The 40,527-nt window shown below is 74.0% G+C and carries 34 protein-coding genes; 15 read left to right on the top strand and 19 right to left on the bottom strand.

Features of this window, described 5'->3' with window-relative positions; genetic code table 11:
• Positions 1-215: 215 nt before the first annotated feature.
• The 3 genes from ACFQ6N_RS11920 to ACFQ6N_RS11910 all read left to right on the top strand — a co-directional run bounded on the left by ACFQ6N_RS11920 (position 216) and on the right by ACFQ6N_RS11910 (position 3,584).
• Entirely contained in the window at positions 216-980 is a 765-nt protein-coding gene (locus ACFQ6N_RS11920) for a serine/threonine protein kinase (protein ID WP_380648657.1), read from the top strand.
• Between the two features lie 12 nt (positions 981-992).
• Positions 993-2,351, top strand: coding sequence for a serine/threonine-protein kinase (locus ACFQ6N_RS11915; RefSeq protein ID WP_380648656.1), 1,359 nt, complete (start codon positions 993-995; stop codon positions 2,349-2,351).
• 162 nt (positions 2,352-2,513) lie between these two features.
• On the top strand, positions 2,514-3,584 hold the full coding sequence (locus tag ACFQ6N_RS11910; RefSeq protein WP_380648655.1) for a BTAD domain-containing putative transcriptional regulator: 1,071 nt from the start codon (positions 2,514-2,516) through the stop codon (positions 3,582-3,584).
• Between the two features lie 68 nt (positions 3,585-3,652).
• Here ACFQ6N_RS11910 and ACFQ6N_RS11905 read toward each other — a convergent pair whose 3' ends face one another.
• From ACFQ6N_RS11905 to ACFQ6N_RS11890, 4 genes are all read right to left on the bottom strand, one after another.
• Positions 3,653-4,747 carry an alpha/beta hydrolase gene (locus tag ACFQ6N_RS11905; RefSeq protein ID WP_380648654.1) on the bottom strand — a complete coding sequence of 365 codons (1,095 nt, stop codon included), beginning with the start codon at positions 4,745-4,747 and terminating at the stop codon, positions 3,653-3,655.
• 37 nt (positions 4,748-4,784) lie between these two features.
• Positions 4,785-7,259: a penicillin acylase family protein gene (locus ACFQ6N_RS11900; RefSeq protein WP_380648653.1), complete on the bottom strand. Its 2,475-nt coding sequence runs from the start codon at positions 7,257-7,259 to the stop codon at positions 4,785-4,787.
• Positions 7,260-7,513: 254 nt separating this feature from the next.
• The gene (locus ACFQ6N_RS11895) at positions 7,514-8,188 is read right to left on the bottom strand and encodes a cutinase family protein (protein ID WP_380648652.1); all 675 of its coding nucleotides are present in this window, start codon (positions 8,186-8,188) and stop codon (positions 7,514-7,516) included.
• 237 nt (positions 8,189-8,425) lie between these two features.
• Entirely contained in the window at positions 8,426-8,695 is a 270-nt protein-coding gene (locus ACFQ6N_RS11890; protein ID WP_380648651.1) for a hypothetical protein, read from the bottom strand.
• 374 nt (positions 8,696-9,069) lie between these two features.
• Between ACFQ6N_RS11890 and ACFQ6N_RS11885 the strand changes: the two genes are divergently transcribed.
• Both ACFQ6N_RS11885 and ACFQ6N_RS11880 read left to right on the top strand, forming a co-directional pair.
• Positions 9,070-9,423 carry an ArsR/SmtB family transcription factor gene (locus ACFQ6N_RS11885; RefSeq protein WP_380648650.1) on the top strand — a complete coding sequence of 118 codons (354 nt, stop codon included), beginning with the start codon at positions 9,070-9,072 and terminating at the stop codon, positions 9,421-9,423.
• 105 nt (positions 9,424-9,528) lie between these two features.
• Positions 9,529-10,884: an MFS transporter gene (locus tag ACFQ6N_RS11880; RefSeq protein WP_380648662.1), complete on the top strand. Its 1,356-nt coding sequence runs from the start codon at positions 9,529-9,531 to the stop codon at positions 10,882-10,884.
• A 42-nt stretch (positions 10,885-10,926) separates the two neighbouring features.
• On the opposite strand, the gene ACFQ6N_RS11875 is transcribed toward ACFQ6N_RS11880, so the two are convergent.
• Positions 10,927-12,723, bottom strand: coding sequence for an acyl-CoA dehydrogenase (locus ACFQ6N_RS11875; RefSeq protein ID WP_380648649.1), 1,797 nt, complete (start codon positions 12,721-12,723; stop codon positions 10,927-10,929).
• A 217-nt stretch (positions 12,724-12,940) separates the two neighbouring features.
• On the opposite strand from ACFQ6N_RS11875, the gene ACFQ6N_RS11870 reads away from it, so the two are divergent.
• The 3 genes from ACFQ6N_RS11870 to ACFQ6N_RS11860 all read left to right on the top strand — a co-directional run bounded on the left by ACFQ6N_RS11870 (position 12,941) and on the right by ACFQ6N_RS11860 (position 16,084).
• Positions 12,941-13,519, top strand: coding sequence for a TetR/AcrR family transcriptional regulator (locus tag ACFQ6N_RS11870; protein ID WP_380648648.1), 579 nt, complete (start codon positions 12,941-12,943; stop codon positions 13,517-13,519).
• A gap of 269 nt (positions 13,520-13,788) precedes the next feature.
• Positions 13,789-14,826 (top strand): agmatine/peptidylarginine deiminase, encoded by a 1,038-nt coding sequence (locus ACFQ6N_RS11865; protein WP_380648646.1) that lies wholly within the window; start codon positions 13,789-13,791, stop codon positions 14,824-14,826.
• Between the two features lie 100 nt (positions 14,827-14,926).
• A complete protein-coding gene (locus tag ACFQ6N_RS11860) occupies positions 14,927-16,084 on the top strand; it encodes an agmatine/peptidylarginine deiminase (RefSeq protein WP_380648644.1) in 1,158 nt (385 codons plus the stop codon).
• 138 nt (positions 16,085-16,222) lie between these two features.
• Here the strand turns inward: ACFQ6N_RS11860 and ACFQ6N_RS11855 are convergent, their stop codons facing one another.
• Positions 16,223-17,422 (bottom strand): agmatine/peptidylarginine deiminase, encoded by a 1,200-nt coding sequence (locus ACFQ6N_RS11855; protein ID WP_380648643.1) that lies wholly within the window; start codon positions 17,420-17,422, stop codon positions 16,223-16,225.
• A gap of 142 nt (positions 17,423-17,564) precedes the next feature.
• Between ACFQ6N_RS11855 and ACFQ6N_RS11850 the strand changes: the two genes are divergently transcribed.
• Positions 17,565-18,209 (top strand): TetR/AcrR family transcriptional regulator, encoded by a 645-nt coding sequence (locus ACFQ6N_RS11850; protein WP_380648642.1) that lies wholly within the window; start codon positions 17,565-17,567, stop codon positions 18,207-18,209.
• Between the two features lie 54 nt (positions 18,210-18,263).
• Here ACFQ6N_RS11850 and ACFQ6N_RS11845 read toward each other — a convergent pair whose 3' ends face one another.
• The 9 genes from ACFQ6N_RS11845 to ACFQ6N_RS11805 all read right to left on the bottom strand — a co-directional run bounded on the left by ACFQ6N_RS11845 (position 18,264) and on the right by ACFQ6N_RS11805 (position 28,193).
• Positions 18,264-19,442 carry an agmatine deiminase family protein gene (locus ACFQ6N_RS11845; protein WP_380648641.1) on the bottom strand — a complete coding sequence of 393 codons (1,179 nt, stop codon included), beginning with the start codon at positions 19,440-19,442 and terminating at the stop codon, positions 18,264-18,266.
• A 99-nt stretch (positions 19,443-19,541) separates the two neighbouring features.
• Positions 19,542-20,474, bottom strand: a complete 933-nt coding sequence (locus ACFQ6N_RS11840; protein ID WP_380648640.1) for a DUF4436 family protein — start codon at positions 20,472-20,474, stop codon at positions 19,542-19,544.
• Between the two features lie 122 nt (positions 20,475-20,596).
• Positions 20,597-21,394 carry an ABC transporter ATP-binding protein gene (locus tag ACFQ6N_RS11835; RefSeq protein WP_380648639.1) on the bottom strand — a complete coding sequence of 266 codons (798 nt, stop codon included), beginning with the start codon at positions 21,392-21,394 and terminating at the stop codon, positions 20,597-20,599.
• Positions 21,387-22,379, bottom strand: a complete 993-nt coding sequence (locus tag ACFQ6N_RS11830) for an ABC transporter ATP-binding protein (protein ID WP_380648638.1) — start codon at positions 22,377-22,379, stop codon at positions 21,387-21,389. The genes ACFQ6N_RS11835 and ACFQ6N_RS11830 overlap by 8 nt, the downstream gene beginning before the upstream one ends.
• The gene (locus ACFQ6N_RS11825; protein WP_380648637.1) at positions 22,376-23,230 is read right to left on the bottom strand and encodes an ABC transporter permease; all 855 of its coding nucleotides are present in this window, start codon (positions 23,228-23,230) and stop codon (positions 22,376-22,378) included. Before ACFQ6N_RS11825 ends, ACFQ6N_RS11830 begins: the two co-directional genes overlap by 4 nt.
• Positions 23,227-24,186: an ABC transporter permease gene (locus ACFQ6N_RS11820; protein WP_380648636.1), complete on the bottom strand. Its 960-nt coding sequence runs from the start codon at positions 24,184-24,186 to the stop codon at positions 23,227-23,229. Before ACFQ6N_RS11820 ends, ACFQ6N_RS11825 begins: the two co-directional genes overlap by 4 nt.
• Positions 24,183-25,832 (bottom strand): ABC transporter substrate-binding protein, encoded by a 1,650-nt coding sequence (locus ACFQ6N_RS11815; protein WP_380648635.1) that lies wholly within the window; start codon positions 25,830-25,832, stop codon positions 24,183-24,185. The genes ACFQ6N_RS11820 and ACFQ6N_RS11815 overlap by 4 nt, the downstream gene beginning before the upstream one ends.
• 31 nt (positions 25,833-25,863) lie before the next feature.
• On the bottom strand, positions 25,864-26,868 hold the full coding sequence (locus tag ACFQ6N_RS11810; protein WP_380648634.1) for an agmatine/peptidylarginine deiminase: 1,005 nt from the start codon (positions 26,866-26,868) through the stop codon (positions 25,864-25,866).
• A gap of 134 nt (positions 26,869-27,002) precedes the next feature.
• Entirely contained in the window at positions 27,003-28,193 is a 1,191-nt protein-coding gene (locus tag ACFQ6N_RS11805) for an agmatine deiminase family protein (protein ID WP_380648633.1), read from the bottom strand.
• A 156-nt stretch (positions 28,194-28,349) separates the two neighbouring features.
• Between ACFQ6N_RS11805 and ACFQ6N_RS11800 the strand changes: the two genes are divergently transcribed.
• The gene (locus ACFQ6N_RS11800; protein WP_380648632.1) at positions 28,350-28,976 is read left to right on the top strand and encodes a TetR/AcrR family transcriptional regulator; all 627 of its coding nucleotides are present in this window, start codon (positions 28,350-28,352) and stop codon (positions 28,974-28,976) included.
• A 111-nt stretch (positions 28,977-29,087) separates the two neighbouring features.
• On the top strand, positions 29,088-30,839 hold the full coding sequence (locus tag ACFQ6N_RS11795) for a serine/threonine-protein kinase (protein ID WP_380648630.1): 1,752 nt from the start codon (positions 29,088-29,090) through the stop codon (positions 30,837-30,839).
• 58 nt (positions 30,840-30,897) lie between these two features.
• On the opposite strand, the gene tatA is transcribed toward ACFQ6N_RS11795, so the two are convergent.
• Complete coding sequence (gene tatA, locus ACFQ6N_RS11790; protein WP_380648629.1) at positions 30,898-31,209, bottom strand: Sec-independent protein translocase subunit TatA; 312 nt, start codon at positions 31,207-31,209, stop codon at positions 30,898-30,900.
• Between the two features lie 244 nt (positions 31,210-31,453).
• On the opposite strand from tatA, the gene ACFQ6N_RS11785 reads away from it, so the two are divergent.
• The 4 genes from ACFQ6N_RS11785 (at position 31,454) to ACFQ6N_RS11770 (ending at position 37,287) form a co-directional block, all read left to right on the top strand.
• On the top strand, positions 31,454-32,659 hold the full coding sequence (locus ACFQ6N_RS11785) for an agmatine/peptidylarginine deiminase (RefSeq protein WP_380648628.1): 1,206 nt from the start codon (positions 31,454-31,456) through the stop codon (positions 32,657-32,659).
• Between the two features lie 141 nt (positions 32,660-32,800).
• Positions 32,801-33,199 (top strand): DUF302 domain-containing protein, encoded by a 399-nt coding sequence (locus tag ACFQ6N_RS11780; RefSeq protein ID WP_380648627.1) that lies wholly within the window; start codon positions 32,801-32,803, stop codon positions 33,197-33,199.
• A 10-nt stretch (positions 33,200-33,209) separates the two neighbouring features.
• Complete coding sequence (locus ACFQ6N_RS11775; RefSeq protein ID WP_380648625.1) at positions 33,210-34,052, top strand: universal stress protein; 843 nt, start codon at positions 33,210-33,212, stop codon at positions 34,050-34,052.
• A 265-nt stretch (positions 34,053-34,317) separates the two neighbouring features.
• Positions 34,318-37,287: a BTAD domain-containing putative transcriptional regulator gene (locus ACFQ6N_RS11770; protein WP_380648624.1), complete on the top strand. Its 2,970-nt coding sequence runs from the start codon at positions 34,318-34,320 to the stop codon at positions 37,285-37,287.
• A 126-nt stretch (positions 37,288-37,413) separates the two neighbouring features.
• Here the strand turns inward: ACFQ6N_RS11770 and ACFQ6N_RS11765 are convergent, their stop codons facing one another.
• The 3 genes from ACFQ6N_RS11765 to ACFQ6N_RS11755 form a co-directional block, all read right to left on the bottom strand.
• Positions 37,414-37,659: a hypothetical protein gene (locus tag ACFQ6N_RS11765; RefSeq protein WP_380648623.1), complete on the bottom strand. Its 246-nt coding sequence runs from the start codon at positions 37,657-37,659 to the stop codon at positions 37,414-37,416.
• 190 nt (positions 37,660-37,849) lie between these two features.
• Positions 37,850-39,070, bottom strand: coding sequence for a cytochrome P450 (locus ACFQ6N_RS11760; RefSeq protein ID WP_380648622.1), 1,221 nt, complete (start codon positions 39,068-39,070; stop codon positions 37,850-37,852).
• A gap of 154 nt (positions 39,071-39,224) precedes the next feature.
• A complete protein-coding gene (locus ACFQ6N_RS11755; RefSeq protein ID WP_380648621.1) occupies positions 39,225-40,307 on the bottom strand; it encodes a branched-chain amino acid aminotransferase in 1,083 nt (360 codons plus the stop codon).
• Positions 40,308-40,527 lie beyond the last annotated feature (220 nt).

Raw genomic sequence — 40,527 nt, 5'->3', positions numbered from 1 at the left:
CGGGGGTGGGGGGGGGGGGGTCGCCCGCCGCGGCGCGGGCCGCCCGCCCGTACCGCCCCCGCCTGGCACACCCCGCGTCGCCCCGTCAAGCCGCCCGCACCGAACTGTTTATTGTCATGCTCAAAGAGGTAACGTTCGTCCGTCCGGCAACGGTCGGCACACGACACGGGAAAGTGGCACGCGAACGGCGGAGCGGTGCACGGAACGGGGGAACGGTGAGCGGGATTGTCGTCCACCTGCCGGAGGGGAACGGCGACGAGGCGGTGACCTTGCGGCTGGGCCCGGGAGAGCGGGCACGCTTCGGCCGGGGCTCCGCCGGAACACCCGTGGAACTGCGCCTCGGCGACGAGACGGTATCCCGACTGGCGGGCGAGATCCACGCGACCGACGACCACTGGCAGTTGAGCAACCTCAGCAACACCCACGCCTACCTGGTGGAGAACCCGGAGGGCGCCGGCGAGTACCTGCGGGTGCCCCCGCGCCGGATCGGCGCGCCGATCCCGTTCGAGTTCTCCCGGGTGGTGCTGCCCTCGCGCTGCGAGACCCCGCTGTCCTTCCAGGTGTTCGCGCCAGACCACGTCTACCTGTCCCCGGACGCCCGCGGCGGCTCCGGTGCCAGCCGCACCATGACGGCGTACTCGATGGACGAGACCACCACCTACTTCCTGGTCCTGGTCGCGCTCTGCGAACCGTGGCTGCGCGACCGCTCCCCCGCCGCCGTGCCCACCACCCCGCAGGTCGTCGCCCGGCTGCGCGGCCACCCGGCCTGCGCCCGGCTCACCGCCCGCGCGGTCAGCTCGCACCTCGACTACCTCGCCGACGAGAAGCTGCGCATCGACGTGCCCGACGACGCGGTCCGCGCGGACCGCCGCAACGGCAAGCGCGAGGCCGTCGTCGGGCTCGCCCTCAAGTTCGGCATCGTCCGCGAGGAGCACCTCTCGCTCCTGCCGCGCCCCGAACCCGCCGACCCCGGACGGTAGGGAGGGGTTCCGATGGTGCGCGACCCGGCCTTCGGCGAGGACGCCGAGGACCTGCTGCCGCCGGGCCACCGGGTCGGCGGGTGGACCGTCACCGGGCCGATCGGCGAGGGCGGCTGGGCGACCGTCTACGCCGCCCGCCCGGCCGGCACGGACCGTACGGACGGCACCGGGGGCACCGGCGGCCCGGACGACACGGTCGCCCTCAAAGTGCTGCCGACCGCCGGGCTCGCCCCCCGCCAGGCCCGCCAGGTCGCCGAAGCCGCCCGCCGCGAGGCCGAGTTGGCCCGCACCGCCCCGCACCCCCGGCTGGTCCGCCTGCTGGACACCCTGGTCCTGGCCGCCCCCGACCACCCCGCGCTGGACGGCGCGATCGTCCTGGTCATGGAACGCGCCCGGGGCACCCTGCGCGACCTGCTCGGCACCGGCGTCGACGAGGACCGGGGCGGCCGGATCGTCGCCGGCATCTGCGAGGGCCTGGCCCACCTGCACCGCTCCGGGTGGGTCCACAGCGACCTCAAGCCCGAGAACGTCCTGATCGACCGCGACGGCGAGGTCCGGCTCTCCGACTTCGGCCTCGCCATCGAACTCACCGGCACCCACGGCCACTCCGCCCCCGTCGGCACCCCCGACTACCTCCCGCCGGAGCGCTGGAAGGAACCGCTCGGCGAACACGGCGTCAAGGTCCGCACCACCGCCGACATCTGGGCGCTCGGCATCGTGATCCACGAGGTGTTCGCCGCCGGGCTCCCGCCCTTCCCCGGCGCCACCCCCACCGCCCGCAGCGCCGCCGCCCAGCAGTACGCCGAGGGCCGCGCCGCCCTGCGCCTGGCCGCCGGCATCCCCCCGTTCTGGCGCGACCTCGCCGCCGACTGCCTCGCCCCCACCCACGCCGCCCGCGCCCCGCACACCGCCGAGAGCCTGCTCGCCCGGATCCGCGCCCACCGGGCCGGCCGGCGCCACCGCCGCCGCCGTCCGCGCGCCGCGCTGCTCGCGCTCGCCGGCTGCGCCACGGCCGCCGTCGCCGCCACCGCCCTGTGGCCGCACCCGGACGCCTCCGGACACCCGTACCGGATACGGGTGTTCAACGCCGAACGCGGCTGCCAGGACCGCACCGACCGCGACCCGCAGTGCAGCCTCGGCCTCGCCGCCGACCCGCTGCGCCCGTACACCGCCGGGAACGTCATCGCCACCCGCGTCTGGCACGGCGACACCCTCGACGTGGACTGCCAACTCCCCACCGGCCTCCCGGTGATCGACGAGGAGGACCGCACCTCCACCCTCTGGTACCGGATCCGCCTGCCCGGCCCCGCCACCGCCTGGCTCCCCGCCGTCCGCACCAGGGACCGCCCCGCCGTCGTCCGCTGCCCCTGACGGCCGGCCGCCGCGCAGGACGCGCCGGCCGGCCCGGGGGACGGCACCGGCCGGCCCGCGCGTGCCACTCCGGATCGTTCCGGATTCCGGGCCCGGCGGCCCGCTGGCTACCGTGTCGACGGCGCCCGCCGGACCGGCCGGCCCGGAGTCCAGGGAGCAGCGATGCCGACCACCGCCACCACCAGCCGGCCGAGCGCCGCCCTGCTCGGGTGTCAGGAGCGCAAGGTGCTCCATGCCGTCGGCTGCGGCCTGCGGGACGACGAGATCGCCGCCGCCCTGGCCGTGCCCGAGGACGCCGTGGCCGGGCACCTCGCGCGGATCCTCGTGAAGCTCGGGCTGCGCGACCGGGCCGCCGCCATCGTCCACGCCTTCGACTGCGGACTGGTCGCCCCCGGTTGCGGCCCGCGCACCCAGCCGGCGAGCCCGGTGCCCCGGAGCACCGCCGTCCGGGCGGCCCGCCCGAGGGTGCGGATCTCCGTGCTGGGGCCGCTCCAGGCCTGGCAGGACGGTCGGCCGCTGCAGCTGGGGCATCTGCGCCAGCAGGCGGTGCTGGCGGCGCTGGCGCTGCGCGCGGGGCGGACGGTCAGCCGGCAGGAGCTGTTGGACGGGGTGTGGGGGGCGGAGCCGCCGGTGACGAATGTGGTGCCGGTCCACATCTACCGGCTGCGCAAGACGCTGCGGATCGGGGACAGCCCGGACTCGGTGATCGAGCACGACCGGTACGGCTACCGGCTGGTGTCCGGCGCGGCCGAGGTGGACCTGGCGCGGATGGAGAGCCTGGTCACCGCCGCCGGGACGGCCCACCTGGCGGGCGAGCCGGCCGAGGCGGTCCGGCTCTGCGCGCAGGCGCTGGAGCTGTTCCGCGGCGAGCTGCTGGCCGGGCTGCCGGGCCCGCTCGCCGAGTTGGAGCGGCTGCGGCTCGCCGAGCGCCGGATCACGGTGGCGCAGCGGAAGGCGGAGTGGCAGTTGCTGCTGGGCCGGTGCGCGGAGGCGGTCGCCGAGCTGACCGCGCTGTCCGCGGAGCACCCGTTGCACGAGCCGGTGGCCGCGCTGCTGATGCGCGCGCTGTACCGCAGCGGCCGGCAGGCCGACGCCCTGGCCGTGTTCCACCGCGCCCGCCGCCGGCTGGCCGAGGACCTGGGGGTTCCGCCGAGCCGGCTGCTGCGGCGGACGTGCCGGCTGATCCTGTGCGGGGACGAGGCCGGGCTCGGCCTGACCGGCGCCGCGCGGTGAGCGGCCCGGGGCTCCACCGGTCGGGTACCGGTGGAGCCCCGGGTGGCCGCCACCCGGGTGGTCGGTGTTCAGGAGGCGAAGGCCCGTTCCAGCCGGGGGATCAGGTCCCGCAGGTCCTGTTCCCAGCAGCCGCCGTTGTGGCCGCCGTTGCACTGGCTGCCCCAGGCGGAGCCGTCCCCGTAGTCGACGTAGTAGTAGGGCATGCCGAGGGCGTCCATCCGGTCCTTGACGTGCTTGGACGCGCCCTCCAGCCAGAACTCCGGATCGGTGGCCACCCCGCGTCCGTTGCCGACGTAGACGGACACCCCGACGCCGGCGAGCTTGTCCATGTGCTGTGACGGGTCGGCCTGGTTCCACCGCCAGTCGGCGTTGAAGAAGGGGTAGGGCGTGCCGAACAGGGCGTCGCTGTCCACGCCCGGCTTGTACGGGTCGTTGGTGGGGTCGCAGGCGCCGGAGGAGGAGCCGCAGATCACGCCCTGCGCGTCGATGAGGGAGGCGACGACGGCCAGCCGCAGGTCCATGGAGTCGGCCGACAGGTCGATGTCGCCCGACAGGGACGCGGTCTGGCCGAACAGTTCGGGGCGGTCCTGGGCGTAGTGGAGGGCTCCGAAGCCGCCCATGGAGACACCGGCGACCGCCCGGGCCTTCTTGGTGGCGACGGTCCGCAGGTTGGCGTCGATGAACGGGACCACCTGGTCGAGGTGGAAGTTCTCCCAGTTCTGGGCGCCGGCCGGGGTGTTCTGGTTGAGCCAGTTGGCGTACCAGCCGCGGGCGCCGCCGTCCGGGATGACGGTGATCATCGCGTCGGAGGTGCTCAGCGCCGGGTAGGTCTGCTGGACGGGGTCGTCCGGCGAGCCGTGCAGGAAGTACAGCACCGGGTAGCGCCTGGCCGGGTCGTCGTAGTAGCCGCTCGGCAGGATGATCTTGATGTGGTGCCTGCCCGCGACCTGGGGCGTGGTCACGGTGAGGTAGAAGGTGGTGGGCCCGCCCACGGCCGTGTCGACCTGGGTCAGGCCGAACCCGTCCGTCATCCTCGGCGGCGCCCCGGCGCCGGTGCCGGCGGCGGCGCGGGCCGGGGCGGCCGTCGTCGCCGTCGCGACGATCCCGACGACGGCGGCCAGCAGGGCCACCACCCTCCGCCAGTGGGTGAGCGTCCTCGTCATGGTGTTCCCCCTCGTGGGTGTCGTCGTGCGCGCGGTGTCAGTCAAGGACCTTGACCTCCAGGACCGGTGAGGCCGCGATCTGGTCCTCGGTGTACCGTTCCGTCACCCACTGGCCCGCCGAGAACAGCCTGGTCTGGTCGGCGTAGTGCGGCGAGTTCGGGTCGGCGGACTGGGAGTAGGCCAGCACCGAGGAGGCTTCGGGCGGGCCGTCGGCGGTGAACCGCGTCTGCTGGATGAAGCTGGAGCCGAAGGTGATGTCGAGCTTGCCGTCGACCGCGCCGGGCGTGACCACGTTCAGCACGCCCAGTTCGTGGATCGAGCCGTGGATCGGGATCTGCTCGCCGTTGCGGGTGACCTTCTGGACGTCCGACAGGCGCGCGTTCAGCGGGATGCCCGCGTTGCGCAGTGCGAGGACGGCCCGGGCGAGCGAGTTGCGGACGGCGTCGTTGCCGGCGTCCAGCGAATTGGGCGTGTGCACCGGGTCCTTGGGGTCGAAGGGGACCTTCCACGGCAGCTTCTCGATCGCCTGCCCGTTCGTCAGGAGGAACCAGAAGTTCTCGAACAGCCAGGACCCCCGGCTGTCCGACGTGTAGGCGTGGTTCCAGGCCGCCAGGATCGGGCACGCCTCGCTGATGTTGACCAGGTTGCCGTCCACCAGGACGAGCCCGAACGGCGCGCCCTGGCAGGCGCTCACCGTGGCGTTGAGGGCCAGGTCGGCCGCCCGGCTGTGGTCGGCGAACAGCAGCTGCCGCATGTTCTCCGGGGTGAAGCCCCGGCCCGGCAGGCCGTCGGTGCCGTTGATCCGGTTCTGCGCGGTGAGGATCAGCTCCTGGGTGCGCAGCGACCGGGGCGCCGCCGTGTCGCCCATCACCCGGGGGAAGGCCAGCGGCTGCTCGGGATTGGCCAGCCAGGCGCTGTCGTTGGCGTTGCCCACGAAGTCGGAGCGGATCAGTCGCGGCTGCTGGTGCGGGTCCATCAGCCCCGGCGCGACGGCGTTCGGGTCGTTCGGCCAGTCGCACTCGCTGCGCTTGCCGTCGAAGATCGAGACCGGCGGCACGTTGGGCAGCCGCAGCTGCTGGTTGAACAGCACCTGGCCGGTCAGGGTGAGGCAGGACTGCGCGTGGGCGTCGGTGATGTTCGGGGCGGACTGGATGTCCGCGTAGAGGGCGTTGCCCTTGCGGTCCGAGGCGACGGTGTTGAAGAAGGGGACGCCCTCCGTGGTCTCCAGGGCGTTCACCACGTCGTTGACGTCCTTGGCCTGGTCGAGGTGGAACCAGGTGTTCAGCGCCCGCAGGTTGTCCATGTTCGCGTCGCGCACCGCGTGCGCGCTCACGATCCAGGGCAGCGGGGTGCCCAGGACGGAGGTGGTGATCGGGCCGTACCGGGTGGACCAGAGGGTCCTGGTGACCCGGCCGACGGAGCCGTCCGGGTTGAGCACGTCGACGCCGACCTGCTGCGAGGTCATCGGCGTCCAGACGCCGTCCACCAGGTAGTTGGTCGGGTGCAGCGGGTCCACCTGCACGTCGAACAGCCCGAACGGGGCCACGGTGGCGACGGTGTGGCTCCAGGCGACGTCGTCGTTGTGCCCGATGTTGACGGCGGGCAGGCCGAGCAGGCTCGCCCCGGAGACGTTGAACCGTCCCGGGATGGTCAGCTGGGCCTGCCACATCCGGTTCTTGCCCTGCCAGGGGAAGTGCGGGTTGGCCAGCAGCATGCTGGTGCCTCCGGACACCCCCTGGGAGCCCACCGCCAGGGCGTTGCTGCCCATGCTGCCCTGTTGCCGGGCGGCGGCCATCGCCTCGCGGATCCGGTTGCCGGTCTCCTCGGGCGACAGCTCGGGCGGTGCGGCGGCGGGCCCGGCGGCCACCGAGGCCCCCGGGGGTGCGGCGTTCACCTCACCGTCCAGCAGCGGATCGGCGCTGCCCATGATGATCTCGGCGTGCGCGTGCCGGTAGACGTCCAGCTCGGTGATCGGCCGCACCCAGGCCGCGCCCCGGCAGGCCGGGTCGGAGATGTTGTTCACGCCGGTCTCGGCCAGGTACCTGTTGTAGCCCTGGACGTAGCCGCGGATGGCCTCCTTGACCTCCGGCTCCGGCCCCTTGGGCGCGGGCTGGTCGATCAGCCCCTCCACCACCCGGTTGTCGTTGATCCGCTGGAAGTACAGGTCGCTGTTGAGGTTGGTGGTGCTGTTCTGGCTCTGGCCGGGGCTCGCCTTGCCGCCCGGGCCCAGGTAGCGGGACCGCTGGGCGCCGACCATCAGGTAGGTGTCGGCCAGGGTGCAGATGTTGTCCTTGGCCGCGGCGTACCCGTAGCCCTTCCCCAGCCCCTCCAGGTCGGCGGCGATGATGTGCGGGATCCCGTACTCGGTGTAGCGGATCGTCGGCTTGTCCGGCGCTCCTGCGGCCGCGGCCGGGCGGCCGGCCGGTGATCCGGTGGCCGCCGTCGTGCCGATCAGTGCCGCCGCGGCCATGACCGCCACCGGCAGCCTCGCTTTCAGTCCCCTCCGCGCCATCGAACCGTCCTCTCCCTGCAGCCTGAGGGTTTTGTCCGTACGCGGCCAGGCTAGGGAGGGCCGATGACATCCCGATGACGGGGCGGCACCCCCGCGGCCGCCCCGGACCGCCCGGACCGTCTCGGACCGCCCCGGGAACCGCTGAAGCGCCGGGCCGCACAAGCACGTCACCACCCGCCGGTGGCCGGGCACTCCCGGGCACTGACAGGTGGTGACGGAGTCGGCTCCGGACCCGGCCGACGGGTGCTGCGCGGCTACCAGCTCGCCGGGTACCAGGCGCCGTTGTACCACTGCTCGTTGGCGCCGTCGTTGTGGTGGTCCATGTTGAAGTCTTCGGGGTAGTTCTTGACGTGGTTGTTCGGGTAGGTCCAGATGCCCGCGGACTCGTCGCAGACGTAGTCCCAGTGGCAGATCGTCTTGACCGGCACGTTGCCGAAGAACCGGTCGGCGCCGGCGAGCGGGGCGCCGATGATGCCGCCGAACGGCACGGCCCCGCCGTTGGCGCCGGGAGGGCCCTGGCGCTTGGGGTCCGCGACGAGGATGGCGTTGACGTTGCCGAAGGTCTGCCAGTTCTCGGTGACCCAGGTGTGCACCACCCCGGCCCCCAGCGAGTACCCGGCCATCTTGACGTGCTGGCCCGGGCAGGCGGCGCGCTGGTCGCGGACCAGCCGGTTCAGCTCGTTGACGCCCGCCCGCGCGCTCGCGCCGTTGGGGATCTGGGTCGGGTACCCGACGTGCTGCTGGATGTTGCCGTAGAAGCCGTCGTTGTTCCACGAGCTGCCGGTGCCCCCGACAACGATCGTGTAGGTGCCCTCGCACGGGGCGGCCACCCGTGCGGCGGCCCCCTGCGCCGTGGCCCCCTGCGCCACCGTCAGCCCGACCGTCAGCAGGACTCCGGCCGACGCGGCCCCGATCTTTCGTGCTCGCATGCGATTTCTCCCCACGCAGTCGGCCTGCCCGCCCGCTCTCCGATGCGGTGCGCGCCCGGCCGAGGTCACCCGACGACAGTGGCAGCGGCCGATGACATCCCGATGACGCCCCCGCCCGGGCCGTCCCCGGGCCGTCCGCGCCGCCCTGCCGGTCCGCTCGGACACCGGGACAGCGAACGGCCGGTCGATCCGAGGATCGACCGGCCGTTCCGGTTATCCGGTTGGGAGCGGGCTCGATCAGCCCTGCTGCCAGGTGGCGCCCGAGCCGGTGAAGGAGCCGGAGACACCGCTGTCGTCGGCCCAGATCCAGAAGTCGGCGTGCGAGACACCCTCAGGGCTGACGGAGGATTCGGCGGCCGCGATACCGGCACCGTTCTGGTTGGCGATGAACTGGCCCTTGCCCCAGGACGCGTCCAGGCCTTCCTGGGCCGAGGCCAGGCCGGCGCAGCCGATCACGAGCGGGACGGCGAGGGCACTGACGGCCAGGACGCGCTGGATTGCACGCATGATGATCTCCTCCATGGAGTTCGAGGTCACTGCTGGCGGCACCGGTCGGCCCCGCCGGTTTCCAGACAGCCACGGGCCGCGACCCCCCGCAAGCGCCGACCCCACCCGAGCGGACCCTACGGACCGTCAGACACACCGCGCTGAGCTGGCAAAATGTCAATCGGGTGATCATCTTGCGAGGTCGTTCGAGCGGAGCAGGCGCCCTGGGCCGACCAGGAGCCACCGGCACCCATGGCGCCGTCCGTACCAGGAGCGCCCCGCCGGCCGGCGCGAGGGGCGACCGCACGCACCCGCACCCGGGTCGCACCGGCACCCGCCGGGCCCGGGCCCGCCCATGTGCACAGGTGCGCACGGACACGCCCTACGATGAGCGGATGAGCAGTGGCGCGGGTCCGGCAGATGCACACCGATCGCAGCAGCGGGCCGAGCAGCGGCTGGACGTCGCCGCGTCCGTGCTGACGCTGCTGGCCGACCGGACCCGGCTCGCCGTGCTGGAGCGGCTCGGCCGAGGCGAGGCGGACGTCACCACACTGACCGAGGCCACCGGCGCCGCCCGGCCGTCGGTCAGCCAGCACCTGGCCAAGCTGCGGCTCGCCGGCCTGGTCACCACCCGCAAGGAGGGGCGGCGGGTCGTCTACTCGCTGGGCCACGGCCATCTGCGCCGGCTCGTCGACGAGGCGCTGAACGTCGCCGACCACCAGATCGGGCACCTGCCGCCGCACGACTGACCCGCCCGGGCAGCGGGTGCGGGCACGCCCGGAACCAATAGGTGCACGCGTACGCACATATTGATTACGATGGAGCCCACCACCCCTGCGAACCGGGACGGACCGATGCTCTCCGTGCTGCGCGACCGCACCTACCGCCACCTCTTCACCGCCCAGGCCGTCGCCCTGGTCGGCACCGGCCTGGCCACGGTGGCGCTGTCCCTGCTGGCCTACCGGATCGCCGGGGGTGGCGCCTCGGCGGTCCTCGGCACCGCACTGGCGATCAAGATGGTCGCCTACGTCGCCGTCGCGCCGGTCGCGGGCGCGCTCGCCGGGCGGATACCCCGGCGGGCCCTGATGGTCGCGATGGACCTCACCCGGGCCTGCGTCGCGCTCACCCTGCCGTTCGTCGACGCGGTCTGGCAGGTCTACCTGCTGGTCTTCCTGCTCCAGGCCGCCTCCGCCGCCTTCACCCCGACATTCCAGGCCACCATCCCGGACGTGCTGCCCGCCGAGCGCGACTACACCGACGCCCTGTCACTGTCCCGGCTCGCCTACGACCTGGAGTCGCTGTTCAGCCCCGCGCTCGCCGCGCTGCTGCTCTCGGTGGTCTCGTACGGCTGGCTCTTCGCCGGGACGACCGTCGGGTTCCTGGCCTCCGCCGCCCTGGTGGTCTCCGCCGTGCTGCCCAAGCCCGCCCCGGCCGAGCGCACCGCCGGGGTCTACACCGAGGCCGCCTTCGGCACCCGGCTGTTCCGGGCCACCCCCCGGCTGCGCGCCCTGCTCGCCCTGGACCTCGCGGTCGCCGCGGCCGGCGCGCTCGTGTTCGTCGACACGGTCAACGTCGTCCGCGACCACTTCCACCGCCCGGCCGGGGCCGTCTCGCTCGCCCTCGGCGCCTACGGGGCCGGCTCGATGCTCACCGCGCTGCTGCTGCCCCGGCTGCTCGCCCGGGTCGGCGACCGGACGGTCATGCTGCCCGCCGCCTTCGCCCTGCCCGCCGTCCTCGCCGCCGTCACCGCGATCACCGCCGCCCCCGCCGGGGCCGGCACCTGGGCCGCCCTGCTCGCCGCCTGGGCCCTCGTCGGCGCCGGCAGCTCCGCCGTCCTCACCCCCGGCGGACGCCTGCTGCGCCGCTCGGCCTCCGACGCCGACCTGCCGGCCGCGTTCGCCGCCCAGTTCTCCCTCTCCCACGCCTGCTGGCTGCTCACCTACCCGCTCGCCGGCCTGCTCGCCGCGAGTGCCGGACTGCCCGTCACCGCGCTCGCCCTCGGCGCCCTCGCCCTCGCCGCCGCCGTCGGGGCCGCCGCCCTGTGGCCGGCCCGCGACCCCGACGCCCTGGAGCACCTGCACACCGACCTGCCGCCCGGCCACCCCCACCTCGCGGACGCGCACGCCACGGCCGCGGGCGGCTGGCGGCACGGCCACCACTACGTCATCGACCGGAACCACCACGCCTGGCCCCGCGCCACGGCCGGCTGACACCGGGGCCCGGCCCCGGGGCGGGCCGGCGGCCCGGGCCGGTCAGAACCACTCCGGGCGGCACTCCGCGGCCGTCCGGTCCAGGCTGTCGAGCAGGTCGAACTGCGGCCCGGTGCGCGGGAGTTCGACTCGGAAGAAGAAGCGGGCCGCCTGCCGCTTGCCCTCCCGGAAGGCATCCGCGCCGTCACCCAGCGCAAGGAACTGCTCCAGCCAGATCCAGGCCAGCACCACATGGCCGACCGCCTCCAGGTACGTGGTGGCACCGGCCAGCGCGACCGCCGGATCCCCGGTCGACCACAACACGGCCGTGGTCCGCTCGACCCGCGCCACGGCCCGGGCCAGCGCGGCGGCCAGTCCGGCCGCCTCCCCGCCGGCCGCCTCGGCCCTGGTGACGGTCGCCGCGAGGGTGTCCAGGAGCAGCCGCAGCCCGGCACCGCCGTCCAGCACCACCTTGCGGCCGAGCAGGTCCAGCCCCTGGATGCCGTGGGTGCCCTCGTGGATCGCGTTGAGCCGGTTGTCCCGGTAGAACTGCTCCACGTCGTACTCGCGGGTGTAGCCGTAGCCGCCGTGCACCTGGATGGCGAGGTCGTTGGCGGCCAGGCACCACTGGGACGGCCAGCTCTTGGCGATCGGGGTCAGGACGTCCAGCAGCAGGTGGGCGCGGGCCCGCTCGGACTCCTGCCCGGCGGTGGCCTCCTCGTCGAGCAGGCGGCTGCAGAACAGGCCGAGGGCGAGCGCGCCCTCCGCGTAGCTCTTCTGCGCCAGCAGCATCCGGCGCACGTCCGGGTGCCCGATGATCGGCACCTGGGGGGACTCCGGGTCCTTGGCCCCGAGCGGACGGCCCTGCAGGCGGGTGCGGGCGTAGTCGAGGGCGTGCAGGTAGCCGGTGCAGCCGAGGGCCGCGGCGCCCTGGCCGACGCCGATCCGGGCCTCGTTCATCATGTGGAACATGTAGGCCAGCCCGTGGTGGGCCTCGCCCACCAGGTGGCCGACCGCGCCCGGGGCGCCGCCCGGGGTGTGCCTGCCCTCGCCGAAGTTGAGCAGGGTGTTGGTGGCCCCCCGGTAGCCCATCTTGTGGTTGAGGCCCGCCAGGACCACGTCGTTGCGCGCCCCCCGCGTGCCGTCCGGCCCGACCAGGAACTTGGGCACGACGAACAGCGAGATGCCCTTCACCCCCGCCGGGGCACCGGGGATCCTGGCCAGCACCAGGTGGACGATGTTCTCGCCGAGCTCGTGGTCGCCGCCGGAGATCCAGGTCTTGGTACCGGTGATCCGGTACGTGCCGTCGGCCGCCGGCACCGCCCGGGTGGTGATGTCGGCCAGCGAGGACCCGGCCTGCGGCTCCGACAGGCACATGGTGCCGAAGTACCGGCCCTCGACCATCGGCCGCACATAGGTGTCGATCTGCTCCCGGCTTCCGTGCGCCAGCAGCAGGTTGGCGTTGCCGACGGTGAGCAGCGGGTAGGCGGCGGTGGCGATGTTGGCGGCCTGGAACCAGGCCCGGCAGGCGTTGGCCACCACCACCGGCAGCTGCTGTCCGCCCACCTCGTGGTCCATGGCGGCACCGATCAGTCCGGCTTCGGCGTAGACCCGCAGGGCCTCCCCGACCTCCGGGATCAGGTGCACCCGCTCGCCGTCGAAGCGGGGCTCCTGGGCGTCGTTCTTCTTGTTGTGCGGGGCGAAGTGCCGGGTCGCGACGGCCTCGCTGAGGTCCAGCACCGCGTCGAAGGTGTCCCGGTCGTGGTCGGCGAAGCGGGGGCGGCGGGTGAGGGCGGCGACGTCCAGCCAGTCGTACAGCAGGAAGTCGAGGTCGCGGCGGGAGAGCAGCAGGGAGTCCAAGGCCGGGGATCCGATCGGGGAGGGCGGTGGGGACGGGCACGCGGGTACGGCGGTAGCGGGGGTCTTCCCGCCCGCCGGTCCGCCGACACGCCGCCCGGGCCCACGCCGTCCGGGCCCCGGGGCGCGTTCGGGCCCGACCCGCTTCCGGGTGCCTCCTGACCGGCTCTTCAGACCGCGGGTCCGATCTTGTCCGGGCACCCGGGTAAGGTGGTGGATCGTGGCCAGTCGTAAAACGTCGATCCTGGAAGCATCCGCGCGGGTGATCGCCCGGCGCGGGGTGCGCGGGCTGCGGGTTGAGGAACTCGCGGCGGAGGCAGGTGTGTCGACCGCGCTCATCTACTACCACTTCAAGGACCGTACGGGGATCCTCCGTCAGACGTTGGAGTTCATCAACGACCGGGCGGAGCGCTACACCACCGACCGGGCCGCGGACGCGCCGCCGCTGACGGCCCATGAGGAACTGGAGCAGACGCTGCTGCTGGAGCTCCAGGACACGGCCGAGGTGCGGGAGAACAGCACCGCCTGGGGCGAGCTGCGGGCGAGCGCGGTGTTCGACGAGACGCTGCGCGAGGACCTGGCGCGGGCCACCCGGATCTGGGTGCAGGAGATCGCCGAGCTGCTCGGCGTGATCCGCCCGATGTCCTCGGCGGTGGCCCTGGCCGGGGCGGCGGAGCGGCTGACCGCGCTGCTGGAGGGGCTCAGCACGCGCTGGCTCAGCGGCAGCCTGCCGCTGGCGCACGCCCGGACGCTCATGGTCGACGCGATCGGCGCCGAGGTGGACCGGCTCGGCTCCTGAGGCCCGTCGGGACGGCCCGCGAAGGGCCCCGGATTGGGCGGTGTCCGCCGGGGACCGGCCTGGGGCGTCACGCTCCGCACCGCGAACGTCAAGGATGCGTCATGACACGCCCAAGAGTTTGACTGAACTTTCAGTCAGTGCGAGCCTGAACCCGCAGGCAGGGTGCTGCCGCCGGTCCGCCCCGTGGTGCGCCGGTGCGTCGCGGCGCGAAGAGTGGACCTGGCGGCCCCGCACCCTTCCCGGCACCGTCGCACGATCTGGAGACCCTCATGACCCACTACCGCGAAGACCGTTCCACCGGGCCGTACCCCTGGGTGCCGGCGGACGACGTCCCGCACGCGCGGACCTGGATGTCCTGGCCCTCCCGCCGGGGCGTGTGGGGACTGCGCCTGGGCGGCGTCCAGGAGGACATCGCCCTGATCGCCCGGACGATCGCCGAGTTCGAGCCGGTGGTCATGTGCGCCCCCGACGACTGGACGGCCGGCAAGGCCCAGGACCGCTGCGGCCCCCGGGTGGAGGTGATCACCGCCGTCCCCACCGACGACCTGTGGATGCGCGACATCGCGCCGGTGTTCCGCCGGGACGGCTACGGCGGCCTGGACGCCGTGGTCCTCAACTTCAACGGCTGGGGCAACAAGCAGGTCCACCACGACGACGCCGTGGCCGCCGAGCTGATCGCCACCCGCCGCGGCCTGCGGTTCTCCTACGCGGACTTCGTCGGCGAGGGCGGCGCCATCGAGACCGACGGCGACGGCACCCTGATGGCCACCGAGAGCAGCCTGGTCAACAAGAACCGCAACCGCGGCATGAGCCGGGACGAGATCGAGGACGCCGTCCTGGAGGCCTACGGCGCGGACACCATGATCTGGCTGCCGGGCATCAAGGGCCAGGACATCACCGACGACCACGTGGACGTCACCTCCCGGTTCATCCGCCCCGGCGTGGTGATGGTGCAGCTGCCCCCGGCCGACCGCGACGACGCCTGGGCGCGGGACGCCCGCGAGCAGTTCGCGATCCTGTCCGCCGCCACCGACGCCCGGGGCCGCCGCCTCCAGGTCATCCCCGTGCACGGCCCGGACACCGTCCGCTCCCGCAACTCGAAGTTCGTCGACTCCTACCTCAACTTCCACGTCGTCAACGGCGGTGTGATCACCGCCCAGTTCGGCGACGCGTACAAGGACGCCGCCGCCCGGGAGGCGCTCGCCGCGGCCTTCCCGGGCCGCCGGGTGGTGCAGATCGACGTCGACCGGCTGATGGCCGGCGGCGGCGGCATCCACTGCTCGACCATGCACGAACCCCTGCCGTAGCCGCCCGCCGGCCCGCCCCGCTCCACCGCCCGGGCCACCGGCCCGCAGGCCGCCAGTTCCCAGACCCCCAGACCCCCAGACCCCCAGCTGGAGTTCCCGCATGCCCAACGCCATGTCCCGCCGTACCCTGATCCGCTCCGTCGCCGGAGTCGGCGCCGGTGTCGGCGTCCTCACCCTCGGCCTCACCGCCTGCGACCCCAACGGCATCGAGGACCCGGACGTGCTGCCGACCCGGCCCGGCGGCACCCCCGGAGTGCGCCGCTTCGGCGCCGAGTGGGACAAGCACCTGCGCACCGTGATGTCCTGGCCGGCCTCCGAGAACGTCTGGGGCGACCAGCTCCCGGACGTCCGCCGGGACGTGGCCGGCCTGGCCCAGGCCATCGCGGCCCGTGAGCCGGTCGTCCTGATGGCCCGCCCCGAGCAGAAGGACGCCGCGCAGAAGGCCTGCGGCTCGGCGGTCGAGGTGGTGCCGATCGCCGTCGACGACCTGTGGGCCCGCGACACCCTGCCGGTCTTCGTCGAGGAGGGCGGCAAGCTCAAGGGCGTCGACTTCAACTTCAACGGCTGGGGCGGCAAGCAGCAGCGCGGCAACGACTCCAAGGTCGCCCGCACGGTGCTGGCCAAGTACGGTGTCGAGCGGATCGAGACCCGGCTGGTCGCCGAGGGCGGCTCCTTCGAGACCGACGGCCAGGGCACCCTGATGGTGACCGAGAGCTCCGTCGTCAACGACAACCGCAACCCGGGCATGAGCCGGGACCAGGTCGAGGCCGAGCTGAAGCTGGTCCTCGGCGTGACCAAGGTGATCTGGCTGGCGGGCGTGAAGGGCAAGGACATCACCGACGCCCACGTCGACTGCCTGGCCCGCTTCGTCGCCCCCGGCGTGGTCCTGCTCGACCAGGCCTTCCCGGGCACCCCGCCGGACGTCTGGTCCCGCTCGGCCGACCAGGCCCGCTCGGTCCTGAAGGACGCCACCGACGCGACCGGGAAGAAGATCCAGGTGGTGGAGCTCCAGCAGCCGGACCCGGACAAGATCACCGGTCGCGGCGACGCCTTCGTCTCCTCGTACATGAACTTCTACGTCGGCACCAAGGGCGTCTACCTGCCGAAGTTCGGCGACGCCAGGGCCGACGAGCGGGCGCAGCAGCTCCTCAAGCAGTACTTCCCGGGCCGGGAGATCGTCCCGGTCAGGATCGACGCGATCGCGGCCGGCGGCGGCGGGATCCACTGCGCCACCCACGACATCCCCGCGCTCGGCTGAACCACGGGCCGAGCGGGAGGACCGAGACCGGCCGGCCCCGCACACCGGCTCGTGGGCCTGGGCTCGCGGACCGGGTGCGGGGCCGGCCTCCGTCCGGGGCCGGGTCCGGTCGGCGGACCGGATCCGGCCCCGGCGGGCTCACCCGGCGGGCTGCTGCTGGGTGACGCAGTGGATGCCGCCGCCGCCCGCCCCGAGGGAGTCGATGTTGAGCTGCTCGACGGTGCGGCCGGGGAACAGCTTGGCGAGGGCGGTCCGGGCGGCGGTGTCCGCCCGGGTGTCGCCGAACTGCGCGGAGATCACCGCGTTGTTGCACAGGTAGTAGTTGGCGTAGGAGCCGACGAAGTTGGGGTCGGTCGAACGGATCAGGTTGTAGTCGGGGCCCTGGATCCGGCCGACCGTGAACGGGGTGCCCTGGGCGCTGGTGGCGGTGGTCAGCGCCTGGTACTGCTGGCGCTCGTCGTTCGACCAGGCGTCGGTGTCGCTCGCCAAGGGCATCTGGACGACGGCCGCGCCCGCTCCGAGGAAGCGGCTGGTGGCGTCCACGTGGTCGTCGGTGATGTCCTGGCCGGCGATGCCGGGGAACCAGATCACCTTGGTGGCGCCGTAGGCGGCGCACATCGCGCCCTCGATCGCGGACTGGGACATGCCGGGGTTGCGGTTGGCGTTGATGATGCTGCTGCGGGTGGCCATCAGCGTGCCGGCGGCGTCGGTCTCGATGGCGCCGCCCTCGGCGACCAGCCCGGCCGCGGTGAACGGCAGGCCGAGGTAGCCGGCGACGCGCTGCGCGACCAGGGCGTCGTTGCCGTGCGGGTTCTGGTGGTTGCCCCAGCCGTTGAAGTTGAGGCCGACGGTGTCGAGGCCGCCCGCACCGTTCGTGCGGAAGACCGGGCCGGTGTCGCGCATCCAGCAGTCGTCGACCGGGATGTCCCCGATGACGGTGACGGACGGGCCGCACATCGACCGTGCCTTGGCGACGCTCGCCGGGTTGGCACACATCGTCACCGGCTCGTACTTGGCGACGGTCTTGGCGATGAGGGCGATGTTCGACTGGACGCCGGCGAGCTTGTTCCGCCAGATCGAGGTGCTGTCCGGCCAGGCCATCCAGGTGCGGGTGTGCGGGGCGGTGTCCAGCGGCACCCGGTAGCCGGCGGCGACGGCCGGGCCCGGGCCGGCACCGGCGACGGCGGGAGCGGTGGTGCGTCGTGGTGCCGCCTGGGCCGGTCCGCCGGTCGCGGCGGTCAGCGCGGTGCCGGCGACGGCGATCCCGGTGACCGTCAGGAACCGGCGCCGGTCGAGCTGCCGCTCGGTCGCCGTACGGGGTCTGGAGCTGTCCTCCATCACTGCCTCCCTCTCAAAGTCCGCTGCTGGTCCAGCAGTTGACCGAAAAGGTAAAACTGGCCAAGCGCTCGGTCAATACTTTGCGCAAGCATCGGCCCCGATTCGCTCCTGGCGCGCACCCGCGGTCACTACAGTGGCGGCCATGGCGACACAGGCGACGGGAGCGGCCCCGCGAACGGCCTCCGGAGCGGGCGGCACCGGCCGGACGCGCGCGTCCGCCAAGGGCGAGCAGACCCGGGCCCGGCTGATCGCCGCCGCCCGCACCCTGCTCGCGGGCGACGGCGCCGGGCGGTTCACCACCCGCAACGTCGCCGCGCTGTGCGGGGTCTCGCACGGGATGTGCCACTACCACTTCGCCGACCGCACCGACCTGATCGTCGCGGTGGTGGCGGACATCCGGCCCGAGTGGATCACGCCGCTGGAGCAGGCGGTCGACGGCCCGGGCGGCTACGCCGAACGCGCCGAACGCGTCCTGGCGCTGCTCACCCGGCCCGAGAGCCCCGACCTGGCCCGGCTGCACGCCGCCCTGCACTGGCTCGCGCTCAACGACGAACGCGTCCGGGCGAGCCTGGAGGCCGAGTACGCGCGGTGGCGTTCCTCCTTCGTCCGGCTGTTCCGGTGCCTGGCCGACGAGCGCGGCGACGGCACCGATCCGGTCCCGCTCGGCGAGGCCTTCGCCGCCGCCGTGGACGGGCTCGCCGCGATCGGGTCGCTCGACGGGACGGTGGACGCCGGGCGGGTGCTGCGGACCCTGCTGGACTCGCTGTCGGCGGCCGGCCCGTCCTGAGCCGGCCGCCGCCCGCGCGGACCGCCCCTCGGCACGGGCCGTCAGGACGGACCGTCAGGACGGACTCGAACCCGGCGCCACCGGCTGCTGCTGGGTGGCGCAGTGGATGCCCCCGCCGCCCGCGGCGATGTGGTTGATCCCGACCTGGGTGACCTTCCGCCCCGGGTGGAGGTCGCCGATGATGCCGGCCGCCCGGTCGTCGGTGGCCTGGTCGCCGAACCGGGGCACGATGACGCCGCCGTTGCAGACGTAGTAGTTGATGTAGGTGGCGAGGAAGTTCTTGCCCGCGCCCTCGATCAGGGTGATGTCGGGCTCGGGGAGGTCCACCACCTTCAGGGTGCGCCCCTTGGCGTCGGTCTCGGTCTGGAGGACCTGGATCGCCTGGTCGGAGGCGGTGGTCCAGACGTCGGCCGGGGTGTCGGGCGTCGGGCGGTGGAGGACGACGGTGCCGGGTTCGGCGAAGCGGGCGAGGGCGTCGACGTGGCAGTCGGTGATGTCCTGCCCGGCGACGCCCTTGAACCAGATCACCTTCTCGACGCCGAGCAGTTCCTTGAAGCTCGCCTCGATCTGGTCGCGGGACTTCCCCGGGTTGCGGTTGTCGTTGACCCAGGAGCTCTCGGTGGCCATCAGCGTGCCTTCGCCGTCCACCTCGATGCCGCCGCCCTCCCCCGTGATCGGCGCCTGGATCCGGGTGATCCGGTAGTGGTCGAGGAGGTAGCGGGCGACCCGGCTGTCGTTGGCGTGGGTCTGCTTGCCGCCCCAGCCGTTGAAGTTGAAGTCGACCCCGGCGAGCCCCTTCGGTCCGGTGACGAAGGTCGGGCCGGTGTCCCGGGCCCACAGGTCGTCGACCATCAGTTCCAGCACCTCGACCGAGGTGCCGCAGGCCTGCCGGGCCTGGTCCGCCTGGTCGGCGCGGGCCAGCAGGACGACCGGCTCGAACCCGGCGATGGCCTGGGCGAGGCCGGCGATGTCCTGCCGGACCCCGGCCAGTTGGTCCCCCCACACCTCCTCCAGGGCCGGCCAGGCCATGAAGGTGCGGGTGTGCGGGCCGGACTCGGCCGGCATCGCCCAGCCGCCCGCCGGGCTGCCGGACGGGGCCGCGCCCGAGGCGGCGCCGGAACCGGACTGCTCCCCCGCCCCGCTGTCGGAGGAGGAGCAGCCGGCCAGGGCCAGGGCGGCGAACGCGGCGCCGGACTGCAGGAGCGCGCGGCGGGACGGCCGGGGGTGAGCCATGGGGCCTCGTTCCGGTAGGAGTCGGGTTCGGCTCCGCAGGCTACTGACAGGAAGGTCAGGTTCCGGTGCGGCACGCACCCGCCGTTCGGGGGAAACCGCTCACGACCCCTCGGCGGCCGCCTCCCGCTCGCGGCGCAGCCGGTGCTCGGTGCGGATGCCGGACCAGGCCGTGCAGGCCAGGCTGGCGGCGATGATCCCCTCGGCCCAGAAGAACGCCACGTAGTCCATCAGCGAGCCGATCGGCGGCGCCCCGGGGGCCGAGTTGCGCATGCCGATCAGTGCGAACAGGCTCGCCGCCATCCAGCCCAGCGAGGGCCAGACCAGGCCCTCGCGCTTGCGGAAGAGCACCTCGGCGGCCCCGAGGACGGCCAGGGCGATGGCCCACATCGCGGCGATCATGAACCAGGAGAGGATGAAGGTGCTGCGGGACCGGGTGATCCTCGCGTCCAGGGCCACCGTGCCGTTCCCGGCCGTGGTGGCCTGCGGACGCACCACGAAGAACGGGTCGGTGTCGGTGAAGACCACGCCGACCGGTACGGCGGTGCCCCCGCTGGTGGCGCCGAAGAAGGCCTCCATGCGGTAGCGGTCGAAGGGGTAGTCCGTCTTGGTGCCGTCGTACATGCCCACCTGGACGGCCTGGGAGGGCGCGGTCTCGCCCTCGGCCGCCTTGAGGGTGGCCTTGGGCGTGCCGGCGAGGGTGATCTCGACCGGGCGGGCGAAGGCCGGGGAGTCCGGTCCGGCGGCGAACCTGCCGTGCGGCACGGGTGTGACGTAGAGCGTCAGCTGTTGGGCCGTCGGGTCGACGTCCTGGGCGGTGACGTCCAGTTCGATCCAGTCGGGTGCCGACGGGACGGCCAGCTCCCTGGTCTGTTCGCGGGTGTCGCGCTCGTTGAGGTAGAGCCCGATCCCCGACCCGCAGAGGGTGATGACCACCGCCGGCAGGGCGGCGAACCGCCAGCGGCGGCGGGGGGCCCGGTGTGTGGCCGGGGCGGTCGTGGTGTCGACGGTGGTGTCGTCGGTGGTGACCTGCACGGTCGTCCTTCCTGCGGCGGCGGCGCCGGGCGGGCAGGGTCGCTGCCGCCCGGCGCCGTGCGCCGGTGTTGCTCGGTCGCCCCGGGCCGGCAGGTCCCACCGCCTGCCGGTCCGGGGCCGTCTTACAGTCGGCGGCGCGCGGCGGCGATCCGGTCGGGATCCCAGCCGGGCCGGGGAACGGACTCCAGCAGCAGCCGGGTGTAGGCGTGCTCCGGGGAGTCCAGGACCCGCGTGGTGGGGCCTGATTCGACGATCCGTCCGTGGCGCATCACGACGACCTCGTCGGTGACGCAGCGGACGACGCCGAGGTCGTGGGTGATGAACAGGTAGCCGACGCCGGTCTGTTCGCGGATGTCGGCGAGCAGGTTGAGGACCTGCGCCTGCACCGAGACGTCCAGCGCGGCGACCGCCTCGTCCAGCACCAGGACGGCCGGCTGCACGGCCAGCGCCCGGGCGATGGCGACGCGTTGGCGCTGCCCGCCGGAGAGCTGCCGCGGCAGCGCGTCCGCCGCCCGGGTGCCGAGGCCGACCTGGTCGAGGAGTTCCCTGATCCGGGCCTCGTGGTCGGTGCCGGGGAAGTGCAGCCGCAGGGTCTCCCGCAGGACGGCCTCGACGCTGGTGCGCGGGTCCAGGGAGAGGTACGGGTCCTGGAAGACCATCTGCACCTCGCGGGCGCGGGCCAGCCGTTCGGCCCTCCCCCGCACGCGGCTCGCGCGGGCCCGGCCCCGGACGGTGACCCGCCCCTCGTCGGCCTGTTCGAGGCCGACGATGATCCGGGCGGTGGTGGTCTTGCCGGAGCCGGACTCGCCGACGATGCCGAGCGAGCCGCCGGCGGGGAGGGTGAAGGAGACGTCGTCCACCGCCCGTACGGTGCCGAAGGTCCGGCACAGCCCGGTGACCTCCAGTACGGCCTCAGGCATCGATGCGGCTCCCTTCGAGCGGGTGGTGGCAGGCGACCGGGTTCTCGCCCTGCGGTTCGGGGGTCCGCTCCCGGCACAGGTCGGTCGCGTGGCGGCACCGCGCGGCGAACGCGCAGCCGGTCAACTCCTGGCGCAGGTCCGGCGGTTGGCCGTCGATGGCGGCGAGCCGGCCGCTCTCGGAGTCCAACCTGGGGGTGGAGGCCAGCAGGGCGGCCGTGTAGGGGTGGCGGGGCCGTTCGAAGAGCGCTTCGGCGGGGCCGGTCTCGGCGATCCGCCCGGCGTACATGACGTAGACGCGGTCGCTGATGGCGGCGGCGAGCCCGAGGTCGTGGGTGACGAACAGCAGGCCGGTGCCGAAGCGTTCGCGCAGCCGGCCGAGGAGCGCGATGACCTCGGCCTGGCTGGTGACGTCGAGCGCGGTGGTGGGTTCGTCGGCGAGCAGCAGGATCGGGTCGCCCATCAGCGCGGCGGCGATCATGACGCGTTGGAGCATGCCGCCGGACAGCTGGCCGGGGTAGCGGCGCAGCAGTTCCGGGCCGAGGCCGACGGCGTCCAGGAGTTCGCCGGCGCGCCGGTCGGCCTGTGCCGCGCTCATCGCGCCGGTGAGGCGGACGCTCTCGGTGAGGAAGTCGCCGACCCGGCGCAGCGGGTTGATGGCGGCCCTGGGGTCCTGGAAGATCATGGCGGCCCGGCCGGTGCGCAGGGCGCGCAGCCGGTCGGGGCCCATGGTCAGGACGTCCTCGCCGTCGACCAGGACGCTGCCTTCGGCGGTGGAGCCGGGCGGCAGCATGCCGAGGGCGCTGCGGGAGGTGAGGCTCTTGCCGGAGCCGGACTCGCCGACCAGCGCGACGGTCTCGCCGGGGCCGACGGTGAGGTCGACGCCGTCGAGGACGGGCCGGGCGGTGCCGGGCAGGCGCAGCCGCAGGCCCCGGATGTCGAGGGCGGCGGCGCGGTCCGGTGGATTCATGCTCTGGTCCGGATTCATGGGGTCCTCCGGGCGACGCGGTCGGCCCAGCGCTCGCCGACGACGTTGAAGGCGACGACGGTGAGCACGATCAGGACGCAGGGCAGGACCGCGGAGAGCGGGTAGCCGTGCTGGATCGCGGTCTGGCCGTCGAAGACCATCCGGCCCCAGTCGGGGGTGAGCGCGGGGACGCCGAGTCCGAGGAAGGAGAGGCCGGCGAGGTCCATCAGGGCGTAGCCGAAGTTGATGGTGGACTGGGCGAGGACGATCGGGGCGATGTTGGGCAGGACGTGCCGCAGGCAGATCTGCGCGGCGGAGTGGCCCTGGACCCGGTACGCGCTGACGTAGGGCCGTTCCCGTTCGGCGAGCACCAGGGAGCGGGTCAGGCGGGAGACGTACGGCAGGTAGGCGACCGCGAGGGCGACGACGGGGGCGAGCAGGCCCTCCCCGTACACCGAGACGATCAGGATGGCGAGCAGCATGCCGGGGAAGGCGAAGACCAGTTCGGTGCTGCGGGAGAGGACGGAGTCGAGCCAGCCGCCGCGCCAGCCGGCCACCAGGCCGACCAGGACGCCGGCGACGGTGGAGAACGCGACCACGCCGAGCGGGCCGAGCAGCGAGGTGCGGGCGCCGAGCAGGAGCCGGGAGAGGGTGTCGCGGCCTGCCGCGTCGACGCCGAGCAGGTGGTCGGCCGAGGGGCCGGCCAGGGCGTTGCCGAGGTCGACGGCGTTCGGGTCGTCGGGCGCGATCCAGGGGGCGAGCAGGGCGGCGAGGACGACCAGGGCGACGATGCCGAGGCAGGCCAGGTGGAGCGGGGCCCGGGCGGCCTTGAGGCGGCCGAGGCCGGGCCGGCGGGTGAGGGCGACACTCATGCGTCGGACCTCCTCGAGCCGAGGGTGACCCGGGGATCGACCAGCGGGTGGAGCAGGTCGACGATCAGGTTCACGGTCATGAACAGGGCGACGATGAGCAGGGAGATGGCCTGGACGGTCGGGAAGTCCTTGGTGGTGGTGGACAGTTCGAGGAGCTGGCCGATGCCGCCGATGCTGAACGCGGACTCCACCAGGATCGTGCAGACCAGCAGGGTGGAGACGATCAGGCCGCCGGTGGTCAGCACGGTGCCCAGCGAGTTGCGGAACACGTGCCGGCGGATCACCTCGCGTTCGGGGACGCCGCGGCTGCGGGCGACGGAGACGTGCTCGCCCTCCAGGGCGTCCAGCATCGCCGAGCGGGTGACCCGGGCGAGCATGCCGATCAGGTACAGCGCGAGGGCGACCGCCGGCAGGGTGAGGTGCCACAGCAGGTCGGCGAAGCCGTCGCCGGTGCCGCTGGTCGGGAACCAGCCCAGCTTGACCGCGAACAGGCCCTGGAGCAGGACCGCCGCGACGAAGGAGGGGGTGCCGACGGCGAGCGTGGTGGAGAGCAGGATCGCCGAGTCCGTCGCGCCGCCGCGCACCGCGCCGACCCAGCCGAGTGCCAGGCCGATGAGGACGACCACGACCAGGGCCATGGCGACCAGGGTCAGGGTGGCGGGCAGCCGGTCGGCGAGCAGCTTGGACACGTCGGTGCGGTAGGTGATGGAGCGGCCGAAGTCGCCCTGCAGCACCTGGCCGAGCCAGCGGAAGTACCGGACGAGGAACGGGTCGTCGAGGTGGTACTGGTCGTTGATCGCCTGGAGGGCGGCCGGCGAGGCCGACCGGCCCGACAGGAGGAAACTCGCCGGGTTGCCCGGCGCCAGGTACATCGCGCCGAAGACCACGAAGGACGCGCCGAGCAGGGTGGCGGCCATCTCGGCCAGCCGCCGGGCGGCGAATCTCAGGAAGTTCACCGTGCGGCCCCCACGTCGGCCGCCCACGGGTAGTACATGTACGCGATGGTGGTGGGGGCGCCGGTGATGCGCTTGTTGAGGAAGACGGCGGTCGGCCACTCGGCGACCGGGATCCACAGCAGCTGCTCGGAGGCGGTCTGCTGGAGCTTGGCCTCGATCGCGCCGCGCTTGGCCGGGTCGTACTCGGCGGTGGCCTGGTCGACGAGGTCGTCGTAGGTCTTGTCGCTGTAGCCGGCGAAGTTCTGGTAGGCGCCGGTCTTGAAGTTGGTCAGCAGGTCGAGCGGGTCGGTGATGGAGTCGTAGTACGTCTCCGGGAACATGTCGATGCCCTCGCGCGCCTTGGCGTCGGTGAACAGCGCGGTGAAGGCGTTCGGGGCGATCGTCTTCAGCTGGATGTCCAGGCCGATCTTCGTCCCGGCGGCCTGCACGGCGGTGGCGAGCAGGGAGACGTCCTGGCCGATGGTGCTGGTGGCCATGACGAGCTTCTTGCCGCTCGCGCCGGCGTCCTTGACGAGGGCCTTGGCCTTGTCGATGTCCTGCGCCGTGGGGGTGAGGCCGTCGAAGGCCGTCTTGCGGACGTCCTCGGGGGCGCCGGCCCAGGCGGCCCTGGTGGTGAGCGAGCCGGTGACGGTGCCGGCGCCGGCGAGGCCGGTCTTGACGAAGCCGGAGCGGTCCAGGGCCAGCGACAGCGCCTGGCGCACCCGCAGGTCGCCGAGCGGGCCCTGCATGTTCGTGACGTTGACGTTGACGGTGCTCAGGCCCTCGCCGAAGTAGAGCGTGCCCGGGCCGTTCTTCTTCAGCCGGTCGTAGCTCTCGGTGGGGATCAGGTAGCCGCCGTCGACGTCGCCGGTGAGCATCGCGTTGGTGCGGGCGGACGCGTCGGTGAGGAAGCTGAAGACGACCTTCTTGGACTTGGCCTTGGTGCCCCAGTAGTCGTCGAAGCGCTGGAGCTCGATCGACTGGCCCTTGGCCCAGGTGCCGAGCTTGAAGGGGCCGGTGCAGTCGAGGCCGCCGGTGGTGCCGTAGTCCTTGCCGGCCGCCTCCACCCCGGCCTTGGCGGCGACGACGCCGGCGGCGGTCGCCATGTACTGCGGGAACTGGGAGTCGGGCTGCTTGAGCTTGACGGTGACCTGGAGCGGACCGGTCTTCGTGACGGAATCGACGTTCTGGAACACCTGGTTCCAGGCCGCCGCGTTGTCCGGGTTCATCTGCCGGCCGAGGCTGAACACCACGTCGTCGGCGGTCATCACGGTGCCGTCGTGGAAGTGGACGCCGGAGCGCAGGTCGTAGACCCAGGTGGCCGGGTCGGGGTTGGACGCCTTCTCGGCCAGGCCGGGGGCCACGGTGAGCTGGGGGGTCCAGCGCATCAGGCTCTCGCAGACGTTGGAGAGCACCGTGTTCTGCGGGTAGTCGAAGGCCTGGAGGTAGTCGAGCGTGGGCGGCTCGGCGTAGGTGGCCCAGGTGAACGAGTCCAGTTCGCCCTTGGCCTGCGGGGTGTCGGCGGAGAGCTTGACCGCCGACTGGTCGGAGCCGCCGTGCGGCGGGCCGGAGCAGGCGGCGACCAGGGCGGCGGCCGAGCACAGGGCGGTGGCGAGGAGGAGCCGGCGGCGGCCGGTGGCGCGTCTCGCGGGCGCGGTGGGAGTCATGAGGGGTTGTTCTCCGTTCGCTGGCGAGGGGTCAGGCGCGGGCGGCCGGGATCTGCTGGGTGATGCAGTGGACGCCGCCGCCGCCGTAGGCGATCACCCGGGCGCGCACGCCGACGACCTTGCGGTCCGGGTAGGCGGCGGCCAGCACGGCGAGCGCGCCCGCGTCCTCGGGGTGGTCGGCGACCGGCACGACGACGCCGCCGTTGGCGAGGTAGAAGTTCAGGTAGCCGACCTCGACCTCGCGGCCGTCGACCTCGACGAACGCGGCCTGCGACAGGTCGACGATCTCGAACGGCCGGCCGTGGGCGTCGGTGGAGTGCTCCAGGACGGTCCGGTTGGCCCGCATCCGGACGTAGTCGGGGTGCTCGGGGTCGGCCGGGAGCTGGACCACGACCTTGCCGGGGGCGACGAACGCGCAGACGCCGTCCACGTGCCCGTCGGTCTCGGTGTCCAGCGCGCCGCCGTACGGCAGCCAGACCACCTTGGTGACGCCGAGGCGCGCCTTGAGCTCGTCCTCGATCTCCTCCCGGGTCATCCCGGGGTTGCGGTTGGGGTGCAGCAGGCACTGCTCGGTGGTGATCAGCGTGCCCTCGCCGTCGACGGTGATCGCGCCGCCTTCGAGGATCATGTCGGAGCGGATCGCCGGGGTGCCGAGGTGCTCCAGCAGCAGGCCGCTGATCCGGTCGTCGGCGTCCCAGGGGTGGTGCTTGCCGCCCCAGGCGTTGAAGCGGAAGTCCACGCCGGCCCGGCGGCCCTCGCCGTCCAGGACGAAGATCGGCGCGGAGTCGCGGAACCAGGAGTCGTCGGTGGGCAGTTCCACGACCGCGACGCCCTCGCCGCACCGGGAGCGCGCCTCGTCGCCGTGGCCGGGCGGCGCGACCATGGTGACCGGCTCGAACTCCGCGATGGCGCGGGCGACGGCCGCGTACTCGGCCTTCACCTCGTCGAGGGTGTCGCCCCACAGCTCCGGGCGGACGGGCCAGGCCATCAGGCAGCCGTCGTGCTCGGTCCACTCCGCGGGCATTCGGTACGTCACGGGAAACCTCTTCTGGTCGGGTCCGGCCGGCCCGGCGCGTTCGGCGCGCGGGGCCGGTCGGGAGGGAGGGTGGTGGGAGCGGGGGTCCTCGGCGGCCCGCCTCCGTGGGGTGTCCGGACGGGCCGCCGAGGGGTTCAGAGAGCCGGCGGGACGGCCGGCTGGGACTGGGTGGCGCAGTGGATGCCGCCACCGCCGGAGGCGATGTTGTCGATGTTCAGCTGGACGACGTCGCGGCCCGGGAACTCGGCCTGGAGGATCGTGTAGGCCAGCCCGTCGGCGTACGCGTCGCCGAACTGCGGGACGAACACCGCGCCGTTGGCGACGTAGAAGTTGGTGTAGCTGGACAGGAAGTCCTTGCCGCGGCCGCGGATCCGGGCCCGGTCGGGGCCGGGGAGTTCCACGACGGTCAGCGGGAGGCCCCGGGCGTCGGTCGCGGTCCGCAGGACCTGCCTGGCCTGCTCGTAGACGTCGATCCAGACCCGGTCGGTGCCGGGGCCGGGCTGGTCGAGGATCACCCGCCCGGGCGCGGTGAAGCGGGCCAGGCAGTCGATGTGGTCGTCGGTGATGTCCTGGCCCGCCAGGCCGGCCAGCCAGATCACCTTGTCCATCCCGAGCGTGGTCCGCAGCGCCTGCTCGACCTGGTCCTGGGACATCCCGGGGTTGCGGTTGGGGTTCACCAGCGAGCTGACGGTGGCCAGCAGGGTGCCCCGGCCGTCCGTCTCCAGGGCGCCGCCCTCGCCGGTGAAGGGCGCCCGGACGCGGTCCACGCCGTACTCGGCGAGCAGGGCGGCCGCGACGGCGGCGTCCTCGGTGTAGCGCTGGTAGTACGGGGTGCCGCTCTTGCCCCAGCCGTTGAAGTTGGTGTCGACACCGGCGACGGCGCCCGGGGCGACCACGAAGGTCGGGCCGAAGTCGCGGATCCACAGGTCGTCGTTGGCGATCTCCACCACGGTGATGGCGTAGGAGGCGCCGGGGCCGCAGGAGTACCGCGCGTCGGCGGCCTGGCCCGGGCGGGCGACCAGGACGACCGGTTCGTAGCGGGATATCTCGTAGGCGGTCCGGGCGATGTCGTCGCGGACGGCCCGGAGCCGGCTGCCCCAGATCGAGGACAGGGCCGGCCAGGCCATGAAGGTGCGGTCGTGCCGGTCGCTCTCGGCGGGCATCCGCAGCCTCGCGGTGGCGCCCGTCGCGGCCGGGGTGGCGGTCGCGGCGCGGGCGGTCGCCGGGAGGGCGGCGCCGAGGGCGATCAGGGGGACGGCGGCGGCGCCGAACCGGAGCAGGCCGCGTCGTGAGGGCGCGGACCGCGGGGGTGTGGGGGTGTGCATGGCGCTCCCTGCTGAGGTGGGAGGTGGGGGGTTGCCCCGCATCCTCTACCGTACTGAAAATTCAGTCAAGCTTTTGACTCAAAGTCGGGGCAACCCCCTGAAACGATCATCAGGAACCTGTCTGACCAGTGGGGAAGCCCGGTAGAGTGGGCGACCATGTCGGACCGTCGGACGGAAATACTCAAGGCCGCGACCCGGGTGATCGCCCGGCGCGGCGTACGCGGGCTGCGCGTAGGCGAACTGGCGGCCGAAGCCGCGGTGTCCACCTCGCTGATCTACTACCACTTCACCGACCGGGCCGGGATCCTGCGCCAGACGCTGGAGTTCATCAGCGACCGCGCCGACCACTACACCGCCGACGAGGAGCCCGCGCCCCGCACCGGGGACCCGCGGGCCGACCTGGAGCGGGTGCTCCTGCGCGAACTCCAGGACAGCACCGAGGTACGCGAGAACAGCACCGCCTGGGGCGAGTTGAGAGCCAGCGCGGTCTTCGAACCGAGCCTGCGCGAGGACCTGGCCAGGACCACCCACACCTGGGTGCACGACATCGCCGAGCTGCTCGCCCGGGCCGACCCGACCGGCACCGCTCCCGCGCACGCGGCCTCCGCCGAGCGGCTCACCGCCCTCGTCGAAGGCCTCAGCGTGCGCTGGCTGAGCGGCTCGCTGCCGCTCGACCACGCGCGCCGGCTGCTCCGCGGCGCCGTCGACACCGAGCTTCCGCGCCGCCCGGCGCCGGCCGGCCCTGCCACCGGGGCCCGGACCGGCCCGTCACGGCGATCCTGACCCTACCTCTAAACTTTCGCGATGCCGTCTGCGCCGAACCGCGCCGTGGCCGCCCGGGGGGCGCCGTTCCGGCTCCCGCACCCCTCCCCGTCCGCCGAGAGAGGCCACCGCATGTCCGCCGACCGATCCCCCCACGCCCTCCAGCCGGTCTTCCAGGAGCTGACCGCGGACGACCCGCGCGAGGTCGGCGGCCACCTGCTCTACGCCCGGCTCGGCGCCGGCGGCATGGGCCGGGTCTACCTCTCGTACACCCCGGGCGGGCGCCCGGTGGCCCTCAAGGTGGTGCGGCCCGAACTGGCCGGGGACCCGGAGTTCCGGGCCCGCTTCGCCCAGGAGGTGGCCAGTGCCCGGCGCATCCACGGACTGTTCACCGCCCAGGTGGTCGACGCGGGCGTGGACGACGCCACCCCCTGGCTGGCCACCACCTACGTCCCGGGCCCCTCGCTCCAGCAGGTGGTGCAGCGCTTCGGCCCCCTCCCGGAACGGACCGTCCTGCTGCTGATGGCCGGCATCGCCGAGGCGCTGCAGGCGATCCACGCCTCCGGGGTGGTCCACCGCGACCTCAAGCCGGGCAATGTGCTGATCGCCCCCGACGGCCCCCGGGTGATCGACTTCGGGATCGCCCGGGCCGCCGACGCCGCCGCCCTGACCGGCACCGGACTGCGCATCGGCTCCCCCGCCTACATGGCCCCCGAGCAGGCCGTGGGCCGGCCCGCGACCCCGGCCACCGACGTGTACGCCCTCGGCGCCCTCGCCGTCCACGTCGCGGGCGGCGCCCCGCCCTTCGGGGACGGGCCGGACCCGGCCGCGCTGTACCGGACCGTGCACGAGGAGCCCGACCTCGGCCGGGTCCCGGAGAGCCTGCGCGAGCTGCTCCTGGGCTGCCTCGCCAAGCAGCCCGAGCACCGGCCGACCACCGCCGAGCTGATCGCCGCCGCCCGGAACCACCCCGCGGTGGGCGGCCACCTCCGCTTCGGCGAGGACTGGCTCCCGCACCCGCTGACCAGCCAGATCACCCGGCACGCCGAGCTGCCGCAGGTGCCCGCCGAGGCCGCCGGCCCCGGCTGGGACTCGGCCCGCACGGTCCTCGCCGCGACCCCGGCGCCGACGCCGACGCCGACGCCGACGATGGTCGCCGCATCCCCTCCGACCGCCCTGCCCGCCGCGCCCCGTCCCGCCGGACCGGGCCCCGCCGGGGACGGCCCGGCAACGCGCGGGGGCACCCGGGGCAGGGGCCGCCGGGGCCGCAGCCTCGGGCGGACCGCGCTGACCGCCGCCGTCGCCCTGACCGTCGGCGCCGCGGCCGCCGTCTTCCTGCTCGACGACCCCGACCCGGTGGAGGCCGCGCCCGCCGAGCCGGCGCCGGTGTCCGGCTCCCCCGCGCCCGGCGCCCCGGGCCCGGGCGCGTCCACGGCCCCGCCCGTGCCCACGGCCGCCCGCTCCACGCCCCCCTCGCCGACCGCCCCGGCGCCGTCGGCACCCGCCGCGGACTTCGCCCCCGTCTACCGCGCGGTGGAGCTGACCTCGGCGGACTCCGGCTACGAGTTCGACCTGGCCACCGGCACCGTCGTCCCGATCGACAACGCGACCTGGTACGTCGGCCGGGGCGACGGCGAGTTCCTGGTCCCGGAGACCGCCGACTCCTATGTCGGCCGGGACGCCGGGCTGGGCGTCGCCGAGTGCCTCAAGGGCCTGGCCGGCCGCCCGACCGGGCGGATCCCGTTCGCCAGCGTCGGGCCGCGCGGCGCCTTCTGCGTCCGGTCCGCGGACGGCCGGGACCTCGCCGTCGTCCGGGTGCTGGCGACCTCGGGCCAGGACGGACCGGTCAGGGTCTCGCTGGACCGCTACCGCCGCAACGGCTGAGAGCCGCCGCTCCGCCGCCGGGGGGCGGGGAACGGCGGCTCCCGGCGCGCCCGGCCGGTCAGCGGCCCGCCGGCCCCGCCGGCCCGTCCGGCCTCACGGGCCCGTCCGGCCTCACGGGCTCGGGCTGCCTCACCGGTTCGGGCTGCCTCACCGGTTCGGGCTGCTTCGGCGGTTCGGCCGGCCCGTCCGCGTGGGCGGTGGCGCCGACGGCCTGTCCCTCCTCCCGCAGGGCCGCCGTCTCGCTCTTCAGGATGCGCATCGACTTCCCCAGTCCGCGCGCCATCTCGGGCAGCTTCTTGGAGCCGAACAGCAGCACCAGGACGGCCACCATGACCAGGACGTGCCAGGGCTCCAGACCATTGCGCAGCATCGTCGCCTCACCCGGCCTTTCATCGTCGTGACCGGGCCGCACGGTCGGCGGCCGGGTCGCCTCGGGGTGGTTTGGGTGACTTCACCCTAAAGCTTGACTGATTTTTCAGTCAATGCGAGAGTGCAGTTCCGGCGATGCCGGACGACCTCCGTCCTCCGCCGACCACCCGCGCCCCGCGGGCCGCCGCCCGGAGCCGCGACCCCGTGCCTGGGCCGATCCACCCTCAGCCCCACCGGAGAACACCGTGTCCCAGTCCTCCCCCGCCCGCCGCACGGTGCTGCGCTCCCTCGTCGGCGCCGGTGCGATCGCCCTCGGCGCGAGCGCCTGCGCCGCCGGTGACGACGATCCGGCGGGCCCGGCGAGCCCGTCCTCCGCCGCCTCCGGCCGGCCGACCGGCCCCGCGTCGGCCGACCCGGCGGCCCCCTCCCCCGCCCCGGCCCCCGCCCGCGGCCGGCGGTTCGGCGGCGAGTGGGACAAGCACGAGCGGACGTTCATGGCCTGGCCCGCCTCCGAGCACGTCTGGGCCGACCAGCTCGCGCCGGTCCGCAAGGACATCGCCTCGGTGGCCCGGGCCATCGGCGCGCGCGAACCGGTGGTCCTGCTCGTCAGGCCCGGCCAGGAGTCCTCCGCCCGCAACGCCTGCGGCTCCGACGTCGAGCTGCTCTCCGTCCCGGTGGACGACCTGTGGGCCCGCGACACCGTGCCGGTCTTCGTCGAGGAGGACGGCAAGGTCAAGGGCGTCGACTTCAACTTCAGCGGCTGGGGCGGCAAGCAGGAGCACACCAACGACGCCCGGATCGCCCGGTCGGTCCTGGAGAAGTACGGCGTCGAACGGCTGGAGACCCCGATCACCGCCGAGGGCGGTTCCTTCGAGACCGACGGCCAGGGCACCCTGATGGTGACCGAGAGCTCCGTCGTCAACGACAACCGCAACCCCGGCCGCGGCCGCGACCAGGTCGAGGCCGAACTCAAGCAGGCCCTGGGCGTCACCAAGGTGATCTGGCTGGCGGGCGTCAAGGGCAAGGACATCACCGACGCCCACGTCGACTGCCTCGCCCGCTTCGCCGCCCCCGGCGTGGTCTTCCTGGACCGGGCCTTCCCCGGCACCCCGGCCGACGTCTGGTCCCGCTCGGCCGACCAGGCCCGCGCCGTCCTCGCCGAAGCCACCGATGCCACCGGCAAGAAGCTCAAGGTCGTCGAGATCAGCCAGCCCGACCCGGACCGGATCACCGGCCGCGGCGACGCCTTCGTCTCCTCCTACATGAACTTCTACATCGGCAACAATGGCGTCTACCTGCCGAAGTTCGGCGACGCCAGGGCCGACGAGCACGCCCAGGAGATCTTCCGCGACCACTTCCCGGGCCGCGAGATCGTCCCGCTGCCGATCGACACCATCGCCTCCGGCGGCGGCGGCATCCACTGCTCCACCCACGACCAGCCCGCCGGCTGACCCCGGCGTCCAGCGTCCCGGCGTCCCGGCACCTGGCACCCGGCAGGGCCGCCGGCCCGGGTCGCGACCGACGGGCGGCAGGCGAGGCAGCCGCCGATACTGGGCCGTACGCCCCCACGTCCGCGACCTCCGGGAGGAACCATGGACTACGGTCTCGGCGTACGGCTCGACCGGCCGTTCGGGCAGGCGGTGGAGGCCGTCACCGCCGCACTCAAGGAACAGGGCTTCGGCGTCCTGACCACCATCGACGTCCGGGCGACGCTACGCGAGAAGATCGGCGCGGAGATCGAGGACTACCTGATCCTCGGCGCCTGCAACCCCGCGCTCGCCCACCGCGCCCTCCTCGCCGACCGCCGCATCGGGCTGCTGCTGCCCTGCAACGTGGTGGTCCGCGCGGACGGCGACGCCACCGTGGTGGAGGCCGTCGACCCGCAGACGATGGTCGCGCTGGCCGGCCCCGACGGCGGCCTGGACGAGGTCGCGGACGAGGCGGCCCGTCGGCTGACCGCCGCGCTCGCCGCCCTCGCCACCCTCGGATGAGGCGGCGGCCGTGACCGGACCCGTGGTCGTCGGCTTCGACGGCTCGCCCGAGAGCGTCGCCGCCACCGCCTGGGCCGCCCGCGAGGCCCGACGCCGCGACTGCCCGCTGGAACTCCTCCAGGCCTGGCCCCGGCCGGAGCGCACCGCGGCCGACGGCGACCACGCGCGGCAGCAGTCCCTGGAGCGGCTCTCCGCCCGGGCGGCCGAGCTGCGCTCGACCGTCGAGGTGACGGTCGCCTCCTCGCAGGTCCCCGGCGCCCCGGCCGAGGCACTGGAGGCCGCCGCCCGAACCGCCGCCCTGCTGGTGCTCGGCTCCCGCGGCCTGGGCGCCGTCCGCGGCTTCCTGGTCGGCTCGGTGAGCCAGGAGGTACTGCGCCGCGCCGCCTGCCCGGTGGTGCTGGTCCGGGCCGGCGAGGACCGACCGGACGGCCCCGTCCTGGTGGGCGTCGACCTCGCCCACCCCATGGACGACGTGCTGGCCTTCGCCTTCGACGCCGCCGCCCGGCGCTCGGCCCCGCTGCGGGTCGTCCACGTCTGGTCGCCGCCGGTCGGCAGCGAGTACATGGCGTTCGAGGCCATCGGCAGCCTGTCGGGCGAACTCTCCGCCGCCGAACGGACCGGCTTCACCGAACTCCTCGAACCCTGGCGGGCCCGCTGCCCCGGGGTGGCCGTGACGGCCGACCTGGTCCGCGGCGCCCCCGCCGTCGCCCTGGTGGACGCCGCGGCGGACGCCCGCCTGCTGGTCGTCGGCCGCCGGGCCCGCCGCACCCTGCTCGGCACCCACCTCGGCCCGGTCGCCCACGCGGCGATCCACCACGTCCGCACCCCGGTCGCCCTGGTCCCGCACGCCTGACCGCCATCACCCGGACAGCCGTACGGCGGAGCGCGGCCGAAAGCGCCCGAAAGCAACCGGGAGCGCCCGGGCGAGCGCGGTGCCGAGAAGTCGCCGAGAAGTCGCCGACACACTGAACCTGAACCGTTTCCGGTCCGTGAGTACTTGTGGCGAATATCTTTTCTCCTGCGCGGTGACCGCCGCGCAGGGGAGGAATCCGCGCAGGTCGGAACGACGGGGGGTTGTGCGCCGCTCGGGGATTCGGTTCAAGGGGGGACTGTCGTTCATGATCCAACCCATTCGCTTCTGCCTGCTCGGACCCATGGTGGCCCACCGGGAGGAGGAGGCCCTGGTCGTCGGTTCGCCGCTCCAACAGGCCATGCTGGCAGCCCTGTTGCTGCGCGACGGCCGGGCCGCCAGTGCGGGCGAGCTGATCGAGGCGGTGTGGGGGCCGACCGCGCCCGCCAGCGCCTCGGCCATGCTGCGCACCTACGCCTGGCGCTGGCGCAAGGCCCTCGAACGGGACCGCAGCGCACCGGCGATCCTCACCTCGGTGGGCGACGGCTACCGGACCGTGCTGCCCGCCGAGAACGTGGACGCCGTCCGGGTCGAGGCGCTGGCCGCCGCCGCGCTCACCGCGACCAGGGCCGGCGAGGACCACGCGCGGGCCCGGCACCTGCTCGACGAGGCGCTCGACCTCTGGTACGGCGAACCGCTGGCCGGCATCCCCGGCCCCCTGGCGGAGCAGCACCGCGCCCGCCTGGAGGACCTGCGGATCAGCCTGCTGGAAGAGAAGTGCGGCCTGGACCTGGAGTTGGGCGACCAGGCCCGCGCCGTCCCGGTGCTGCGCGAGCTGAACGCCGACCACCCGCTGCGCGAACGCCCGTACGTGCTGCTGATGCGCGGGCTGTACCAGAGCGGCCGGCAGGCCGACGCGCTCAGCGTGTTCGAACGGGTCCGCCGGCTGCTCGCCGCCGAACTGGGCATCGACCCGGGGCCGGAGCTGCGGGCCGTGCACCAGCGCATCCTGCGCAACGACCCCTCGCTGCTCCCGGCCGCCGCACCCGAGCCGGAACCGGCGGCGGCCGGCCGCGCACCCGTCCGCAATGTCCCGGTTCCGGCGCAACTGCCCGCCGACATCGCCGACTTCACCGGCCGTGAGGAGGAGCTGACGGCCCTGCGGACGGCGCTCGGCAAGGCCGTTCAGGAGACCGCCGACCACACCGTCCTGCCGGTCGCGGCCGTCTCCGGCATGGGCGGCGTCGGCAAGACCACCGTCGCCCTGCGCGTCGCGCACCGGCTGCGCGGCGGGTTCCCGGACGGCCAGCTCTACGCCGACCTGCGCGGCGACCAGCCGAAACCGGCCCAGCCCGGCGTCGTCCTCGTCAGCTTCCTCACCGCCCTCGGCGTCGCCCCCAACGCGGTGCCGGAGACCCCGGAGGACCGCTCCCTGCTGTTCCGCTCGCTGCTCGACGGGCGGCGCGTACTGATCCTGCTGGACAACGCCCGGGACGCCGCCCAGGTCCGCCCGCTGCTGCCCGGCTCCGCGCGCTGCGCCGTCCTGGTGACCAGCCGGACCCGGCTGTTCGGGCTGGCCACCGCGGCCCAGGTCGACCTGGACGTGTTCAGCGTGGACGAGGCGACCGACATGCTGGCGCAGGCCGCCGGTGACGACCGGGTCTGCGCCGACCCGGCCGCGGCCGGCGAGCTGATCCGCTACTGCGGGCGGCTCCCGCTGGCCATCCGGATCGTGGCGTCCCGGCTCGCCTCCCGCCCGTCCTGGACGGTGGCCCGGCTGGCCGACCGACTGGCCGCCGAGCAGCACCGGATGGCCGAACTCCGGCTCGGCGACCTCGCGGTGGCCAGCGCCTTCGAGTGGGGCTACCGGCAGCTGACGCCCGAGCAGGCCACGGCGTTCCGGGTGGTCGCCGCGGTGAGCAGGCCGGACATCGGGGTCCCGGTCGCGGCCGCCGTGCTGGGCGTGGACCAGCGCACGGCCGAGGACCTGCTGGAGTCGCTGGTCGACGCCGGCATGGTCGCCGAGACCCACGCCGGGCGCTACCGCTACCACGAGCTGCTGCGCGTGTTCGCCTCCCACCTCGCCGGGCCCGGCGACGCGGTGGAGGCCCGGGCGGCGCTCGGCAGACAGCTGGACTTCCTGCTCGCCACCGCGACCGCCGCCTTCCAGCAGGTGGTGCCCGGCGACCCGATCGGCTCGGCGCTGCGCACCCCGGAGCTGCCCGGGCTGCGCTTCGACACCCCGCGCGCCGCCGCCCGCTGGGTGGGCGAGGAGTTCGACACGGCGATCGCCGCGATGCAGGCCGCGACGGCCGCCACCGGCTCCGCGCTGGACCTGCGGACCGCCGCCGACCTGCTGATCGCGCTCTGCCCGTTCGACGCGGACCCGCGCTACGAACGGCTGGCGGTGGCCGCGGCGGCCGTCTCCGAGGCGGCCGTCGAGCGGGCCGACCGGCACTCGCTGGGCCGGGCCGAGTTCATCCGGGGGAACCTGGCCGTGCAGGCGACCCGGCTGGGCGAGGCCGCGGAGCACTGCCGCCGGGCCGCCGAGGCCTGCCGCGAGGTCGGCGACCGGGTGATCCTCCAGCAGGTGCTCAACGACCTCGGCCTCCTCGCCCAGTTCCAGCACCGCTTCGACGAGGCGGTGCGGCTGTGCGAGGAGGCCCACGAACTCGCGGTGGCGCTGGGCCACCACACCGGACGGACCGTCACCCTGCTGAACGCGGCGATGGCCCGGGTGCGCGGCGGCTCGCCCGCCGAGGGCGCCCGGACCTGCCGGGAGCTGCTGCCCGCCCTGCGCGCCGAGGGCGACCAGGCCGGGGTGTCGTACGCGCTGTTCGTGCTGGGCCTGGCCGCGCACGAGTCGGAGTCCTACCAGGAGGCGGCGGCCACCTTCCGGGAGTGCCTGGAACTCTGCCGCACCGGGGGCTTCGCCCTGCGCGAGGCGCAGGCGCGCTACCGGCTGGCGGACACCCTGCGCCGGCTCGGCCGGGGCGCCGAGGCGGTGACGGCGGCCCGGCAGGCGACGGCCGAGTGCGAGGCGCTGAGCGCCGACCGGGACCAGGGGCACGCCCTGGTGGTCCTGGCCCGGGCCCTGGCCGACCGCGGCCGGGTGTCGGAGGCGCGGGAGCACCTGCTCCGGGCGCAGGCCCTGTTCGACCGGCTCGCGCTGCCCGAGAGCGGGCTGGTACGCGACCTGCTGGCCGACCGGGACACCGCGGTGTCGGCGGCCGGCTAGCGGCGGGCGCCGGGCTCACCGTCCGGACAGGCTCACCGTCCGGGCGGGCCCACCGTCCGGGCGGGCCCACGACCCCGGCGTCGGGCCCACGGCCCCGGCGGCGGGCTCACCGCGCCTGCGGCCGGGTCAGTACTTGGCCTTCGGCGGCTCCACCGAGGAGGTGTTGTTCCAGACGTCCCCCGGGGTGCCCGGGGTGGCGGTGGGCGACGGGGTGCCGGTGCCGGGCTGGGCGGCGTCGGCGACGGAGAACGTCGACCCGGCGGGGGCGGCCGACCCGGTGTCCGACACCACCACGACGGCCGTGGCCGCGCCGAGCACGGTCAGTGCGGCGGCGCTCAGGCGGACGGCGATACGGGTGCGGACGCTCATCATGGTCAACCTCCTGGGTCGATGTGCTCGGTGTGCTGCGGTGTGATGAGCGTCGCAGTCCCCGATATCCGCCCGATAACCGGCGCACGCCGGGGTGCGTATAGCGGCACTCGAGGGCGCCCCCGCCGGGGCTTGAGCGCCGCTGCACCCGCACGGCCGGTCCCGGCCCGGTCCCGGCCGCCCCCGGACACGCTCAGCCGGCCGGGCGGAACTCCACCGGAAGGCTGCGCAGGAAGCGGAAGTTGATGCTGTCGAGCCAGTCCACCTCCGGGTTCACCAGCCGCAGGTCCCCGGTGCGGCGCAGCAGGGTGGAGATCGCGATGTCGATCTCCGCGAGCGAGAGCGCCGCGCCCAGGCAGTAGTGGATGCCGTGGCCGAAGGAGAGCTGGTCGTTGGCCCGGCGGCCGACGTCCAGGGTGTCCGGCTCCTCGTAGCGCAGCGGGTCGCGGTTGCCGGCGCCGAGGACCAGGATGACCGCCTGGTCGGCCTCGATCCGCTGCCCGCCGAGTTCGATGGGCTCGGTGGCGATCCGGGTGGTGAACTGCACCGAGCTGTCGTAGCGGAGGAACTCGTGCGCGGCGTTGGCGGACAGCTCCGGTTCGCGGCGCAGCCGTTCGGCCTGGTCGGGGTGGCGGATCAGGGCGAGCACGGCGTTGGCGATCAGGTGGGTGGTGGTGGCCTGGCCGGCGTCGATGAGGAGCAGGAAGTTGGCGTACACCTCGTCGTCGGTGAAGTCCTCCTTGGCGACCTGGCCGGCGATCATCTCGCTGAACCGGTCGGTGGCCAGCCCGGCGCGGCGCGATTCGGCGACCAGGTCGAAGGCGGTGCGCAGGCCCTCCAGCCGGCCGAACTCGCGGGTGGACTGGCTGAACAGTTCGTGCAGCAGGCTCTGCCAGTCCTCCAGCAGGTGCGCCGCGTCGTCCGGGACGCCGGCCAGCGAGGCGATCATGCCGCGGGCCAGCGGCTCGGAGTAGTCGGCGACGACGTCGAACCGGCCGCGTTCCAGGGCCCGGTCGAGCAGCGAGTCGGCGAGGTCCTGGATGACCGGCCGCATCGAGCGGATGAAGCGCGGGGTGAGCCCGGGCTTGATCAGTCCGCGCAGCCGGGTGTGCCGGGGCGGTTCGTTGAACAGCATCATGTCCGAGAGGGTGTGCGCCAGCGGCGCCATCTCGGCCTGGGCGGCGGGCGGCAGCGAGGCGTGGAAGTCGCCCACGCGCGCCCCGGACAGCCGCTCGTCGCGGCCCAGTTTGGAGATGTCGGCGTGGTCGAGGACGACCCAGGCGCGCATCATGTCGTCCCAGTAGACCGGGCCGCGCTCGCGGAGGATCCGGTAGAGGCCGTACGGGTCCTGGGTCCATTCGGGACGGAAGCCGTCCATCAGCGTGGGTGCTTGCGCGGTCTTCGTGGTCTTCATGGTGTCCTGGTCTCCGGTCGGCGGGGACGGGCGGTCCGGTGGGGCGGCTGCTCGGCGGTACGGAAGCGGGGCGGTGCGGTGGTCGGGACGGGCGGGGCGGGCCCGCGGGCGGTCGGCCGGTTTCGGCGGTCCTGGCGCGCGGGCCCGCGCCCGGTCAGCTCGCGGTCGCGGTCCGGGCCGCCGGCTGCTCGGTCACGCCGTGGTGCAGGTCGACCAGGGCCCGGTGCAGGGAGCGGGTGACCGGGCCGGGCGTGCCGTCGCCGATGACCCACTCCCGGCCGGTGTCCTGGATCGACTTGACCGGGGTGACGACCGCGGCCGTGCCGCAGGCGAACACCTCGGTGATGACGCCCTGTTCGCACTCGCTCTTCCACTGGGCGAGCGACACCCGCTCCTCGCTCGCGGTGTAGCCGAGCCCCTCGGCGAGCGCCAGGATCGTGTCCCGGGTGACGCCCGGCAGCAGGGTGCCGGTGAGCTGCGGGGTGACGACCCGGGCGCCGGGGCCCTCGCCGCGGACGAAGAAGATGTTCATGCCGCCCATCTCCTCGATCCACTTGCGCTCGGTCGCGTCCAGCCAGAGCACCTGCGGGCAGCCGGCCTCCTGGGCCTGGCGCTGGGCGGCGAAGGAGCCGGCGTAGTTGCCGGCCACCTTGACGTTGCCGGTGCCGCCGGGGAACGCCCGGACGTAGTCGTGGCTGACCCAGGCCGAGACCGACTCGACGTCGTCGCCGAAGAACCCGGCCGCGACGAAGGCCATCAGCAGGAAGCGGTAGCCGTTGGAGGGCCGCAGCATCAGGGTGACGTCGGTGGCGAACATGATCGGGCGCAGGTAGACGCAGTGCGTCGGGTCGTCGGAGAGCATGCCGCCGTCGCGCTCGATCAGCTGCTCGATGGCGCCGGTGAAGATCTCCTCCGGCAGCTCGGGCATCGCCAGCCGGCGGGCGGAGCGCTGGAAGCGGCGGGCGTGGTCCTCGGGGCGGAAGGCGGCGACGGTGCCGTCGACCCGGCGGTGGGCCTTGAGGCCCTCGAAGATGACCTGGCCGTAGTGCAGGCCGAGGGTGGCGGGGTGCAGGGACAGGTTGTCGAGGCGCTTCAGTTCGGCGCCGTGCCAGCCCAGTTCGGGCGACCAGTCGATGCTGAAGAGGTGCTCGGTGAAGGCCTCGCCGTAGCCGGGGTCGGCGATGACGCGGGCGGGGTCGACCGCGATGGGCTTGCGCTGGGCGGCGGCGGTGGTCATGGGAGCTCCTTCGGTGGGTGTGCCGGACGGGTGGTCCGGGTGGTGGTGGTGCCGGGCGGGTGTGCCCGGCGGTACTGCCGGTTCGGCGCCGGTACGACGCCGGGGCGGGTGGTGGCGGGGGGGCCCGGGGGGGCCCGCCCCCCCCCCCCGCGCGCGCAGACCACCCGGGGGTATAAAAAATTGTTGGGGGGGGGGTTGAATCCCACCCCCCGCAGCAACA

This window comes from Kitasatospora sp. NPDC056446, assembly GCF_042796115.1.
In the GTDB taxonomy this organism is placed as follows: Bacteria; Actinomycetota; Actinomycetes; order Streptomycetales; family Streptomycetaceae; genus Kitasatospora.
Note: the sequence above shows the minus strand (reverse complement) of the source record. Positions and strands in the feature narration are given on the sequence as shown.

Excerpts from the sequence above, each read along its gene's own strand:
- ACFQ6N_RS11915 (WP_380648656.1), top strand. The coding sequence starts at position 993 with ATGGTGCGCGACCCGGCCTTCGGCGAGGACGCCGAGGACCTGCTGCCG.
- ACFQ6N_RS11910 (WP_380648655.1), top strand. The coding sequence starts at position 2,514 with ATGCCGACCACCGCCACCACCAGCCGGCCGAGCGCCGCCCTGCTCGGG.
- ACFQ6N_RS11905 (WP_380648654.1), bottom strand. The coding sequence starts at position 4,747 with ATGACGAGGACGCTCACCCACTGGCGGAGGGTGGTGGCCCTGCTGGCC.
- ACFQ6N_RS11900 (WP_380648653.1), bottom strand. The coding sequence starts at position 7,259 with ATGGCGCGGAGGGGACTGAAAGCGAGGCTGCCGGTGGCGGTCATGGCC.
- ACFQ6N_RS11895 (WP_380648652.1), bottom strand. The coding sequence starts at position 8,188 with ATGCGAGCACGAAAGATCGGGGCCGCGTCGGCCGGAGTCCTGCTGACG.
- ACFQ6N_RS11890 (WP_380648651.1), bottom strand. The coding sequence starts at position 8,695 with ATGCGTGCAATCCAGCGCGTCCTGGCCGTCAGTGCCCTCGCCGTCCCG.
- ACFQ6N_RS11885 (WP_380648650.1), top strand. The coding sequence starts at position 9,070 with ATGAGCAGTGGCGCGGGTCCGGCAGATGCACACCGATCGCAGCAGCGG.
- ACFQ6N_RS11880 (WP_380648662.1), top strand. The coding sequence starts at position 9,529 with ATGCTCTCCGTGCTGCGCGACCGCACCTACCGCCACCTCTTCACCGCC.
- ACFQ6N_RS11865 (WP_380648646.1), top strand. The coding sequence starts at position 13,789 with ATGACCCACTACCGCGAAGACCGTTCCACCGGGCCGTACCCCTGGGTG.
- ACFQ6N_RS11860 (WP_380648644.1), top strand. The coding sequence starts at position 14,927 with ATGCCCAACGCCATGTCCCGCCGTACCCTGATCCGCTCCGTCGCCGGA.
- ACFQ6N_RS11855 (WP_380648643.1), bottom strand. The coding sequence starts at position 17,422 with ATGGAGGACAGCTCCAGACCCCGTACGGCGACCGAGCGGCAGCTCGAC.
- ACFQ6N_RS11850 (WP_380648642.1), top strand. The coding sequence starts at position 17,565 with ATGGCGACACAGGCGACGGGAGCGGCCCCGCGAACGGCCTCCGGAGCG.
- ACFQ6N_RS11845 (WP_380648641.1), bottom strand. The coding sequence starts at position 19,442 with ATGGCTCACCCCCGGCCGTCCCGCCGCGCGCTCCTGCAGTCCGGCGCC.
- ACFQ6N_RS11835 (WP_380648639.1), bottom strand. The coding sequence starts at position 21,394 with ATGCCTGAGGCCGTACTGGAGGTCACCGGGCTGTGCCGGACCTTCGGC.
- ACFQ6N_RS11830 (WP_380648638.1), bottom strand. The coding sequence starts at position 22,379 with ATGAATCCGGACCAGAGCATGAATCCACCGGACCGCGCCGCCGCCCTC.
- ACFQ6N_RS11825 (WP_380648637.1), bottom strand. The coding sequence starts at position 23,230 with ATGAGTGTCGCCCTCACCCGCCGGCCCGGCCTCGGCCGCCTCAAGGCC.
- ACFQ6N_RS11815 (WP_380648635.1), bottom strand. The coding sequence starts at position 25,832 with ATGACTCCCACCGCGCCCGCGAGACGCGCCACCGGCCGCCGCCGGCTC.
- ACFQ6N_RS11805 (WP_380648633.1), bottom strand. The coding sequence starts at position 28,193 with ATGCACACCCCCACACCCCCGCGGTCCGCGCCCTCACGACGCGGCCTG.
- ACFQ6N_RS11800 (WP_380648632.1), top strand. The coding sequence starts at position 28,350 with ATGTCGGACCGTCGGACGGAAATACTCAAGGCCGCGACCCGGGTGATC.
- ACFQ6N_RS11795 (WP_380648630.1), top strand. The coding sequence starts at position 29,088 with ATGTCCGCCGACCGATCCCCCCACGCCCTCCAGCCGGTCTTCCAGGAG.
- tatA (WP_380648629.1), bottom strand. The coding sequence starts at position 31,209 with ATGCTGCGCAATGGTCTGGAGCCCTGGCACGTCCTGGTCATGGTGGCC.
- ACFQ6N_RS11780 (WP_380648627.1), top strand. The coding sequence starts at position 32,801 with ATGGACTACGGTCTCGGCGTACGGCTCGACCGGCCGTTCGGGCAGGCG.
- ACFQ6N_RS11770 (WP_380648624.1), top strand. The coding sequence starts at position 34,318 with ATGATCCAACCCATTCGCTTCTGCCTGCTCGGACCCATGGTGGCCCAC.
- ACFQ6N_RS11765 (WP_380648623.1), bottom strand. The coding sequence starts at position 37,659 with ATGATGAGCGTCCGCACCCGTATCGCCGTCCGCCTGAGCGCCGCCGCA.
- ACFQ6N_RS11760 (WP_380648622.1), bottom strand. The coding sequence starts at position 39,070 with ATGAAGACCACGAAGACCGCGCAAGCACCCACGCTGATGGACGGCTTC.
- ACFQ6N_RS11755 (WP_380648621.1), bottom strand. The coding sequence starts at position 40,307 with ATGACCACCGCCGCCGCCCAGCGCAAGCCCATCGCGGTCGACCCCGCC.